Origin of the sequence: Buttiauxella sp. JUb87 (assembly GCF_004361975.1) — a bacterium.
Taxonomy (GTDB): domain Bacteria; phylum Pseudomonadota; class Gammaproteobacteria; order Enterobacterales; family Enterobacteriaceae; genus Buttiauxella; species Buttiauxella ferragutiae.
Genome location: NZ_SNVY01000002.1, coordinates 788,298 through 837,895 on the forward strand (window position 1 = coordinate 788,298; position 49,598 = coordinate 837,895).

The 49,598-nt window shown below is 49.2% G+C and carries 49 protein-coding genes and 1 rRNA gene (1 of these 50 only partly in view); 24 read left to right on the forward strand and 26 right to left on the reverse strand.

The genetic code is table 11. The features are described 5' to 3' along the window. The 10 genes from EC843_RS11835 to zapE all read right to left on the reverse strand — a co-directional run. Window positions 1-212 carry the 5' end (the start) of an N-acetylmannosamine kinase gene (locus tag EC843_RS11835; RefSeq protein ID WP_133522282.1) on the reverse strand. It extends 664 nt beyond the left edge of the window, so the window shows 212 of its 876 coding nt (coding positions 1-212); it begins with the start codon at window positions 210-212; its stop codon lies beyond the left edge, outside the window. Then, window positions 209-898 carry an N-acetylmannosamine-6-phosphate 2-epimerase gene (locus EC843_RS11840; RefSeq protein WP_121814808.1) on the reverse strand — a complete coding sequence of 230 codons (690 nt, stop codon included), beginning with the start codon at window positions 896-898 and terminating at the stop codon, window positions 209-211. Before EC843_RS11840 ends, EC843_RS11835 begins: the two co-directional genes overlap by 4 nt. 1 nt (window position 899) lies before the next feature. Then, a complete protein-coding gene (locus EC843_RS11845; RefSeq protein ID WP_064543082.1) occupies window positions 900-2,384 on the reverse strand; it encodes an MFS transporter in 1,485 nt (494 codons plus the stop codon). A gap of 86 nt (window positions 2,385-2,470) precedes the next feature. Next, window positions 2,471-3,370, reverse strand: a complete 900-nt coding sequence (gene nanA, locus EC843_RS11850) for an N-acetylneuraminate lyase (protein WP_133522283.1) — start codon at window positions 3,368-3,370, stop codon at window positions 2,471-2,473. 181 nt (window positions 3,371-3,551) lie between these two features. Continuing rightward, complete coding sequence (locus EC843_RS11855) at window positions 3,552-4,334, reverse strand: transcriptional regulator NanR (RefSeq protein WP_064543077.1); 783 nt, start codon at window positions 4,332-4,334, stop codon at window positions 3,552-3,554. A 164-nt stretch (window positions 4,335-4,498) separates the two neighbouring features. Then, complete coding sequence (gene sspB / locus EC843_RS11860) at window positions 4,499-4,996, reverse strand: ClpXP protease specificity-enhancing factor (protein WP_064543074.1); 498 nt, start codon at window positions 4,994-4,996, stop codon at window positions 4,499-4,501. A 3-nt stretch (window positions 4,997-4,999) separates the two neighbouring features. Next, a complete protein-coding gene (sspA, locus tag EC843_RS11865; protein WP_034498882.1) occupies window positions 5,000-5,641 on the reverse strand; it encodes a stringent starvation protein SspA in 642 nt (213 codons plus the stop codon). A 321-nt stretch (window positions 5,642-5,962) separates the two neighbouring features. Then, window positions 5,963-6,355: a 30S ribosomal protein S9 gene (gene rpsI / locus EC843_RS11870; protein WP_064543072.1), complete on the reverse strand. Its 393-nt coding sequence runs from the start codon at window positions 6,353-6,355 to the stop codon at window positions 5,963-5,965. A 14-nt stretch (window positions 6,356-6,369) separates the two neighbouring features. Beyond that, entirely contained in the window at window positions 6,370-6,798 is a 429-nt protein-coding gene (rplM, locus tag EC843_RS11875) for a 50S ribosomal protein L13 (protein ID WP_034459800.1), read from the reverse strand. Window positions 6,799-7,046: 248 nt separating this feature from the next. Further along, window positions 7,047-8,165: a cell division protein ZapE gene (gene zapE, locus EC843_RS11880; RefSeq protein ID WP_121814806.1), complete on the reverse strand. Its 1,119-nt coding sequence runs from the start codon at window positions 8,163-8,165 to the stop codon at window positions 7,047-7,049. 180 nt (window positions 8,166-8,345) lie between these two features. On the opposite strand from zapE, the gene zapG reads away from it, so the two are divergent. The 3 genes from zapG to degS all read left to right on the forward strand — a co-directional run bounded on the left by zapG (window position 8,346) and on the right by degS (window position 11,455). Beyond that, the gene (gene zapG, locus EC843_RS11885; protein WP_064543068.1) at window positions 8,346-8,747 is read left to right on the forward strand and encodes a Z-ring associated protein ZapG; all 402 of its coding nucleotides are present in this window, start codon (window positions 8,346-8,348) and stop codon (window positions 8,745-8,747) included. 183 nt (window positions 8,748-8,930) lie between these two features. Next, on the forward strand, window positions 8,931-10,301 hold the full coding sequence (gene degQ, locus EC843_RS11890; protein ID WP_133522284.1) for a serine endoprotease DegQ: 1,371 nt from the start codon (window positions 8,931-8,933) through the stop codon (window positions 10,299-10,301). Between the two features lie 86 nt (window positions 10,302-10,387). Further along, entirely contained in the window at window positions 10,388-11,455 is a 1,068-nt protein-coding gene (gene degS / locus EC843_RS11895) for an outer membrane-stress sensor serine endopeptidase DegS (RefSeq protein ID WP_064543064.1), read from the forward strand. Between the two features lie 64 nt (window positions 11,456-11,519). On the opposite strand, the gene mdh is transcribed toward degS, so the two are convergent. Next, entirely contained in the window at window positions 11,520-12,458 is a 939-nt protein-coding gene (gene mdh / locus EC843_RS11900) for a malate dehydrogenase (protein WP_133522285.1), read from the reverse strand. A gap of 433 nt (window positions 12,459-12,891) precedes the next feature. Between mdh and argR the strand changes: the two genes are divergently transcribed. From argR to yhcN (EC843_RS11915), 3 genes are all read left to right on the forward strand, one after another. After that, window positions 12,892-13,362: a transcriptional regulator ArgR gene (gene argR, locus EC843_RS11905; protein WP_064543060.1), complete on the forward strand. Its 471-nt coding sequence runs from the start codon at window positions 12,892-12,894 to the stop codon at window positions 13,360-13,362. A gap of 383 nt (window positions 13,363-13,745) precedes the next feature. Then, a complete protein-coding gene (gene yhcN, locus EC843_RS11910) occupies window positions 13,746-14,009 on the forward strand; it encodes a peroxide/acid stress response protein YhcN (RefSeq protein WP_064543059.1) in 264 nt (87 codons plus the stop codon). 115 nt (window positions 14,010-14,124) lie between these two features. Beyond that, window positions 14,125-14,391 (forward strand): peroxide/acid stress response protein YhcN, encoded by a 267-nt coding sequence (gene yhcN / locus EC843_RS11915; protein ID WP_064543057.1) that lies wholly within the window; start codon window positions 14,125-14,127, stop codon window positions 14,389-14,391. Between the two features lie 68 nt (window positions 14,392-14,459). Here yhcN (EC843_RS11915) and EC843_RS11920 read toward each other — a convergent pair whose 3' ends face one another. The 5 genes from EC843_RS11920 to aaeX form a co-directional block, all read right to left on the reverse strand. After that, window positions 14,460-14,732, reverse strand: coding sequence for a hypothetical protein (locus tag EC843_RS11920; RefSeq protein ID WP_064543055.1), 273 nt, complete (start codon window positions 14,730-14,732; stop codon window positions 14,460-14,462). Window positions 14,733-14,773: 41 nt separating this feature from the next. Beyond that, entirely contained in the window at window positions 14,774-16,228 is a 1,455-nt protein-coding gene (locus tag EC843_RS11925; RefSeq protein ID WP_064543053.1) for an NAD-dependent succinate-semialdehyde dehydrogenase, read from the reverse strand. Window positions 16,229-16,301: 73 nt separating this feature from the next. After that, window positions 16,302-18,263, reverse strand: coding sequence for a p-hydroxybenzoic acid efflux pump subunit AaeB (aaeB, locus tag EC843_RS11930; RefSeq protein ID WP_121814805.1), 1,962 nt, complete (start codon window positions 18,261-18,263; stop codon window positions 16,302-16,304). A 12-nt stretch (window positions 18,264-18,275) separates the two neighbouring features. Next, on the reverse strand, window positions 18,276-19,208 hold the full coding sequence (aaeA, locus tag EC843_RS11935; protein WP_064543049.1) for a p-hydroxybenzoic acid efflux pump subunit AaeA: 933 nt from the start codon (window positions 19,206-19,208) through the stop codon (window positions 18,276-18,278). Between the two features lie 7 nt (window positions 19,209-19,215). Continuing rightward, window positions 19,216-19,419, reverse strand: a complete 204-nt coding sequence (gene aaeX / locus EC843_RS11940) for a p-hydroxybenzoic acid efflux pump operon protein AaeX (protein ID WP_034498893.1) — start codon at window positions 19,417-19,419, stop codon at window positions 19,216-19,218. Window positions 19,420-19,578: 159 nt separating this feature from the next. On the opposite strand from aaeX, the gene aaeR reads away from it, so the two are divergent. Beyond that, window positions 19,579-20,526, forward strand: a complete 948-nt coding sequence (gene aaeR, locus EC843_RS11945; RefSeq protein WP_064543048.1) for an HTH-type transcriptional activator AaeR — start codon at window positions 19,579-19,581, stop codon at window positions 20,524-20,526. A gap of 17 nt (window positions 20,527-20,543) precedes the next feature. Here the strand turns inward: aaeR and tldD are convergent, their stop codons facing one another. From tldD to csrD, 8 genes are all read right to left on the reverse strand, one after another. Then, window positions 20,544-21,989 carry a metalloprotease TldD gene (gene tldD / locus EC843_RS11950; protein ID WP_064543046.1) on the reverse strand — a complete coding sequence of 482 codons (1,446 nt, stop codon included), beginning with the start codon at window positions 21,987-21,989 and terminating at the stop codon, window positions 20,544-20,546. Between the two features lie 84 nt (window positions 21,990-22,073). Continuing rightward, window positions 22,074-25,874 carry an AsmA2 domain-containing protein YhdP gene (gene yhdP, locus EC843_RS11955; protein ID WP_133522286.1) on the reverse strand — a complete coding sequence of 1,267 codons (3,801 nt, stop codon included), beginning with the start codon at window positions 25,872-25,874 and terminating at the stop codon, window positions 22,074-22,076. A gap of 59 nt (window positions 25,875-25,933) precedes the next feature. Next, entirely contained in the window at window positions 25,934-27,403 is a 1,470-nt protein-coding gene (gene rng, locus EC843_RS11960; RefSeq protein ID WP_064543042.1) for a ribonuclease G, read from the reverse strand. Beyond that, a complete protein-coding gene (locus EC843_RS11965) occupies window positions 27,393-27,986 on the reverse strand; it encodes a nucleoside triphosphate pyrophosphatase (RefSeq protein ID WP_064543040.1) in 594 nt (197 codons plus the stop codon). Before EC843_RS11965 ends, rng begins: the two co-directional genes overlap by 11 nt. 8 nt (window positions 27,987-27,994) lie before the next feature. Further along, entirely contained in the window at window positions 27,995-28,483 is a 489-nt protein-coding gene (gene mreD / locus EC843_RS11970) for a rod shape-determining protein MreD (RefSeq protein WP_034459838.1), read from the reverse strand. Then, on the reverse strand, window positions 28,483-29,487 hold the full coding sequence (gene mreC, locus EC843_RS11975) for a rod shape-determining protein MreC (protein WP_064543039.1): 1,005 nt from the start codon (window positions 29,485-29,487) through the stop codon (window positions 28,483-28,485). Before mreC ends, mreD begins: the two co-directional genes overlap by 1 nt. A gap of 67 nt (window positions 29,488-29,554) precedes the next feature. Further along, complete coding sequence (gene mreB, locus EC843_RS11980; protein WP_034498906.1) at window positions 29,555-30,598, reverse strand: rod shape-determining protein MreB; 1,044 nt, start codon at window positions 30,596-30,598, stop codon at window positions 29,555-29,557. A gap of 308 nt (window positions 30,599-30,906) precedes the next feature. Further along, window positions 30,907-32,847 (reverse strand): RNase E specificity factor CsrD, encoded by a 1,941-nt coding sequence (gene csrD / locus EC843_RS11985; protein ID WP_133522287.1) that lies wholly within the window; start codon window positions 32,845-32,847, stop codon window positions 30,907-30,909. Window positions 32,848-33,131: 284 nt separating this feature from the next. Between csrD and msrP the strand changes: the two genes are divergently transcribed. From msrP to fis, 11 genes are all read left to right on the forward strand, one after another. Then, a complete protein-coding gene (msrP, locus tag EC843_RS11990) occupies window positions 33,132-34,136 on the forward strand; it encodes a protein-methionine-sulfoxide reductase catalytic subunit MsrP (protein ID WP_064543035.1) in 1,005 nt (334 codons plus the stop codon). Window position 34,137: 1 nt separating this feature from the next. After that, window positions 34,138-34,737 (forward strand): protein-methionine-sulfoxide reductase heme-binding subunit MsrQ, encoded by a 600-nt coding sequence (msrQ, locus tag EC843_RS11995; protein WP_064543033.1) that lies wholly within the window; start codon window positions 34,138-34,140, stop codon window positions 34,735-34,737. A 232-nt stretch (window positions 34,738-34,969) separates the two neighbouring features. Beyond that, window positions 34,970-35,422 carry a type II 3-dehydroquinate dehydratase gene (gene aroQ / locus EC843_RS12000; RefSeq protein WP_034459855.1) on the forward strand — a complete coding sequence of 151 codons (453 nt, stop codon included), beginning with the start codon at window positions 34,970-34,972 and terminating at the stop codon, window positions 35,420-35,422. A gap of 21 nt (window positions 35,423-35,443) precedes the next feature. Continuing rightward, the gene (gene accB / locus EC843_RS12005) at window positions 35,444-35,917 is read left to right on the forward strand and encodes an acetyl-CoA carboxylase biotin carboxyl carrier protein (RefSeq protein ID WP_064543031.1); all 474 of its coding nucleotides are present in this window, start codon (window positions 35,444-35,446) and stop codon (window positions 35,915-35,917) included. 10 nt (window positions 35,918-35,927) lie between these two features. Beyond that, window positions 35,928-37,274, forward strand: coding sequence for an acetyl-CoA carboxylase biotin carboxylase subunit (accC, locus tag EC843_RS12010; protein WP_064543029.1), 1,347 nt, complete (start codon window positions 35,928-35,930; stop codon window positions 37,272-37,274). A gap of 116 nt (window positions 37,275-37,390) precedes the next feature. Next, window positions 37,391-37,633, forward strand: coding sequence for a YhdT family protein (locus tag EC843_RS12015; protein ID WP_064543027.1), 243 nt, complete (start codon window positions 37,391-37,393; stop codon window positions 37,631-37,633). Beyond that, window positions 37,623-39,077, forward strand: coding sequence for a sodium/pantothenate symporter (panF, locus tag EC843_RS12020; protein WP_064543024.1), 1,455 nt, complete (start codon window positions 37,623-37,625; stop codon window positions 39,075-39,077). The genes EC843_RS12015 and panF overlap by 11 nt, the downstream gene beginning before the upstream one ends. 11 nt (window positions 39,078-39,088) lie before the next feature. Next, window positions 39,089-39,970, forward strand: a complete 882-nt coding sequence (gene prmA / locus EC843_RS12025) for a 50S ribosomal protein L11 methyltransferase (protein WP_133522288.1) — start codon at window positions 39,089-39,091, stop codon at window positions 39,968-39,970. A gap of 175 nt (window positions 39,971-40,145) precedes the next feature. Then, entirely contained in the window at window positions 40,146-40,886 is a 741-nt protein-coding gene (locus tag EC843_RS12030; RefSeq protein WP_064543020.1) for a carbonic anhydrase family protein, read from the forward strand. A 375-nt stretch (window positions 40,887-41,261) separates the two neighbouring features. Further along, window positions 41,262-42,227, forward strand: coding sequence for a tRNA dihydrouridine synthase DusB (dusB, locus tag EC843_RS12035; RefSeq protein ID WP_034459869.1), 966 nt, complete (start codon window positions 41,262-41,264; stop codon window positions 42,225-42,227). A 25-nt stretch (window positions 42,228-42,252) separates the two neighbouring features. Next, window positions 42,253-42,549 (forward strand): DNA-binding transcriptional regulator Fis, encoded by a 297-nt coding sequence (fis, locus tag EC843_RS12040; RefSeq protein WP_003855228.1) that lies wholly within the window; start codon window positions 42,253-42,255, stop codon window positions 42,547-42,549. A gap of 369 nt (window positions 42,550-42,918) precedes the next feature. Here the strand turns inward: fis and EC843_RS12045 are convergent, their stop codons facing one another. Then, window positions 42,919-43,185: a hypothetical protein gene (locus tag EC843_RS12045; protein ID WP_064543018.1), complete on the reverse strand. Its 267-nt coding sequence runs from the start codon at window positions 43,183-43,185 to the stop codon at window positions 42,919-42,921. Between the two features lie 140 nt (window positions 43,186-43,325). Between EC843_RS12045 and EC843_RS12050 the strand changes: the two genes are divergently transcribed. From EC843_RS12050 to EC843_RS12075, 6 genes are all read left to right on the forward strand, one after another. Next, window positions 43,326-44,210, forward strand: coding sequence for a LysR substrate-binding domain-containing protein (locus EC843_RS12050; RefSeq protein WP_133522289.1), 885 nt, complete (start codon window positions 43,326-43,328; stop codon window positions 44,208-44,210). Window positions 44,211-44,529: 319 nt separating this feature from the next. Beyond that, window positions 44,530-44,751, forward strand: coding sequence for a hypothetical protein (locus tag EC843_RS12055; protein WP_034459881.1), 222 nt, complete (start codon window positions 44,530-44,532; stop codon window positions 44,749-44,751). A gap of 504 nt (window positions 44,752-45,255) precedes the next feature. After that, on the forward strand, window positions 45,256-46,281 hold the full coding sequence (locus EC843_RS12060) for an amino acid ABC transporter substrate-binding protein (RefSeq protein ID WP_064543014.1): 1,026 nt from the start codon (window positions 45,256-45,258) through the stop codon (window positions 46,279-46,281). Between the two features lie 70 nt (window positions 46,282-46,351). After that, a complete protein-coding gene (locus tag EC843_RS12065) occupies window positions 46,352-47,533 on the forward strand; it encodes an amino acid ABC transporter permease (RefSeq protein ID WP_133522290.1) in 1,182 nt (393 codons plus the stop codon). 9 nt (window positions 47,534-47,542) lie between these two features. Continuing rightward, window positions 47,543-48,643, forward strand: coding sequence for an amino acid ABC transporter permease (locus EC843_RS12070; RefSeq protein ID WP_064543009.1), 1,101 nt, complete (start codon window positions 47,543-47,545; stop codon window positions 48,641-48,643). A gap of 10 nt (window positions 48,644-48,653) precedes the next feature. Continuing rightward, entirely contained in the window at window positions 48,654-49,412 is a 759-nt protein-coding gene (locus tag EC843_RS12075) for an amino acid ABC transporter ATP-binding protein (protein ID WP_064514184.1), read from the forward strand. A gap of 98 nt (window positions 49,413-49,510) precedes the next feature. On the opposite strand, the gene rrf is transcribed toward EC843_RS12075, so the two are convergent. Beyond that, a 5S ribosomal RNA gene (rrf, locus tag EC843_RS12080) occupies window positions 49,511-49,598 on the reverse strand; the annotation flags it as partial.

Below are 49,598 nucleotides of genomic sequence, written 5' to 3' on the forward strand. Positions count from 1 at the left end.
ATGCCATTTTCGATAATGCCGGTGGAAGCAATAGCAACGCGCTGCGCACGTAACGTCAGCGGAGCAACGAGTTCTGTAAGACAGGCCTGTAAAGCATCGGGATTTTGGCCGGCTCGCGTCATAGCCTCCCGCCTTTCGATGATATTCAGTTCGCTATCCACCAGGGCTGCGGCCAGTTTTGTGCCGCCGAGATCTATCGCAAGCGTAGTCATTTAACCGCCTTTGTCAGCGCATCCTGATACCACTGGCAAATGTGTTCCAGACGCGTAATGGCAGAGCCAACGGTCACCGCCCATGCACCATGCTTCATAGCCTGCGCCGCCCATTCTGGCGAGTTATAACGGCCTTCTGCAATGACACGACAACCTTCATCGCTTAACGCCCGCACTAACGCAAGGTCAGGCTCATTGGGCGTGTGTGCCGTTAGATAACCAGACAGCGTGGTGCCTATCAGTTCAGCCCCCTGCTGCTGGCAATAAAAACCGTCCTGAACCGAAGAACAATCTGCCATCGCCAACAAATCGTGTTGATGAATACGTGCCAACAGTTCACTGACTGGCACCGGGCGCTCCCGATCGGTGCCATCAAAAGCGATGATATTCGCCCCGGCTTGCGCCAGGGCGTCAACATCTTCGAGAAATGGCGTAATTCGCACCGGCGAATCGGGAAGATCGCGTTTGATAATGCCGATAATCGGCAGTGAAACCAGCGCCCGCGCGGCTTTCAGATTCTCAATACCTTCGATACGCAGCGCGACAGCACCCGCTTGTTCCGCCGCAAGCGCCATAGCCGCAACGATTTCAGGCTTATCAAGTGGGCTTGCAGGAACTGGCTGGCAGGAGACAATCAGGCCGCCTGCCACTTCTATCTGCCGGGCCATTTTTTCAATCAGTGACATATCAGTTCCCTATCAATTTAGTCTTGTGGCTACCCGAAACGACCGCCCCACTAAATGGTTTTCCGTCGATGGCATCGTGAGTACGCACCGCTTCTGGATGGATCCAACGCTGGATACGTGATGGCATATCCAGGCCAATCAACAGGATGACTACAAACGTCAGGCTGAACGACAGTGATGCCAGCGCCGTCCCTAAATCAAGGCGCTGAGCGATAGTCGCGCCAATCACCGGAGCCAGTGCACCACCGAGCGCGCCGACGTTATAGGTAAAGCCAAGCCCTGCGGCACGCTGTTCGGTATCGAAATAACCGCCGATAAGCTTAGGTAATATTCCCGAAATACCCTGCCCCAACATTTGTTGTAAGAACAGCAGCAGGCCCAGCACCCAAATGTTGCCGCCACCAATTGCGAATACCGGAATAATTAACAGTTGTGATGCCAGCAGGCTGCAAACATAGGCTTTGCGCGTCCCTAGCCAGTCGCCCAGGAAGCCACCCACACAACAACCGACTGCGGCACCAAATCCACTAAAGAACAGAACATGAGCCACCGTTGCAGGGTCGTAGGCCAGTTCAGTTTTCAGATAGGTGGGCAGTAAGGCCTGAATCGGCCAGGAGTAGAGGAAGGCGAAGAACACGACGATCATCAACGTGACGCCTGTCGGCCAGCGTTTGCCACTGCTTTGCACCATAAAGCTAATGAAGATGGCCGCACAAATCAGGCCGAGAACTGCAATCAGTAGCGCATTGCCAAGGTTACCGGCAAAGCAGAAGTAAAGTGCCGTTGCGACGACAATCGTCAGGCCAATATTGATAAGCCGGTGTTCGCCGCGATACAGAATATCCACCATGGTTTTGGTTGGCTTTTTATCGGCAAACTTCTCTTTCCAGTCTTCTGCTTCGGGGATGTTTTTACGCAGCCAGAGCGCGAAAATAATGGGCAAAATGCCGATGAAGAACAGTGCACGCCAGCCCCAGACAGGCACCACTACGCTATACACCTGAGCGGCGATCACCGCCCCAACAGAAAAGCCGGAGATCAGAAAACCACTCGCTTTATTCCGCATCTGTTTCGGCCAGCTTTCGATAACATAGGTAGCGCTCGAGCCGTACTCACCCGCCATTCCCATGCCAATCAGCAGTCGGGCAAAGAACATGGTGGTAAAACCTGGGGCAAAACCACAGGCCAGCGTGCCGAAAGAAAACAGTACGATACTGGTGATCATCGCCAGTTTGCGGCCATAGCGGTCGCCCATCGCCCCTAAAACCAGGCCGCCAAACCAGCGCGAGATAAATGCAGCCGAGATTAAACTCGCGGCCTGAACGGTCGTCAGGCCAAATTCACTTTGAATTTCAGTCAGTACTAACGCTATTAAGACAAAATCAAAACCATCCAGTAAGTAGCCAATCCAGGCTGCCGAAAACGCTTTCCATTGCGGTTTGGTAAGATGGCGATACCACGGGATCTGTTGGGTAGTGTTATTCATAAAGCACTCCCGGTGCGGGTTTGCGAAAACCCGCCCTTTGGTTAGATTAGGTATTAGCGATACTGGCGTTCAGCATCATTTATTATTCAGAACGTTGGACGCTCGCTCTGCAGCTGTTTTGCCAGCGCTTTCAGCTCCGGCAGATATTGCTCATCAACCGGGGCAAACGGCTTACGGCACAGCGGTACCGCTACCACATCCATATAGTGCAGCAGGGTTTTCAGTCCACGGAAAACGCCCACTTTAATCAACAGATCAATGACTTTATTACATTCGCTTTGTAGATGGCTTGCGCGCTGCATATCCCCTTCGAGCACCGCTTGTTTGATGGCGAGGTAACGCCAGCCCATCACATTGTAAGTGCTACCAATGCCGCCATCGGCACCTGCCACCAGGCCTGATGCGAAGATCTCGTCATAACCGTTATAGAGCACCAGATCCGGATGTGCACGGCGGATCTGCTCCATCTGATAAAGATCGCCGGAGGTTTGTTTTAATGCGCCCACTCCCGGCAAGTTGATAAGAGTACCAATCTGCTCAAGCGTCAGTTTCACGCCACTCAACGCAGGGATGTTGTAAACCACCATCGGCAAACCGCCGGATGAATCAATCACGGCGCGGTAATGGTCGCAATGTTCGTTAAAGCTGAATGGGTAGTAGAAAGGTGTCACTGCGGAGACGGCATCAAACCCGTAACGGTGTGCAGCACTCGCCAGCGTCTGGCTTTCATGGGTGCTGATACTGCCGACATGGGCAATTAAGGTCACTTTACCTTTAGCCTCTTCCGCGACGATTTCCAGCACCTGTTCACGTTCCTGTGAACTTTGCAGGAAGGCTTCCCCGGTTGAGCCGCCGACGTAAAGGCCATCAACCCCCTGCTCAATATTGAAACGAACCAGGCGCCGTAAGCTTTCGGTGTCTATCTGCTGTTGCTGATTAAATGGAGTAAGCAGTGCGGGCATCACACCGCGAAGATTCTGTTTCATAAATGCCTCTGTGTTGTCTGGTTTCTGATGTTAACGACATACCTTTATACCTGTTATACCAGATCAAAAACTAAACACCACAGCGCGGAGAGCTAAGAATGCGATCCTGTTCATACGAAATTATGATGGGTATGCAGACGTTACCAGCAAAGACGTGCGCGGGATCGCAGATTAATGCAGGTTATTTTTTCGCTGTGCGTTTGCGTGGTGCGGGATAGTAAGAGGCAAATACACTTTTCAGGTGCGCTTTCAGGGCGGCGTCAGCCGCATCAGGATCGCGAGCCTGGATCGCGTTATAGATGTCGATATGCTGTTGGTAGCTAACCGTATTGTGGGCGAGAAGAACATCCTGCGAAACCGCGGGACGCGCGGCAATCAGCCAATCGAGTAAGGCGACATGCACCGCCATGAAGATCGGGTTATTGGGGATCTCGGCCAGCTCGCGGTGGAATTCAATATCGGATCGAATAAACAGATCGTTGTCATCCAGCGCCTGATTGTTCATCTCCAGCGCTTTTCCAAGACGGGCGATTTGCTCATCTGTGGCAAATTCCGCTGCGTAGCGGACCAGGCTTGATTCAAAGAACATGCGCAGTTGCTCGAAGTGCGCAATGCCGCCAGGTCGTGCGAGGAAATCTTTCGCGACGCCAGATAACTCACCAATAATGGTATCTGCGGAAGGGCGCGAAACGCGGGCGCGTTCGCCATTGCTGATTTGCACCAACCCTTTGCGTTTGAGCGCCGCCAGTGCTTCGCGCACCGAAGGGCGGCCAACATTGAAAAAAGCCATCAGTTCACGTTCAGAAGGCAACTGCTCGCCTTCGGCAAACTCACGTCGGCGAATCATCTGCTCGAGCTCTTCTTCCACCATTTCTGAGAGTTTTTTACGCGCAAGCGGGCGACGGCGCATCGTATGGCCGATGGTTTCAGTCGTCTCAGGTGGCTGCTCGTCAAATGTGCTCATCGCGTCAGAATTGGCCGTTTAATGGAAGGAAGATCGCAAATAATATTGTCGAATCATAACACAGCAATTCGTGGCTTACGTAAAGATGCCGTTCGCATGTTTATTTTAGGCAAGAAAAAGCCAGTCATCAGACTGGCTTTCGATTTCCGATTAACGCTTGCGAATTACTTCACTACGCGCAGAGCTGGACGTCCACCACGTGGAGGTGGCTCGTCATCCGGACCGTTGTCATCTTCATCATGATCGGGGCGTGAGCCGTCGATCACTTGCATGACCATTTCTGAATCAGACGGCAACTGCTCAATATCATTATGACTTTCACCATCTTCGTCATAACTGGCTTCTGGCTCGAACATAGTGCCAGCACCATTTTCCCGAGCGTAGATAGCCAGAACCGCGGCCATAGGAACAAATACCTGGCGTGGAACGCCACCGAAGCGCGCGTTAAAACGCACGTCGCTGTTGGACAACTCCAGATTACCTACGGCACGTGGTGCAATATTCAGGACAATTTGCCCGTCACGTGCATATTCCATCGGGACATGTACGCCAGGCAATGTCACATCCACCACCAGATGCGGAGTGAGCTGGTTATCCAATAGCCACTCGTAAAAAGCACGAAGTAGATACGGACGACGTGGTGACAATTGTGACATATCCATCAATTAGCCCCGGGTCTGCAGACGCATTTCACGCTCAGGTTCGGTCAGAGAAGCGAGGAATGAATCACGTTCAAATACGCGAGTCATGTAGCCTTTCATCTCTTTAGAACCAGCGCCTGTCAGCTCGATACCCATCTGCGGCAAACGCCACAGCAGTGGTGCCAGGTAGCAATCTACCAGACTGAACTCATCACTCAGGAAGAAAGGTTTCTGAGTAAATACAGGTGCGATAGCCAGCAATTCTTCACGTAATTGCTTGCGAGCAGCATCAGCTTCTTGAGCCGAACCGTTCATCACGATATGCATCAGCGAATACCAGTCTTTCTGGATACGATGCATGTACAGGCGACTTTCACCACGTGCAACCGGGTAAACCGGCATTAATGGTGGATGCGGGAAACGCTCATCAAGATATTCCATGATGATACGGGATTCCCACAGAGTAAGTTCGCGGTCAACCAGGGTCGGTACGCTGTGATTTGGGTTGAGGTCAATCAGATCCTGAGGCAGGTTATCCGTTTCCACATGCTCAATTTCAACGCTAACACCTTTTTCCGCCAGTACGATACGTACCTGATGGCTATAGATGTCAGTAGGACCGGAAAACAGCGTCATCACCGAACGTTTGTTGGCAGCGACAGCCATGAAAACCTCCAAGTTTATTCAGAAAATTACTGCTAATAGCCGCAAGCGGCAACTAACCTGACCGTTTGATACCCATTACGCTGGAAGACCACCAGTTGCCTGAAAACGAGGCGAAAATAATCTGATGCCGACCACAGGGCAGAAAATTGGTTGATAGTTTACCAGATTTTACGGGTTTTGTGGGGAGCGGATCTGGAATTTGCCTAAAAAGTGTTTTATATCATAATGTTAGATACACTAAATATAATTTTCAGGCATAAAAAAACCCGGTACAAGACCGGGCTTTTTCGCAAATTGTACTCTGCAAAAAGCAGACGACAATTAACGCTTGGAGAACTGAGGACGACGACGTGCTTTACGCAGACCGACTTTCTTACGTTCAACTTCACGAGCATCACGAGTAACGAAGCCAGCTTTACGCAGTTCGCCACGCAGGGACTCGTCGTACTCCATCAGAGCGCGGGTGATACCGTGACGGATCGCACCAGCCTGACCAGAAGTACCACCACCTTTAACAGTGATGTACAGATCGAATTTCTCAACCATATCAACCAGTTCCAGCGGCTGACGAACTACCATGCGGGCAGTTTCACGACCGAAGTACTGTTCCAGAGAACGTTGGTTGATAACGATTTTGCCACTGCCCGGTTTGATAAAAACGCGAGCTGCGGAACTTTTGCGGCGACCAGTGCCGTAGTATTGATTTTCAGCCATTGCCATAATCCCGATTAAATGTCCAGAACTTGCGGTTGCTGTGCCGCGTGGTTGTGCTCGGTGCCCGCGTAAACTTTCAGTTTACGGAACATAGCACGGCCCAGCGGGCCCTTTGGCAGCATGCCTTTAACCGCGATTTCAATCACACGCTCAGGACGGCGGGCAATCATCTCTTCAAAGGTCGCTTGTTTGATACCACCGATGTGACCGGTGTGATGGTAATACACTTTGTCAGTACGCTTGTTGCCGGTTACAGCAACTTTTTCTGCGTTCAGAACGATGATGTAATCACCAGTATCAACGTGCGGAGTGTATTCCGCTTTGTGCTTACCGCGCAGGCGGCGAGCCAATTCAGTAGCCAGGCGACCTAAGGTCTTACCGTCAGCATCAACAACGAACCAGTCGCGCTGTACGGTTTCTGGTTTAGCTGTAAAAGTTTTCATTAAAAGCTTACCCAATAAATAGTTACACGTAGGTGTTCACCCAAACGTTTAAAATCAGTTCAAGGTTCACACGACAAAGTCCGGCAAACCTACCCCTTCGAATAGCCAATGCCAGCACGACCAAGTTTTGGGAAAAAAACTTTGGTTGTAACGTGGGGTCGCAAGATTATAGGGAAGTCGCCCCCAAAGGTCGAACCTTTTTGTAGTTTTTGTCGCAGTTTGTGGTCAGCTTGCATGCGAATTGTGGTTCACGGCATATGCGGCAATCGCAAATACTCTTCACTTTGCATTTCCTGCAGGCGAGACAGGCAGCGCTGAAACTCAAAGCGTAATCTTTCACCCTGATAAATCTCAAACAGCGGGACGTGCGCTGAAACCACCAGCTTGACGTGGCGCTCGTAAAATTCATCAACCAGCGCAATGAATCGCCGCGCTTCGTTTTCGTTTCGAATCCCCATCACCGGCACGTTAAATAGCATCACGGTATGAAAAAGACGCGACAGCGCAATGTAATCGAGTTGGCTGCGGGCATCGACGCACAAGGTATTAAAATCTACCGCCAGTGTTTGATTGGCGATTCCGAGGGTCGCTAAAGGACGATGGTTTATTTCCAGCACCGGTTCCCCTTCGCGTATCGCGCCAGCCAGTGCAGTGTAGAGTTTATCCATCTGCTGCGCGGTTTGGTCATTCAGCGGAGAAAGCCACAGGTGAGCCTGGGTCAGCGTTCTCAGGCGGTAATCAATGCCAGCATCCACGTTCATCACTTCGCAATGGCGTTTTATTGCCTCAATCGCAGGCAGAAAACGCGCACGCTGCAAGCCATTACGATACAGATCATCAGGGGGAATATTTGAAGTCGCCACAAGGGTAATCCCCCTGGCAAACAATGCCTGCATCAGTGAACCAAGCAACATTGCATCGGTGATATCTGAAACAAAAAACTCATCAAAACAGAGAATATCTGTCTCAGACTTAAACTTATCGGCTATCAATTCCAGAGGATCGGTTTGCCCTTGAAGCTCACCCAACTCTTCGTGAACCCGCAACATGAAGCGATGGAAGTGCAGCCGAAGCTTACGCTCGCCAGGTAGACTCTGAAAAAACATGTCCATTAGCCATGTTTTCCCGCGCCCTACGCCGCCCCACATATACAGCCCGCGAACCGGCTCCTGAGCCACTGAAGCACTACGTTTACCAAACAGTTTGCCAAGGAAGCTACTGCTTGCAGGGAGCGTCGGTGTTTGGCTGCTTAACGCCTGCCAGATTGCATCCAGCCGGGTTACGGCTTCATGCTGAACATCATCGGGTTGATAGCTGCCCTCAGTCAGAGCTTGTTGGTAGCGCGATGCGGGAGAGAGATTTTGCATGGTATTATGGTATTTCCTTAAAAATCGGATTGCCGTTTACTTAGTACTCAAAAAAGGACGGTTGTCGAAAAAAAGGCCGTTCTACCCTAAGCGATGCTGCGTCAGGATTCCACTTCTCTTAGGTTAACGGTTATAGTGGCTACATTACCCTACGGAAACACAAGACAACGGGAGAAGTTCATGACCTGGGAATATGCGCTAATTGGGTTAGTTGTTGGCATCATCGTTGGTGCAGTTGCTATGCGTTTTGGCAACCGCAAGCTGCGTCAGCAGCAGGCCATGCAGTACGAAATCGAGAAAAACAAAGCAGAACTTGAAGAGTATCGTGAAGAGTTAGTCAGTCATTTTGCCCGTAGCGCAGAGTTGCTGGATAACATGGCTCATGATTATCGCCAGCTTTATCAACATATGGCGAAAAGCTCCAGCAGCCTGTTGCCTGAAATGTCAGCCGAAGCGAACCCGTTCCGTAACCGCCTCGCTGAGTCAGAAGCCAGTAATGATCAAGCTCCGGTGCAGATGCCGCGTGACTATTCTGAAGGTGCGTCCGGTTTGCTGCGTACCGAGCGCGCAAAACGCGATTAATCACAAATGTAAAATTTATCCTTGGGGTGCAGCTTTCGCACCCCAATCTCTCCTCAGCGCAGCTATCATTTACTAGTATCTATTCACTCTATAACAACATTGTTACCCGGCTGATATTTCAATAATATCGGCGTGTTATCGGGTTATCCTTTTCCAGGTTCAGGTCACGAGAGCAAGCCATCAATGAAGAAACAAACACTGTTGTTGAGTGCCTTAGCGTTAAGTGTCGGACTGACGTTCGGTGTTGCATCGCAAGTGAATGCGTCGTTGCCTGCGCAGATTCCGGGTCAGCCAGCGTTGCCGAGTCTTGCGCCGATGCTGGAAAAAGTATTACCCGCAGTGGTTAGTGTTCAGGTTGAAGGAACGGCCGCTGCCCCGACTCAGAAAGTCCCTGAAGAATTTAAAAAGTTTTTTGGCGAGGATATGCCCCCTTCTGAAGCTCAACCATTTGAAGGGCTGGGTTCCGGCGTCATCATAAATGCTGAGAAAGGCTATGTGCTGACCAATAACCACGTCATTAATAACGCCGAAAAAATCAGCGTGCAGCTGAATGATGGACGTGAGTTTGATGCCAAATTGATTGGCGGCGATGATCAAAGTGATATTGCGCTGATTCAAATCCAGAAGGCGACCGGCCTGACACAAATCGCGGTAGCGGACTCAGACAAACTGCGAGTGGGTGATTTTGCAGTTGCCGTGGGTAACCCATTCGGTCTGGGGCAAACAGCAACTTCCGGGATTGTTTCAGCACTGGGGCGCAGCGGTCTAAACCTCGAAGGGCTGGAAAACTTTATCCAGACAGACGCCTCAATCAACCGTGGTAACTCCGGCGGTGCACTGCTGAATCTGAATGGCGAGCTCATTGGTATTAACACGGCAATCCTTGCGCCAAGTGGCGGTAGCGTCGGTATCGGCTTTGCTATTCCGAGTAATATGGCGCAAACCCTGGCGAAACAGTTGATGGAGTTTGGCGAAATTAAGCGCGGCATGTTGGGCATTAAAGGCACAGAAATGAGTGCTGATATTGCCAAAGCATTTAATCTGACCACCCAGCGCGGCGCGTTCGTCAGCGAAGTATTGCCTCAATCGGGTTCAGATAAAGCAGGCGTAAAAGCCGGTGATGTAATTACCAGTCTGAATGGCAAAAATATCAGTAGTTTTGCCGAGCTACGTGCCAAAATCGCCACAACGGAGCCTGGAACGGTGGTGAAACTTGGCTTGCTGCGTGACGGAAAACCACTGGAAGTGAGCGTGACACTTGATAAAAGTACTGCATCCTCTGCCAACGCGGAACTGGTCATGCCTGCGTTGCAAGGTGCAACGTTGAGCGACGGTCAGTTAAAAGATGGCACTAAAGGCATCAAACTAGATAGCGTTGAAAAAGGCACACCAGCTGCGCAAGCCGGCTTGCACAAAGATGATTTTATCATTGGCGTTAATCGCGAGAAGGTCACAAGCATTGCCGAGATGCGTAAGGTGCTGGAAAGCAAACCAGACGTTATTGCGCTGCATATCGCACGCGGTGAAGAGAGTCTCTATCTGTTAGTGCGCTAATCTGCTCAGTAATCGGACATCGCGGTACGATGTCCGATTAACTCATGCTATTCTGCTTCCGGTTTATCATTGACTAACTCAAATACATGTTTCTGAAGATATTACGCTCGGTGGTGATTGGCCTGATTGTGGCGGGATTGTTGTTGGTAACGATGCCAACGCTTCGCCAGAAAATCATTCCCTTAGCGCCCTCGAACTTTGACAGTGCCGACGAAACGCCGCTGAGCTACAACTCAGCGGTGCGTCGTGCTGCGCCTGCTGTGGTCAACGTTTACAACCGCAGTGTCGGCAGCAATGCCAGTAACCAGTTACAAATTCGCACTCTCGGCTCTGGTGTCATCATGGATGAGCGCGGCTACATCATTACCAACAAACACGTCATTAATGATGCCGAGCAAATTATCGTTGCTCTGCAAGATGGTCGCGTTTTTGAAGCGTTACTTGTGGGTTCTGATAGCCTGACCGATTTGGCCGTGCTGAAAATTAATGCCACCAGCCTCCCGGTGATTCCAATCAACAATAAGCGCGTACCGCATATTGGTGATGTCGTCATGGCGATTGGTAACCCGTATAACCTCGGGCAGACCATTACACAGGGGATCATCAGTGCTACCGGTCGTATCGGCCTTAGCCCCTCCGGCCGCCAGTCGTTCCTGCAAACTGACGCTTCAATCAACCACGGTAACTCAGGCGGCGCATTGGTTAACTCGCTGGGCGAACTGATGGGTATCAACACCCTGTCGTTTGATAAAAGTAACGATGGTGAAACCCCTGAAGGTATCGGCTTCGCCATACCAACACAGCTCTCCACCAAAATCATGGATAAGCTGATTCGCGATGGCCGCGTGATTCGTGGCTACATTGGGATTGGCGGGCGCGAGATAACGCCATTACATGGCCCCGCAACCGGCATTGATCAGATTCAGGGAATTATCGTTAACGAAGTGACACCTGACGGCCCGGCGGCTAAAGCAGGTCTGCTGGTTAACGACGTGATTATCTCTGTGAACCACAAACCCGCAATTTCAGCTTTGGGCACCATGGATCAGGTGGCGGAGATTCGTCCAGGCTCTGTCATTCCAGTTGAAGTGATGCGTGAAGATAAGAAGCTGACGCTACAAGTCACGATTCAGGAATACCCCGCGACAAACTAATAAGTCGCAGGCGAAAAAAAACCGGAATCTACATTCCGGTTTTTTTATCTCTAAAGCTCAGGGTTTATTTGTTAACAAACTCTTCGCCAAGGGTAATATCTTTCTTCAGAGTATCCAGCATCCCTTCCAACGCCTGGTGCTCGAAAGCGCTCAGTTTGCCGTAAGATTTATGCTCTGCGATACCGTTTTTACCCAGCAGCAATGGCTGAGAGAAGAAACGAGCGTGTTCGCCATTCCCTTCAACGTACGCACATTCAACCACATTGCTTTCGCCTTGCAGCGCGCGAACCATTGACAGACCAAAGCGCGCAGCTGCCTGGCCCATTGACAGGGTTGCAGATCCACCACCCGCTTTAGCTTCTACAACTTCGGTCCCAGCATTCTGGATACGCTTAGTCAGGTCAGCAACTTCTTGCTCGGTGAAGCTAACACCAGGAATCTGCGACAGCAGTGGCAGAATGGTCACACCGGAGTGGCCGCCAATGACAGGAACTTCGATATCAGTCGGCTGTTTGCCTTTCAGTTCCGCAACAAAGGTGTTGGAGCGGATGATGTCCAGCGTAGTCACGCCAAACAGTTTGTTTTTGTCGTAGACACCTGCTTTTTTCAGCACTTCCGCAGCAATCGCAACGGTGGTATTCACTGGGTTTGTGATAATACCGATACAGGCTTTCGGGCAAGTTTTAGCAATCTGTTGAACCAGATTTTTCACGATTCCCGCGTTGACGTTAAACAGGTCTGAACGATCCATACCTGGTTTACGTGCCACACCCGCAGAGATCAGCACGACATCTGCACCAACCAGTGCAGGTGTTGCGTCTTCACCGCAGAAACCTTTGATTTTCACATCAGTAGGGATATGACTCAGATCGACTGCAACACCAGGGGTTACCGGTGCAATATCATACAGGGAGAGTTCTGAACCTGAAGGCAGTTGGGTCTTGAGTAGAAGGGCAAGCGCCTGGCCAATACCGCCTGCTGCGCCGAGGACTGCAACTTTCATCCTAAACTCCTTATTATGGTTAGCAAATAGGTGCCGTAACTCCATGCGGTGGCGACCATAATCCAGGGAAGGGGTAATTACAATCTTCCCGCTTTAGGATTGCGAGGTTGAGCATTCCTGAAACGTTACTGCTGCATTTACTCGCCGGGTGGAAACGACGCCTTAGCGCCCGGTCACAACCTGATGTTGTCACATCAACGGCGGTTACATTACCCCTCCATCCGCAGCAAAACAACATCATTTTGATAACATTTAGTTTACTTGGCATCTTATTTTAGAGTCGTGACGAAGGCATGTTTCTCGATAACAAAATTTGATAATATCCGCCTCTTTCATAACATTATTTCAGGCCTTCACCCAGCCAATAATTTGCATAACAATTCATTTAAATGCATAATAATGTTATCTTCGTTGACCTGAACATGGGTGATATATGCGTATTTCCTCAAAACAAGAAGAATTAGTCAAAGCGTTCAAAGCATTATTAAAAGAAGAGAAATTCAGTTCTCAAGGTGAAATCGTTCATGCTTTGCAAAATGATGGTTTCGAAAACATCAACCAATCCAAAGTCTCTCGTATGCTGACCAAGTTTGGTGCGGTGCGTACCCGCAACGCCAAAATGGAAATGGTGTACTGCTTACCAGCCGAGCTTGGCGTGCCAACAACGTCCAGCCCGCTGAAAAACCTGGTACTGGATATTGATTACAACGATGCCGTTGTTGTTATCCACACAAGCCCAGGGGCGGCACAGTTAATTGCACGTTTGCTGGATTCGTTAGGTAAAGCTGAAGGTATTTTGGGCACGATTGCCGGTGATGACACCATCTTTACCACCCCGGCAAGGGACTTCACTGTAAAAGAATTGTATGAAGCAATTTTGGTGTTGTTCGAACAAGAGTTGTAAGCATTACTTCCGTATTCCCGCTGTCAGTACGGCGGGAATAACACCTTCATAACAATCCCCTGGCTGTCATCGTTTATACGTAAATCCCCTTATTTAGGCTTTCCCCAAATCTAAACATCTCTCTCATCAGCCGGTTATGTGATGAATCGCACAAAAAGCTAATTCATGGCATCTCATTGTTTTTACTTATACTTAACAAAAAATCAGCAATAAAAGACTCATTTTAATAACTTTACGTAATATAAAAAGCCTCTATTATTGTAAAGTTTCATAGAGAATAATTAGCGTGGTATTAATTTTGTAGGTTATTAGTGTATACTTGATTTTGTGATGAGGGTCACGAAATGAAGACCCCAATAAAAGAATACGACGAGGCGAAAATTATGAACATGAAATCAACTTTAGTTACCGCAAGCCTGCTCTCGATGCTGTCATTCGGCGCTTTTGCAGCGACATCTATTAATACCGAACAGGCACAAAACCGCCAGGCGATGGGTTCAGTGTCTGTCAGCCAGGTCGGTAGTGCTCCGATGGACATGCACCAGTTGCTGAATAAGAAAGCTGAAGAGCAAGGCGCTTCTTCTTACCGCATCATTGAAGCCCGTACTGGCGACCAATGGCATGCAACAGCAGAGCTGTACAAGTAACAGCCCGGTAGCAATAAGCAAAAGCAATACAACGATAATCCAGACAACGGCCCCAAGAACAATAAAGCAGTTTAGCCCTTCCGGTCGTTGAGAAAACCATTCAGGAGTAAAGATTATGAAAACCAAATTAACTATCGCAGCACTGAGCCTTTTCTCTGTTATCTCTTTCGGCGCTAACGCAGCCGCACATCAGGTAAACAGCGAACAAGCACAAAACATGCAATCTATGGGTAGCATTTCTGTCAGCCAGGTTGGCAGTGCACCAATGGATATGCGTCAGGAATTATCACAGAAAGCGACTAAAGAAGGTGCATCGGCATATCGTATTACCGAAGCACGTAGTGGCGATGCATGGCACGCTACCGCTGAACTGTATAAATAAACCCTCGTCGTCAAAACTGACGGCTTTGCCCCCGCTCGCGGGGGCTTTTTTATGCCCTAACATCATGGTTAACCACGTACGTTGAAACGCAATTGCCCTTCCAGTTCCTCTTCTGCTTCGTCGAAAAGCAAAATCAACGCCCCGTAGCGCCGTCTTTGCATCTCCGGCAGGTGAACAAATTCTATTTCCACCGGGAGAGGTAAGATGCCTCCAACGACGACATCCCATAAACTATCGAGATCGTGAACCTGTTTTTTCTCAAGTTGAAATACCTGGATAAAGTGACGATAGAATCCCGGCTGATCTTCTATCTGACTAAAATCAAAGGTGTATTTTTTCATTACTTGCCACCTTAACCAGAGCACTCTTATCTTTTGAGCTTCTACAGCCCGCCAATATGCAAGGTTTTGACTTCCAGAAACTCATCCAGGCCCAGTACCGAGCCTTCTCGCCCTAGTCCAGATTCTTTCACTCCGCCAAACGGCCCCAACTCAGTCGACACCGCACATTCGTTAATACCAATCATCCCACTTTCAAGTGCTTGCGAAACGCGGAATACACGCGATAGATTTTGAGTATAGAAGTATGCTGCCAAACCAAATGGCGTATTATTCGCCCGCTCAATAACTTCCCCTTCCGTTTTAAAACGGAAGCAAGCAGCGAGTGGCCCGAAGGTTTCTTCATGTGCCAGTTTCATTTCATCGCTGGCATCGACAATCACCGTGGGCTGCCAGAAGTTGCCCCCCAACGCATGGCTCTTACCTCCCACCAGCACTTTGCCACCTTGTGCGATAGCATCTTCGATATGCTCACGTACTTTATCGACTGCGGATTTTTCAATTAATGGCCCGACAACCACGCCCTCTTCCAGGCCGTTACCGACTTTCAGTGCCTTAACCGCATCGGCCAGTTTATTCACGAACTGGTCATAAACACCGTCCTGAATAAAGAAACGATTCACGCTAACGCAGACCTGGCCTGCATTACGGAATTTGTTAGCAATGGCCCCTTTCACTGCGTCGTCGATATCCGCGTCATCAAAGACGATATAAGGCGCATTACCGCCTAATTCCATCGACACTTTCTTCATGGTTTCCGCGGCGTTGCGCACTAATGTTTTGCCAACTGCCGTAGAACCGGTAAACGAAATTTTACGAACCGCGTGGCTCGCCATTATCGCGTCGCTAATTTCTTGCGTGTTCCCTGCGACGGCATTTAATACCCCATCAGGTACCCCGGCTTTTTTTGCCAGCGCCAGTAAGGCAAAGGCTGATAGTGGTGTGTTGTTAGCTGGTTTAATCACGCCAGTACAACCCGCAGCAAGCGCCGGGCCGAGTTTGCGTGTCAGCATCGCCATGGGGAAATTCCACGGAGTAATTGCCGCGACAACACCAATTGGCTCGCGGGTTGCCAGAATGCGTGATCCAGGTTTGGCTGGAGGGATAATTTCACCATTTGCCCGTTTGGCCTGTTCAGCGAACCACTGGATAAAACTTGCGGCGTACTCAACCTCACCTTCCGCCTCTTTCAGCGGCTTGCCTTGTTCGGTGGTCATTAAGCGCCCGAGCCAGGCTTTGTTCTCAATAATTAACTGGAACCAACGGTAGAGGATGGTTGAACGTTCTTTGGCGGTTTTTGCACGCCATGCAGGAAAAGCTTTAGCGGCTGCGGCAATCGCATCTTCAGCTTCCTTTTTGCCTGCTTTTGCGACTTTAGCGACAACTTCACCGGTGGCAGGATTGAGAACGTCGAAGGTTTCGTTCAGCTTGTGCCATTCACCATTGACCAGATAACCCGTGTTAAATAATTCACTATCCTGGAGTGCCTGATTTGTCATAATTTTCTCCCGTTATGAATTGCGCATCCAATAAGTATAGATACAAAAAAGCCGACGCAGGCGTCGGCTCGGGTTAGGCATTTATCAGGGCGTGCTGGTATTTATGCAACACATGCGCCAGCCGTTTCACCGGTTCGGTGACTTGTAGCGGCGCCTCCCAAACACGCAATTTCTCCTGGTAAATATCCAGCTCCTCCAATAATTGTTTGAAGTAGCGCTGTTTTTTATCATCACTTGATGCCGAAGTAAGCTTATCAGCCGTGTTTCGCAACTGGCGATGGAATGCTGAGAGATCATCATTCACCGGGATCGGTGCATCACGTAATCGCTGGTGCGCGATAATCAATGTCAGCGCCAGGCGGTAACGATCGATATCACCCGGGAACATATTGAGCAGTAAGAAAAGCTGCTGATAGAGCGCTGGCAGATGGTTTTCTTTACGGCGCGCTTTGTTGGTGGTCAGCGCAGAAACTGCCGCAGAAACAAATTGATTAAGCAGCGTGCGGCCCGTGCGCTCTTTTGAATTATCGCGGATAAGCAAGATAACCATCATCGCCAGGAAACAACCCACTATTTGCCCCAATGCGCTGTCCAAAAACGAGCTGAAATGAAACGTCATTGGGTTATCTAAAACGATAATATTGATGGTACTTGCCAATGCCCCCATCGACCCTAAGCGGCGCTTTTGTACTTCAATGCCCATAAAGAAACCCAGCAATGCAAGGCTGATGCACAGCAGCAACATACTTTGCTGAGTCGACGGAATCACCACTAAAAAATAGAACGCACCGAGCGGCAAAGCGGCAATGGTACCGTACAGAAAATCAATCGCCACCATGCGCGGATTGGGTAAACGCATCGCCAGCGACGTCACAACGGCAATCATAACCATCGCACCGCTGCCCGATGTCCAGCCCGTCCATAACCAAAATAAGCAGCCAAGAATGCAGGAAATCGTGGTACGCCAGAAGTTTATCATCGCGTGATGCCCTTCTGCAGACTGCACTTTGATGACCACTTCCTGGGTCAAAACCTCTTCTTCCACCGCGCTAATACGGGTGTTGCTGATAACGCCACGTTTTAGCAACAGATAGCGGCTGAACGCGCCTACCCAACTGCTTATTGTGGCGGGTGTATTTTTATCGCCAGTGTATGAAATGGCTCTGCGGATAACTTTCACCTGCTTATGAACATCAGCAGCGGTTTCTACAGGTAACTCAAACAACATACGGAATTCCGGAGTCATATATTCCGGACGCGTGTTTTGAATCAGAAATGTTTCGCAAGCCTGGGTGATAAGCGTTAGCGAGAGCGAGTTGATCGCTTTCAGGCGGCGATTAGCACGATTCCAGCGTGAGGATTCAATATTGAGATTCCCGCGCATCCCTTCCAGAGCGGTAGTGCGACGCACCAGGCCACTCCAGGCCTTATCAACTTCCTCTTTATCACCATGAGCAATACACAACTGCATCAGGCGATAGTGGTCCACCAGCAGGTTATCCAGCTCACGATCAATTTCTTGCTTAATGGAACGCGGGGAAAAAATTAAATCGGCAAGAATCGCGCAAACAATACCAATCACAATCTCACTACACCGCTCGACCGCAAATTGTGGGGTGACAAGCGGGTTGGCTTGAATGGTGATAACAATGATTAACGCCGTGTAGCCAGAAAGCCCCCAGGCGTAGGAATTTTCAACTTTAACCAGCGAGGAAATCCAGGTACAAAAACCAGCCCAAATACAGCATACCAACAGCATCACAACAGGTGCACGAATCATTGAAGTGATGATTAACAGCGCGGCAATACAGCCAATAAAAGTACCGATGATACGCAGCATTCCGCGATAACGAATCGCCCCTGAATAGGGTTCACCGCCAGCAGCAAACGCCGGGCCAGCCGCTACAATCGCCGCAGTTAGCACCGCCCAGCGCGGAGTTTCCAGTTGAAAATGGAAACCAACAAACACCGCCAACACGATGGCAAACGCCAACTTGAAGGCAAAGCGCAAATGTAAGTGCGAGATGAAATACATGTCAGCCTATGCTTAGCCGAACTCACGCAAACGATGCATGAATTTAATGAATACCGAATCGTGGTTGATATCTCTGTCTTTATCGCCAGTCACAACAACCGTGGCCGTGGTTCCCGCCGGGAAAAGGTTAGCTTGCTGATCATCAAGACGAATTCTCACGGGCACACGCTGTGCCAAACGCACCCATTCCAGGTTTGAATCAACCGTCGCCATCCCTTTTGCATCTTTGGTACTGCTGGCGTTAGTCACCCCGGCAGAAATGCTATCAACCGTGCCGCGTAATACGCGATTACTGCCCAGTGGCGTGATTTGTACCCGGAAACCTGGGCGAATACCGTCAAGCTTGGTCTCTTCCATGTAGGCCAGAATGTAGAAACTACCCTGTTTTACCAACGCTACCGCCGTGGAACCACGGGTAATAAACTCGCCAGAGTAGACATTCAGGTTGGTTATCCAACCATCAGCAGGCGCGCGGATAATCGTGCGTTGCAAATCCAATGCAGCCAAATCACGGGTTGCTTCGGATTTTGCTAATTGATGCAGAACGGTTTGTAGCACGTTGTTAGATTGGTCAATTTCTTCCCGTGACATCGCCTGGGTGCCCAGTGAATTACGACGCCCAGCTTCACGGCGTTTCTCCCCGGCCAAAACCTGGTAATAAGCGACATCGGCCTGGGCTTGCTCCAGGGCTTTCTGATAACGTGGCTGATCGATGGTGAAGAGAATCTGATCTTTCTTTACCAGTTGGTTGTCATGGACTTTAACGTCAGTGATTAAACCCGATACGTCCGGAGCAATCGCGACAACATCTGCGGTGAAGCGGGCATCACGCGTCCACGGGGATTCGGTATAAAACACCCAGGCACGGAAGATAGCGATGAAAGCCAGCAGCACCAAAATCAGTGTGATGGCCGTGCGGGTCATTTTTCTTGTAAGTGCTTTCACATCAACCTCAAACAAACAGGCGCGAGATTAGATAAAACAGGCAGCAATAAAGCGCTGTATTAAATAATGCCGGGTGCCAGACAAAATCATAAATTCCCGTCGGAGTCAGCAGACGGCGAACCAACCAGAACAGCGCCAGCGAAAGAATTAGCTCGAAGAATATCGGCGGAAAAGAAAGACCGAATATCACGATAACGGGAAATAGACTCATGTTAACCTTGCAGAAAATTCGGAAGACACCAACCCAGGAGCTGCCAGAAATACTGCGCTAACGACTGATACGGGTGGTGTTAGTAATAATATATTAACGTAATTGTTAGCGGGTTATCTATAATGTGTGATCTAAATCACTTTTAAGCCAGAGTGAACAATGGAAAGACTTAAACGCATGTCGGTGTTTGCCAAAGTGGTCGAGCTTGGCTCTTTTACCGCAACGGCCAGGCAGCTGGAAATGAGCGTATCGTCCATCAGCCAAACCGTTTCCAAACTTGAAGATGAGTTACAGGTAAAGCTGTTAAACCGCAGCACGCGTAGCATCGGGCTGACTGAGGCCGGTAAAATCTACTACCTCGGCTGCCGCAAGATGCTGCACGAAGCGCAAGAGGTGCATGAGCAACTCTACGCTTTTAATAACACGCCAATTGGTACGCTGCGTATCGGCAGTTCTTCAACTATGGCACAAAATGTCCTCGCGTCCATGACCGCCGAGATGCTCAAAGAGTACCCCGAGTTAACGGTTAATCTGGTGACAGGTATTCCCGCGCCCGACCTGATCGCTGATGGTCTGGACGTAGTGATTCGTGTAGGTGCTTTACAGGATTCCAGTCTGTTCTCGACGCGGCTCGGATCGATGCCTATGGTGATTTGCGCCGCCAAAAGTTATCTCCAGCAAAATGGCACGCCGGAAAAGCCGGCCGATCTTGCCAGTCACTCGTGGCTGGAATACAGCATTCGTCCGCATAATGAATTCGAGTTGATAGCACCTGAAGGGCTGACGACGCGGATGATCCCGCAAGGGCGCTTCGTGACCAATGATCCCATGACATTAAGTCGCTGGCTAAAAGTGGGGGCTGGTATCGCTTATGTCCCGTTGATGTGGGTGATCGATGAGATCAATGACGGAACGCTTGAGATCTTACTGCCGAGTTATCAATCCGACCCGCGCCCGGTATACGCGTTGTATACGGAAAAAGATAAGTTGCCGTTGAAAGTACAGGTCTGCATTAACTACCTGACTGAATATTTCGTGAAGGTTTCGCACCTCTATCAAGGGGTACGAGATAAGAAAGGACGTGCGATAGAAAACAGCCGGGAGTAAACCCGGCTGTCATTGTTTTACGCTGTGCCGCCAACCGTCAGGTTATCGACTTTGAGCGTTGGCTGGCCGACACCGACAGGCAGGCTCTGCCCCTCTTTGCCGCAGACACCGACACCGTTATCCAGCGCCAGATCGTTACCGACCATAGAAATCTGCTGCATAGTTTCAATACCGGAACCAATCAGCGTTGCGCCTTTCACTGGTTTGGTCACTTTGCCATTTTCGATGAGATACGCTTCAGAAGTTGAGAACACAAACTTGCCGGAGGTGATATCCACTTGCCCGCCGCCAAAGTTCGGAGCGTAGATCCCGTATTCAACCGATTCGATAATCTCTTGTGGAGTCGATTTTCCCGCCAGCATGTAGGTATTGGTCATGCGTGGCATCGGCAGGTGCGCGTAAGATTCACGACGGCCATTACCGGTTGGCGCAACGCCCATCAGACGAGCATTGAGTTTGTCCTGCATGTAGCCTTTCAGCACACCGTTTTCGATCAATACGTTGTATTGGCCAGGCACACCTTCATCGTCAATTGCAACAGAGCCACGGCGGTTCGCCATGGTGCCGTCATCGACAACAGTACACAATTCTGAAGCAACCAATTGGCCTATCTGGCCACTGAACACGGAAGTGCCACGACGGTTAAAATCACCTTCAAGACCGTGCCCCACCGCTTCATGCAGCAAAACACCTGGCCAGCCCGCGCCAAGCACTACCGGGAACATGCCTGCTGGTGCTGCCACCGCAGAAAGGGTCACTAAAGCCATACGCACTGCTTCTTTCGCCCAGGCATCTGCACGAACTTCACCATCAACGGTTTCGAGGAAATATTCATAACCGAAACGACCGCCGCCGCCACTTGAGCCGCGCTCGCGTTTGCCGTTATCTTCAACCTGAACGCTGACAGACAAGCGCACTAGCGGGCGAACGTCAGCCGCCAGAGTCCCGTCAGTTGCCGCGACCAGAATCAATTCATAAACGCCCGTCAGGCTGGCAGTCACTTCCTGGACGCGGGCGTCTGCCGCACGGGCAACGCTATCAACGCGTTTCAGGATGTCGAGTTTCTCTTCACGCGTCATGCTTTGCAGAGGGTCGGCACTGGTATAGAGCGCGCTATGCTGCACGGCACCTAATGTTTGAACCCGGCCATTCCCTTTTTCCTGCACGATGCTTCGTGCGGCATGAGCACTTTGTTCCAGCGCCAACAAGCTGACCTGGTCGGCATAGGCAAAACCGGTTTTCTCGCCGCTCACGGCGCGCACGCCAACACCCTGATCGATGTTGTAAGAACCATCTTTAATGATGCGATCTTCCAGCACCCAGGATTCGTGATAACTGGACTGGAAATAGAGATCTCCGTAGTCGAGTCGGCGCTCGGACAATTGTCCCAAAATGGAAAACAGATCTTGATGGGTTAAGCCATTCGCAGACAGCAACTGCTCACTTACCAGGTTCAGACTCATCGTTTCGCTACTCTTTTTACAAACAAGTTGGGTGCCCTAAAGGCATATCTATTGAGCTTGCGGCAATTAACCGCGCACGTCAAATCACTTAGCCTCTTTCAGCCTTGGCTGGCGGAGCACTTCATTGATTTGCGGTTTATCGACCGATCCTGTGATGTGGTAGCGCAGTACAGATATTTTGCTCCATAGCGGCCCTAACACTTTGCTGGCGGCGAATACCGCGGCACCGATGATTGGGTTCACCACGAATGCCGTTGCCACGCCGACGGTGGCAGAAATTTCTGGTGCAATAACAGCTTCAACATCAAGTCGACGCTGAACTAAATCGACCGAGCCTTTCATGCCAATATCGGCTTCCAGTCCGTCCACCAGCGTATCATCGCTGTTCAGAACCCCGTCTTTAATCCAGGCGGTACTACGGATGGAATCAAAGTAGAAACCTTCACCAAAGGTGTCGCTGAAGTCGAAACGCAGTTTACGCATCAACGCATCGACACTGACTAAACGCAGCAATTGTCCGGCGTGGCCTGTACCCAGATCAGCAATTTGCCCTTTGCCTAATTTGATATGAAGAATACCGTTTAATGAGGCAAGCTGCGGCTGCCACGGTTTATCACGCCAGTGTAAATCATAGTCTGCATCAAACGATGAGCCTTGAATCGGCGTTTTGACGCCAAAGAAGTTGGTCGCAGCATCAAGTTTTTTGCCGTGTAGTTTACCTTTTAAAGACGTGCGTTCTTCTGCCGGGTTATTCACCCACACACCGCTGGCGGTAAGCTTTGCAAATCCGGCATCGATTAACCCGTTTTCCAGTTGTAGCGTGTTTCCTTTGACGGCGAAATCACCGTCAATACGGCCATATTTTTGCCCCCAAAGCCAACACTCGCCACAGCGAAGTTGTAAATCAGGCCATTCACGGAAATCAATCGCTTCATTGCCTTCCAACGGTGAAGCACTGGTCGATTTGGCTTTGCTATTACCCCAGTCAGGGTTGAAATAGAGATACTTGATTGCTGCACGCCACGGTGCATTGTTTTGTATCGTCAACGAGCCATTCACTTCACGCCCCTGCGCTTCGACGCGCGTGCCATTCGTAATGGCCTGGGAAACCAGACTCAGGTTGTTCCATTGCTGGCCAGCAAACGTCAGCGAAGGCGTGCGCAGTGTGACGTTAGTTGGGAATGATGCCGAGTTCCCCACGCTTTCCACCGCTCCATGGCTAAACAACGCCAACCATTGCGCACCATCCATCGCCGGAAGATCCAGTTCTAAGCCGGAGTTATCAGGTAATGGAGGAACGGTTTGGCTATTGGTTGCCCAAATTGCCCGGTCAAGAGTGAGCTTTTTATTCAGTAGCCAACGGCTGGAGAAATGATTTTTCGCACCGGAGTTACCCGTCAGATCGAAACTATCGAGATTTCCTTTCACCGCGACATTCAACGGTAGCGCTTGCCCCGCTGATTTATCGACAGGAGCAGGTAAGTGACTGCTCACATTCTTCAAGTCTGCGGCGACGTTGATCTGGTAATTCGGTTCTCCGCGATAAGGAAGCGTAATCGCTACATCGCCTTTCCACGGGACATTGCCACTCAATTCTTTGCTGATGGGTTCAGGGATAATACCCATTTTTGTCGGCTGCCAGTCGCCCAGCAAATTGACGCCAATCTGGTAGTCTTTCACGCCCGTTTTAGTATTGAAATCAATGCCAATCGGTTGGTTAAACCAGGTGGCTTTTAACGGTTCACTTTGCAAATCACCATTCACAAAGCTGAACTTACCGCTCAGGTTACTCAACGTGCTGGAGAGCGGTTTAATCAACAAGGTATTGTTCTTGAGCTGAACATCGCCCGAAGCGGTAGTCATTTTACCGTTCAGCGGGATATCCAGATGTAAGCGAGCATTCACATCGCCGCCAATCTGGAGTTCATCCAGTGCAGCAGACAGAGAATCTTTGAGCGGAGTTTCTTTGAAATACGGCCCAACCGCACTGCCCGGGCCACTGATGTCAGAATCGACTAACAGCTTTTGCTTTTTGTAATCCGGAATATTTGCCGTCAGATTACGCCCGGTCACACCACCCAGTTTCACTTCATCCGATTTCATCCACAAACCGTTATTGATGAAATCCAGACTAATATTCAAGTTGTCTAATGCTGGCCAGTCAGGCTGGAAGGCAAATTTAGCGTTATACAGCGGGACGTAGACCTGGAACTGACCTTCGTTATGCACATAAGGGAAAAGACGCGGATTGCCGCCATACACTAGCGTCGCGTTATCGGACTCGCCACCTTGTATCGCACCGCTGAGGTAATCAACCAGCTGTTTTCCCATCAGGTTTTCAGGGAAGTAACGCCAGGCATCACCGCCATTATGCGTACTAATTCCGGCTAAAATCCCCAACCAGGGTTCATCGCCTGTCGGCTGATAGTAGCGGAAGTCACCCGCAGCCCAGACAGAACGGGCTTTCACATCCAGATTTTTGCCATCAAGCTGGAAACCCGCGGCATTCTTCTGCCATTCGAGCGTGGCAACGGCTCGTTCAACTTCCAGCGGGGCACGGAATACGCCCACGTATGGCATTTTGGCGTCAATAACCTGCGCATTAAGCTGCCCGTGCCCGACACCACCGGTGACCGACCCCGAGAAGTGTTCGACGCCGGGTAACATTTTCCATTGCTTCCAGCTAACGTCCTTCCAGCGCCCTTGCATACGAGTGTTTTCGGTCTGCTGAAGAGGAATATCCACGGCCAGCACATCAATGTGCCCGCGTGGTTGCAGCGTGTTCCAGATTTCACCGAAATCCGGTGAAATCTTCTCTGCAATCGGTAACAAACCGGTGAAGCTTTCCAGCTCCATATTAGTGGCACGTACACGTAACTCATCGCTGCGCGTACTCTCTTTTCCACCAACATTTTGCGGAGCAACCCACGCCAGTGATAAAGAACCTTTGGGCCAGGTTTTACCATCAAGGGTGATATTGGTCGATGGAATGGCAATATCCCAGCCCGCAGCAGAACGATTGACACGTGCCATCAAATTATCAACCGACATCTGATGCCCGGTGTTTTTCCCAGCCCAGCTGGCACCACCTTGCTTCAACCAGACGTTGCCACCTGAAATATCACCCGCTTTGATATCCATCCAGGCTTCGAGGGTAAACTCAGCGGTCTGCAAGTCGATATTGTCTTCCATCCAACGACCAAGCCACGGTTTCATATCAACATTTTCAGCCTGTAGCCAGACTTTACCGATGTTCAATAAGCCATTTTCGTCACGCAGATCCATGCGTACTTTCGCCACGCCGTGTTGGCCGTTAAAGCTCGATAAGCTGACCAGCCCTTCGGCGCGGTGACGGTTTTTGGAGTTAAGCCAGGTGAGTTGTGGAATGGCGAGTTCGGCGCGCTGGCCGGAAATCGTCAGGAAACTAAGGGAACTGTCGCGAAGATCAAAGTGATCGAACTGGCGTAAAAAGAGATCGCTGATTTTACCCGGCTCGAGTTTGCTATCCCCTTTGTTTCGACTTAACGGGGTATTGGTGCGCACCTGCAATTGGTAAAAAGTGAGGTCACGGAACTGCCAGCGGGCGTGCAAAATACTTTGCCAGAGATCGAGCGCCAACGTGACACGTTTCACGCTCATCTCACCACCATCTTTCAAGCCCGCTTTGATATCGCGGACATCAAGCGTTGGGCCATAGTTTTCCCAGTTGGCCTGGATCTGGCTGGCATCGACGGGGGTACCCGTCATGGCTTCAATTCTTTCGAGCAGCGCTGGACGCCAGGCATCGAGGTGCGGCAAAACCAGCCGCAAACCACTCACCAGCAGTGCGACGATAACGATCAACGTTGCGCCAGTGATCAGCAGAATGCCGGGCAGTCGCCTCACGAAAATCTCCTTGTTTGCCGCCGGAGCGGAACTCAAATCTGCACTATCCGTGCAGCGAGTTACATCATAACGACGTCGAATTGCTCTTGATTATAGAGCGGCTCGATCTGAACTTTGACTTGCTTGCCGACAAAAATTTCCACTTCTGCCAATGAATGGGACTCTTCGCTTTTCAGCGCTTCCCCCACAGCTGGTGATGCGTAAACCAGGAAACGGTCGGAATCATAAGCATGATGCACGCGCACAATTTCACGCATAATTTCATAACACACCGTTTCAACCGTTTTCACCGTACCGCGACCATGGCAAGTTGGACAATCGTTGCAAAGCACATGTTCAACACTTTCACGCGTGCGTTTGCGTGTCATCTCAACCAGCCCAAGCTGTGAGAAACCATTAATACTGGTTTTCACGCGATCTTTACTCAATGCCTGCTCGAGGGAGTGCAGCACGCGTCGGCGATGGTCTTCATTACTCATATCGATGAAATCAATAATGATTATGCCGCCGAGATTACGCAAACGTAACTGGCGAGCTATCGCCTGTGTCGCTTCAATATTGGTATTGAAAATGGTGTCATCAAGATTGCGGTGGCCAACGAAAGCCCCGGTATTGATATCCACAGTCGTCATCGCTTCAGTCTGGTCGATAACCAGGTAACCACCTGATTTCAGCTCAACTTTTCGCTCCAGCGCACGTTGGATTTCGTTCTCAACGTCGAACAAATCAAAAATAGGCTGGCGACCGCTGTAGTGTTCGATTTTGTTGTGCATTTCCGGCATGTATTCTGCGGTAAACTCCAGCAGCATGTCGTAAGTCAGACGGGAGTCGACACGAATTCGGTCAAGTGCGGCATCGGCAAAATCACGCAGTACGCGCTGCGCCAGTGCTAATTCACCGTAAAGTTGGCAGCGGGTTTTGTTACGTTTTTTGCGCTCGCTGACTTTGGTCCAGACACGCTTGAGGTAAGCCGCATCTGAAGCTAAATCGTCTTCGCATACGCCTTCAGCTGCGGTGCGAATAATAAATCCGCCTTGCTCATCGCAATACGCATTCACTACACGTTTAAGACGTTCACGCTCGGCTTCACTTTCAATGCGCTGGGATACGCCAACGTGGGAAGCTCCTGGCATAAAGACCAAATAACGAGATGGCAGCGTGATATCGGTAGTCAAACGAGCACCTTTGGTTCCCAGCGGGTCTTTCACCACTTGAACCATTAAGTCCTGGCCCTGACGCACCAACTCGGAGATATCGCGTACGGTGAAATTTTTCTGCTCTTCTCCCGCCACACATTCGGTATGCGGCATGATGTCAGAAGCGTGAAGAAACGCTGCCTTATCAAGGCCAATATCTACAAATGCCGCCTGCATCCCGGGAAGCACCCGGCTTACACGACCTTTGTAGATATTCCCTACGATCCCGCGGCGTGCTTCGCGTTCAATGTGAATCTCTTGCAGTATTCCACCATCAATGTAAGCCACCCGAGTTTCCGATGGCGTCACGTTGACTAATAATTCAGCCGTCATGTTTTCCTCGTCCATCACGCAATGCGTGAAAATTACTCAGCAATTCATAAGTTTCAACAAGCGGTAAACCGACTACTGCATGATAGCTGCCATTAATCTTCCTGACAAAACAGCCACCAAGCCCTTGAATACCGTATGCACCTGCTTTATCCATCGGTTCACCGCAGGCCACATAACCCGCGATATCCTGTTCTGATAATGCACGAAAAGTCACTTCAGTCGTTACCAGACAATCCAGCAAAGATTCACGGTCTGCCAGCGCAACAGCCGTCATTACCTGGTGCTGATTCCCGGATAACATACGCAACATCTCAGCAGCGTGTTGTTCATCTTTAGGTTTTTCCAACACCTTGCCATTGTAGATAACAATCGTATCGGCACCCAGAACAGGTAAGTCATGTTGCGCGAGCGCAACGCCCGCCCGCGCTTTATCACGCGCCAGGCGCACGACATACTGCTGTGCGCTTTCATGGCTAAGACGCTGTTCTTCTACATCAGTAATGATGCGCTCAAACGACACACCCAACTGAGTCAGTAATTCCTGACGACGCGGGGAGCCGGATGCCAGATACAAAGATGTCATGTTCAATCCTATTGCACTGCAAATTGTTGGCGAATTTTACGCATCAACAAGAATATCCATGGCCACAGTACACCATTGACCACGCTGCTCCAGAAAATTTCTGGGCGGAAAGAGACATTGATAACTAAAAATTCAGACCAGAAAACAATGACATCTGTCATCAATGACAACAGCATAACCACCAAAGCCTGTTGCCAAAGCGCGAGATTGCGGAATAGCTGGTACTTTAACGCCACCAGATAAGCAACGATGCTCAGAGATAATGCGCGCACGCCAAGGGTAGAGCCGCTGATTAAATCCAGTATGGCACCCACCACAAAACCTGTGCCTACATTTACGCGGTGTGGCAGAGCCAGAATCCAGTACAGCAGGATCAGTAATACCCAGTCAGGACGATAGATTTTTAAATCGTCAGGCCATGGCATGACTTGTAACAACAAGGCGACGAGGAAAGAAAGCCAGATGACCCAACGGCCCTGGCTACGGTAACTACCCACTACTGCCCTCCCAGGCTTGCTGGTGCAGCAGGGGCAGGAGTCGTAATACCCGTTGCCGGAGGAGGAACCGGAGCTGGTGGCCCGACAGAATCAGCCGCTGGTAAAACCTGCGGCATCATTTGCATCAAGCGCTCATTCGCCACGCGATGAACTTCATCAGGCGGCATCGGGGTTTTCCCTTCGCGATCCGCGCCCCACAACAGCAGCAAATAACGCAGACGTTGTAAGCCAGCAGTCGGACGAGCCTGAATAACCGTGTATGCGCGCTGAGTATCAAGCTTCACTGAAGAAACGACGCCCACAGGATAGCCTTCCGGGAAGCGGCCACCCAAACCAGATGTCACCAATACATCGCCTACGCGAATATCAGTATTAGCCGGTAAATGTTCCAGTTGCAGATCGTCAGTACAGCCGTTACCCGCCGCGATAATGCGGATGTCATTACGCAGTACCTGAATAGGCAGCGCATGGGTAGCATCACAAATCAGTAAAACACGGCTAGTGAGTTTCGCCACCGCGACAACCTGACCTACGACACCTTTATCACTGATGACGGGTTGACCTTCATAGACGCCGTTCACGCTGCCTTTATCAATAACCACCTGGTCACTGTAAGGATCGTTAACGGTAGAGATAACCTGAGTCACCATTTTTTGCTCGTCCTGACGCAACGGTGAGCCAAGCAGTTCGCGCAGGCGTGCGTTTTCCTGACGATATTGACCCATCATCAGTAATTCGCTGTTTTTCAGGATCAATTCCTGACGCAGTGCACGATTTTCGAGTTCTAGCTGGTCGCGTGATGCCAGTGTTTGCGAGACGCTGTCGAGCAATTCACGGGGACCATTTGAGACAAAATAGAAAGGGCTGACGGCAGTATCCATATACGTTCGAATCTGACTGAACGTACCCAGGCGACTATCGGCAATCATTACACCAATCGCCACCAGCACCGCCAAAATCAGGCGAAACTGTAACGAAGGGCCACGGCTAAAAATTGGCTTCATAGGCTATGCGTATTCCAGGGCCAGCAAGAAAGGGCAGTCTTGATGACTGCCCCTTACGTGCGGCTGATTACTCTTCGCTGAACAAGTCGCCGCCGTGCATGTCGATCATCTCCAGTGCCTTGCCACCGCCACGGGCTACGCAAGTCAATGGATCTTCTGCAACTACTACCGGAATGCCTGTTTCTTCCATCAGCAGACGGTCAAGGTTACGCAGCAATGCGCCACCACCAGTCAGAACCATACCGCGCTCAGAGATATCGGACGCCAGCTCTGGTGGGCACTGCTCCAGTGCAACCATCACCGCACTCACGATCCCCGTCAATGGCTCTTGCAGGGCTTCGAGGATTTCATTGGAATTCAGGGTAAAGCCGCGTGGAACACCCTCAGCCAGGTTACGGCCACGCACTTCGATTTCAAGCACTTCATCGCCTGGGTAAGCAGAACCGATTTCGTGTTTGATACGTTCAGCAGTGGCTTCACCAATCAGTGAACCGTAGTTACGACGCACATAATTAATGATGGCTTCGTCGAAGCGGTCACCACCGATACGTACGGAAGAGGAGTAAACCACGCCGTTCAGAGAAATAACGGCAACTTCAGTTGTACCACCACCGATATCCACAACCATTGAACCGGTTGCTTCAGAAACTGGCAGGCCAGCACCGATAGCCGCAGCCATTGGTTCTTCAATTAAGAAGACTTCACGAGCACCTGCACCTTGCGCAGATTCACGAATCGCGCGACGTTCAACTTGAGTTGCGCCAACTGGCACACAAACCAGTACGCGTGGGCTTGGGCGCATAAAGCTGTTGCTATGCACTTGTTTGATGAAGTGTTGCAGCATTTTTTCGGTCACGAAGAAATCGGCAATAACGCCATCTTTCATCGGACGGATAGCTGCGATGTTGCCGGGGGTACGACCCAGCATCTGTTTAGCATCATGGCCGACAGCCGCAACACTTTTAGGTGAACCGGCACGATCCTGGCGAATAGCCACGACAGATGGCTCATTCAGTACGATGCCTTGTCCTTTCACATAAATCAGGGTATTCGCGGTACCCAGGTCAATGGACAGGTCATTGGAAAACATGCCACGAAATTTTTTCAACATACTAAGGGATAATCCTGAAAGCTGGGGCGGAAACAAAATCCGCTTACTTTACCAACCACTCATTGCAGCGACAAGGCGCAAAAATGTTCTGCAATGGTGAAAAATTGTGCAGTTTACTACGACTAATACACTTTCGACACGTTTATCCTCGAACTGCCGAGGAAACAAACAAACGCTGTAGGTTAAACGAACAGTGCAAGGAAGCAAACCGGGTTCATTTCATGCTTCAACAATCTGGTCAGCAGGCGTATTAGCCCCCTTGAGATGCAGCGCGCGTTATTCTACGTGAAATATTCATAAACGGCAGGTTAAACCGAGTATCTTTGCGAATATTTTTTCACGTTGCTGTCTAGTGGTTGAGATGCCGCAAAAAAATCACCTTGAGCACCCGCCACGCCTTTCTCCACCAGTGTCTGCCATTCACTTCGCGTTCTGACTCCGACCGCAAAAACTTGCGTCTGAGTCCCATTACAGGCCTCAACCAGGCTCTGTACAAACAACTGATTTTCAGTTCGTTTCTCAATGTTTCGCACGAGCCCCGGATGCAGCTTTATCAACTCCACATCCAACTCCTTAATATAAGAAGCGCTCACTACGGTCAAACCCGCCTGGGAGACAGCAATACGAGTACCCAAAGCTTTAATCAAGCGAATCACAGGCTGCAAACGGCTGATGTGTTGACAGACATCTGCCTCTGCAAGTTCAAAAAGAATACGTCGTCGAAGCGATTTTTCTGACTGCATCAACGCATCACGCAACCAACGCTGGAACGGAGCGCGAATCAGTGATTCTACAGACACCTGAATAGCCAGTGTTTCTTCGGGCCAGAAACCGGCTAAAGGTAACAATCGGGCGATGGTTTGCCGGTCATATTGTTCCGCTAAACCAAACTGCTTCACCATCGGCAAATATTCTGCCGCCAGCACTTCTTGTTCGCCGTCAAAAATCCGACACATGATTTCACGATGATGTACGTAGCCATTACGCATTACCGCCGGTTTTTGATAGAAGCGTGGGCCACCGCGCTGTAACACTTGCTCAATGAGCGTACGCCATTTCACATTGCCGCGCCCTTTTTCCGGCAAACTATCGTCATAGACCGACCAACTGTTCGCCCCTTGCAACGAAGCATTACGCGTCGCGACTTCCGCGTTCTCCATCACCTGCTCTTTGGTTTGCCCGCTACGCCATGCACAAATACCGATATGCATCATGTCATTGCGGTCGAGCATTCGGGTTGGCGGCAAGGTATCAACGGCTTTCAGCAACTGGCTGGCAATACTATCGGCTTCTTTTAATGTGCGATGAGGTAACAAAACGGCAAAATCGCTGCGGAAATAACGTGCCAGTAATGCGCCGGGATAACGCATCACAAATGTCGACAACAGATTGATGAGGGTAAATAAGTACTCCTCTACCGCCGCGCGCCCCCATGTTTCATGCAGGGTGTCAAAATCGGGCAGACGGATGATCATCACTACACCATGCGCGCCCACTTGCTCTTGTTCATCCAGCAACGTCGCCAGTTGATTATCAAAAAACAGACGATTATTCAGGCCTGTTTTCGCATCCTGCGCCGCAAAAGCACGAATCAAGGTGTCCATTCTGCTGCGTTGATCGTTCGCGTTTTGCAGATCGGAAAGCAACAAGTCCAAAGCGCTACTGGCTTTCGGAGGCCATTCCAGTACCGATCCGCGCACCTCAACGCCTCTTTCACCGTTCAGAATCCGTCGCGCCCGGTTCTCCAGTAACTCTTGCCCGGCGAGCTGCTTTTTCATCCAGCGGATAGCAAAAAACAGCACGATAAGCATGAAGCCAACCGTGATAGAAAGTGGAACGGTAGTGAAAAGTGAGTTGTAGTAATTCGCGACAGGATCCCGATAGGTGAGAGAGAGGAACATCCCCGGATGCTTCATTAACTCAACAGTCACGGTACGAAAACTGTAGCTATTGCCCAGTAAACGGTAGGATTGGCTCAACTGATGTTGGTAAACCGTGTTGCCGCCTATTTTGAATTTCACCTCGGTGATATCAATGGGCACCATCACTTCGTTGAGGCGATTGATCAGTTCTTCTGGAGAGCTTGAAACCAAATCGTTATCAATGATTGTGGCAACCGCCACCACACGCTGATGAACTTTAAAATGCATCGCATTAAAGAAGCTTAATGAACAACCCACGAGCGTCACAAAAATAGCGAGGCCAGTCAGCAACGTCATAAAAGCAGAAAGTTTCGTCGTTAATCGCATCCTTGAGTTAACTCCGTTTGGTGAAGATAAGACCAGCCTGACTTGATGCGGCATTACATAGTAAAAGAGCAATTCAGGCAAACACGGTGAACAGATTCTTATCCTTTGTTGCAAAGGATACGTAAATACACCGAAATTCAAGTATAGCCTTCATCGGCAGGTATCCCATTAACGCAACCGCAACGAAACCTATCCCTTCTTTAAGTTTCAATTTTTTGTGACATATTCGCAGGGTTCAGCGTTCTCCGTCATGCTTAGCCTATAAAGCCATGCCGGAGAACAAGATGAAAAAAGTAACCCGCTTTACGGAAGCAGATGTCACACCCGAATCGGTTTTTATGCTGAAACGCCGCCAGGTGCTGAAAGCGCTGGGCATCAGTGCCGCGGCTCTCTCGCTTCCTCAAACTGCCCATGCTGATATTCTCTCCTGGTTTAAAGGGAACGACAGGCCACCCGCGCCATCGGGAAAACCCCTGCAATTTAGCCAGCCTGAACAATGGCAGGCAAAACTCGCCATGACCCCAGAAGACAAAGTGACGGGTTACAACAATTTCTACGAATTTGGCCTTGATAAGGCCGACCCAGCAGCCAATGCCGGAAGCTTAAAGACCGATCCGTGGAAAATCACAATTAGCGGTGAGGTGGCAAAACCACAAACACTTGACCTTGACGATCTTTATAAGAAATTCCCACTGGAACAGCGTATTTATCGGATGCGTTGTGTCGAAGCCTGGTCGATGGTGGTGCCGTGGATAGGTTTCCCACTCAGTAAACTGCTCGCGCTAGTCGAGCCCACCAGCAAAGCAAAATATGTCGCCTTCGAAACGCTTTACGACCCGGAACAAATGCCCGGGCAGAAGGACCGTTTTATCGGTGGCGGGTTGAAATATCCCTACGTCGAAGGATTGCGTCTTGATGAAGCAATGCACCCTCTGACTCTACTTACGGTCGGCGTTTACGGGAAAGCGTTGCCACCGCAAAACGGTGCACCGATACGACTCACCGTGCCATGGAAATACGGCTTTAAAGGAATAAAGTCGATTGTCAGTATCAAACTGGTTAGCGAGTTACCGCCTACCACCTGGAATATGGCAGCACCTAATGAATACGGATTTTATGCCAACGTAAACCCAAATGTTGACCACCCACGCTGGTCGCAAGCCAGTGAGCGATTTATCGGATCAGGTGGGGTACTGGATGTAAAACGCCAGCCGACGCTGCTGTTTAATGGTTATGCCGACCAGGTCGGATCGCTATACCGCGGCTTGAATCTGAAGGAGAATTTCTAAAGTGCGATTAACCGCAAAACAGATAACCTGTCTTAAAGTCGTACTGCATCTCGCGGCCTTCTTACCTTTTGTCTGGTTGTTTTATGCTGCAAACCAGGGGCTTTTAAGTGCCGACCCGGCAAAGGATATCCAGCATTTTACCGGCAGAATGGCGCTTAAACTGTTGCTGGCAACGCTGCTAGTCACACCGTTGGCGCGATACGGGAAGCAGCCGCTGCTGATTCGAACCCGTCGGTTGTTAGGATTATGGTGTTTTGCGTGGGCCACACTTCATTTAGTCAGCTACGCCATGTTGGAATTGGGCATCAACAATCTGGCGCTACTTGGCCGGGAACTGGTCACGCGCCCGTATTTAACTTTAGGAATAATCAGCTGGTTGGTACTGCTATCATTGGCAGCAACATCTACGCAGTCGTTACAACGAAAATTGGGGCCACGCTGGCAAAAGCTGCATAACTTCGTCTATCTGGTCGCTATCCTTGCCCCGATTCATTATCTGTGGTCAGTAAAGGTTATCTCACCGCAACCATTGCTGTATGCTCTGGGCGCAATCATCCTTCTGGCCTTACGCTACAAGAAATTCCGTCAGTGGCGGCGTTAACGAAAGATATGTGTTGTTCCCCGCAGAAAAGTGATCAACCCGGCCCCGTTTAGGGATATGAGTTGATCATCTTCCCTGATAAGACCAGTATTTAGCTGCCAATTGCTACGAAATCGTTATAATGTGCGACTTTGGTTTTTCTGACAGGCCATTTTCTGGCTCTGAAGGTGACAACCGAGCAACTTAGGTATATTTTGTAAAATACCTACAAATTGCAGGAGATGGCAGCACGATGTCGGCTAATTTTCACATTTTGCTTTTGAACGGCCCGAATCTTAACATGCTGGGAACACGTGAGCCTGAGAAGTACGGCACGCTGACTTTAGCCCAAATTGTTAACTCGCTCGAAGAAGAAGCAAAAACGCTAAATGTCTCGTTCAGCCACCTGCAATCCAACGCGGAATATGAATTGATCGACCGAATTCATCAGGCTAAAGACACTGTCGATTTTATTCTGATTAATCCGGCCGCGTTTACTCATACGAGCGTTGCACTGCGTGATGCCTTATTAGCGGTAGATATTCCGTTTATTGAGATCCATCTGAGCAATGTGCATGCGCGCGAACCGTTCCGCCATCATTCATATCTTTCTGATAAAGCGGTTGGTGTCATCTGCGGATTAGGCGCTGACGGCTATTCATATGCACTACAGACGGCGGTAAAACGCTTGTCAAAATCCATCTAAACAAGAGTACGGAACCCACTCATGGATATTCGTAAGATTAAAAAACTGATCGAGCTGGTTGAAGAATCAGGCATTTCTGAACTGGAAATTTCTGAGGGCGAAGAATCTGTACGCATCAGTCGTGCACCGGCAAACACCGGTTACCCAATGATGCAACAGGCTTATGCTGCTCCAATGTACCAGCCACAGCCGCAACCTGGCCTGTCTAACGTTGTTGCACCTGCCGCTCCGGCAGAAGCACCAGCGGCTGCTGAAATCAGTGGTCACATCGTGCGTTCCCCAATGGTCGGTACTTTCTACCGCACCCCAAGCCCGGATGCTAAGTCATTTGTTGAAGTTGGCCAGAAGGTTAACGTTGGCGACACTCTGTGTATCGTTGAAGCAATGAAAATGATGAACCAGATCGAAGCTGACAAAGCCGGTGTGGTGAAAGCCATCCTGGTTGAGAATGGCCAACCGGTTGAATTTGACGAGCCGCTGGTCGTCATCGAGTAACGAGGCGATTATGCTGGATAAAATTGTCATCGCTAACCGTGGCGAGATTGCTCTGCGTATTCTTCGTGCCTGTAAAGAACTGGGTATCAAGACTGTCGCTGTGCACTCCACTGCGGATCGCGATTTAAAACACGTATTACTGGCGGATGAAACTGTTTGTATCGGTCCCGCTCCGTCGGTAAAAAGCTATCTGAATATCCCGGCAATCATCTCTGCAGCAGAAATTACTGGTGCAGTTGCGATTCACCCGGGTTATGGCTTCTTGTCTGAAAACGCCAACTTTGCCGAGCAAGTTGAACGTTCAGGCTTCATCTTCATTGGCCCGCGTGCTGAAACTATTCGTCTGATGGGCGATAAAGTGTCTGCAATCAACGCAATGAAGAAAGCTGGCGTACCTTGCGTACCAGGCTCTGACGGCCCTCTTGACGGCGATATGGATAAAAACCGTGCTCATGCTAAACGCATTGGCTACCCGGTTATTATCAAAGCGTCTGGCGGTGGCGGCGGTCGTGGTATGCGTGTCGTACGTAGCGATGCCGATCTGGAACAATCCATTAATATGACCCGTGCGGAAGCGAAAGCTGCTTTCAACAACGACATGGTCTATATGGAAAAATACCTGGAAAACCCACGCCATATCGAGATTCAGGTATTGGCTGACGGCCAGGGCAAAGCGGTTTACCTGGCAGAACGCGACTGCTCTATGCAGCGTCGTCACCAGAAAGTGGTTGAAGAAGCGCCAGCACCGGGCATCACGCCGGAACTGCGTAAATTCATCGGCGAACGCTGCGCTAAAGCCTGTGTTGATATCAACTATCGCGGTGCAGGTACTTTCGAGTTCCTGTTCGAAAACGGTGAGTTCTACTTCATTGAAATGAACACCCGTATTCAGGTTGAGCACCCGGTAACAGAAATGATCACCGGCGTTGACCTGATTAAAGAACAGCTGCGCATTGCTGCAGGCCAGCCACTGTCTATCAAGCAAGAAGACGTTCATGTTAAAGGCCATGCGGTAGAATGCCGTATCAACGCCGAAGACCCGAATACCTTCCTGCCAAGCCCAGGCAAAATCACTCGCTTCCATGCGCCAGGTGGTTTTGGTGTGCGTTGGGAATCACACATTTACGCCGGTTACACCGTACCGCCGTATTATGATTCCATGATTGGCAAACTGATCTGCTTCGGTGAAACGCGTGAAGTCGCGATTTCTCGCATGAAAAATGCTTTGGCTGAACTGATCATCGATGGCATCAAAACCAACGTTGATTTGCAGACTCGCATCATGAACGATGAAAACTTCCAGCACGGTGGAACTAACATCCACTATCTGGAGAAAAAACTGGGTCTTCAGGACTAAGTTTTCTCAAGAAGTAACATCGTGATAAGGCCGGTTCTCCGGCCTTTTTCTTTTTTGATCCCCATCTTCTCGCTATGCGTTACAATCGCCGCTTTCCGCCAACTCAAGGGACAATAATGGACGCGCGTTTTGTTCAGGCCCATAAAGAAGCCCGCTGGGCGCTTTGGCTAACCCTTCTCTATCTTGCCGCATGGTTAGTGGCTGCTTACTTACCTGGTAATGAAATCGGCCCAACTGGCCTACCGCACTGGTTTGAAATGGCGTGCCTGCTGGTACCTTTGCTGTTCATTTTACTGTGCTGGGCAATGGTGAAGTTTATCTTCCGTGATATTCCTCTGGAGGATGATCATGCAGCTTGAAGTCGTATTACCGCTGGTAGCCTATCTATTAGTGGTTTTTGGCATTTCCATGTACGCCATGAAACGCCGCACCACAGGTAATTTCCTCAACGAATATTTCCTGGGTAGCCGCTCGATGGGCGGGTTTGTATTAGCGATGACGCTAACCGCCACTTATATCAGTGCCAGTTCATTTATTGGCGGGCCTGGAGCTGCTTATAAATATGGGCTGGGCTGGGTTTTGCTGGCAATGATTCAATTACCGGCGGTATGGTTATCTCTGGGTATTCTGGGTAAAAAGTTTGCCATTCTGGCACGTCGCTATAACGCCGTTACCCTGAATGACATGTTGTTCGCCCGTTATCAAAGCCGTCTGCTGGTTTGGCTGGCGAGTCTTAGCCTGTTAGTGGCTTTTGTTGGCGCGATGACCGTGCAGTTCATCGGTGGTGCACGCTTACTGGAGACGGCAGCCGGTATTCCTTACGAAACGGGATTGCTGATTTTTGGTATCAGCATTGCGCTGTATACCGCGTTTGGTGGCTTCCGTGCCAGCGTTCTCAACGACGCAATGCAAGGCATGGTGATGCTGGTTGGCACGATTTTGCTGTTGGTGGGCATCGTTCACGCAGCCGGTGGTTTGCACAACGCAGTAGATACGCTGCAGCATATCGACCCTAAACTCGTTTCACCGCAGGGTGCCGATGACATCCTTTCCCCGACGTTCATGACCTCATTCTGGGTGCTGGTCTGCTTCGGCGTGATTGGTTTGCCGCACACGGCGGTACGCTGCATCTCTTATAAAGACAGCAAAGCCGTGCACCGTGGCATTATCCTCGGCACAATTGTGGTCGCGATTTTGATGTTTGGTATGCATCTGGCGGGCGCGTTAGGCCGTGCAGTGATACCGGATTTGAAAGTCCCTGATTTGGTTATCCCAACGTTGATGGTCACGGTGTTGCCACCAATAGCGGCGGGAATATTTCTTGCGGCACCCATGGCGGCAATTATGTCGACAATTAACGCCCAATTGCTGCAATCATCCGCTACGATCGTCAAAGATCTTTATCTGAATATGCGACCGGATCAGATCACTAACGAAAGGCGTCTGAAAAGAATGTCATCGGTGATCACGTTGATTCTGGGTGCGTTGCTGCTACTCGCGGCATGGCGCCCACCAGAAATGATCATCTGGCTGAATTTGCTGGCGTTTGGTGGGCTTGAAGCGGTATTCCTGTGGCCTTTAGTGCTCGGCCTTTATTGGGAGCGAGCCAATGCTGCGGGCGCGCTAAGTGCAATGATTGTCGGTGGCGGGTTGTATGCGGTGCTGGCGAGTTTCAAAATCCAGTTATTTGGCTTCCACCCCATTGTGCCATCCTTATTACTAAGTTTGCTGGCGTTCCTGGTAGGCAACCGTTTCGGTCAGCCGCTGCCTGCACCAGCACTCGTTCCAACTACTGATAAATAAAGAGTTTCGCTATGCCATGGATTCAACTGAAAATTAATACTACCGGCGCAACCGCTGAAGAACTCGGCGATGCACTGATCGAAAGCGGTGCTGTATCCGTGACCTTTCAGGATACCCATGACACACCGGTATTCGAGCCATTACCTGGCGAAACCCGTTTATGGGGCGATACCGATGTAATCGGTTTGTACGACGCTGAAACGGACATGGAAGAAGTCGTCGCGATTCTCGAAAACTGCCCACTGCTGAGCGTGGGTTTCCGTCACAAAATCGAGCAACTCGAAGATAAAGACTGGGAACGTGAATGGATGGATAACTTCCACCCGATGCGTTTTGGCCAGCGCCTGTGGATTTGCCCGAGCTGGCGTGATGTGCCAGACGTGAATGCGGTAAACGTGATGCTCGACCCAGGTCTTGCGTTCGGAACTGGCACTCACCCAACTACGTCTTTGTGCCTTGAGTGGCTTGATGGACTGGATCTGGCAGGCAAAACCGTTATCGATTTCGGCTGTGGTTCCGGCATTCTTGCGATTGCGGCGCTGAAACTGGGTGCTGCTAAAGCGATTGGTATTGATATCGACCCACAAGCCATTCAGGCCAGCCGTGATAACGCAGAACGCAACGGTGTTTCTGAACGCCTGGAGCTGTATCTGCCACAAGACCAGCCAGAAGCCATGAGCGCCGATGTCGTGGTCGCAAACATCCTTGCAGGGCCTTTACGTGAGTTAGCTCCTTTAATCAGCGTGCTGCCTGTTCAGGGCGGTTTCCTTGGGCTTTCTGGCGTGCTGGCAAGCCAGGCCGAAAGTGTTTGCGAAGCGTATCAGGACAAATTCACCCTTGATCCTGTCGCCGAAAAAGAAGAATGGTGCCGCATTACTGGTATCAAACGCTAAGTCCCCTTTCCCCCTTAAAGTGGCCAACTGGCCACTTTAAGTAAAAGTTAATACCTGATTTTATTGCCCCGCCATTTTTGCCCACTCTTTCCTGAAAACCGAGTTTTACAATGCGCCGCTTCAAACATGTCAGTTAAACGACGCTATTTAATAAAATTTATCAGGGAATGAATCAATGAAAACCACTTTACGCACGCTGGCAATTCTCACTATGGGAATGCTGCCCGCTTTAGCAATGGCCTCTCACTGGAGTTACGAAGGTGAAGGCTCGCCAGAACATTGGGCCGAAGTCAGCCCAGAAAACCAAACTTGTAAAGTGGGGATGAATCAGTCGCCAATTGACATAAAAAACACGCTAAAAGCGCATATCAACCCGCTAAAATCTAGTTATGTAGACTCCCCTATCAACATCATAAATAACGGCCATACTATCCAGGCGGGTTTCGCAGCCAGTGTGAAAGATGTGGTGACAATTGATGGCGTTCCTTTCCAGCTTCAGCAACTCCATTTCCATGCGCCAAGCGAAAACACTCTCAATGGCAAACATTTCGCCATGGAAATGCACCTGGTGCATAAAAATGCTGAGGGAGAGATTGCCGTCGTCGCAGTGATGTTTGAAACCGGGACTGCCAACAGTGAACTCGCTAAACTCTGGCAGACGATGCCAGCCAAAGCCGATGAAAAAGCAGAATTAAAACAAAAAATCGATGTGAACAAATTACTACCAGAGGATCTGTCCCATTATCGTTTCAGCGGTTCGCTAACCACTCCACCCTGCTCTGAAGGTGTACGCTGGTTAGTGATGAAGCATCCTGTGACACTCTCGGTGCAGCAATTGAAACAATTCACCACAGCAATGCATCATGGAAATAACCGCCCAACACAACCCTTGCATGGCCGTGAAATTGTTGAGTAAACCACTTATTGCGGGGGAGTAAACTCCCGCTTTCTCGTTTATTGCCCCAAGGTCTGAATAGACGAATCCCGGCACCAAAATGAGACATTCCTCGCAGAAAAATGCCAAAACTGCTGAACAAAGCAGCAGTTTATCTGGCGCTTTGCGCCTAAAATAATGTTAATTGCTTTCCAATTTCACTAAAAATGAAAAGAGCACAAAACAACCACCCCAAGCTAACACAATGAAATTAATCATTAATTTATTTATGCTATCGCACAGGATGCGGATTCATTGATCTACGACAGCTGATTGTTCAAAGTTTGGCCTTTCATCTCAGGTCAAAAATGCGTAATATACGCCGCCTTGCAGGCAAGTATGGTCATTTCTTAACTCATGCGCATTGGACAACACCAGCTCAGAAATCGACTGATTGCAGCACCTATGGCTGGCATCACTGACAGACCATTCAGGACGCTGTGTTACGAGATGGGGGCCGGACTGACTGTTTCCGAGATGATGTCCTCTAACCCTGAAGTTTGGGCGAGTGATAAATCACGTTTACGGATGGTGCACGTGAATGAACCAGGTATTCGCACCGTGCAAATTGCCGGTAGTGACCCTGATGAGATGGCAGAGGCCGCACGTATTAACGTGGCTAATGGCGCCCAGATTATTGATATCAATATGGGATGCCCGGCAAAGAAAGTGAATCGTAAGCTCGCGGGTTCAGCACTTCTGCAATACCCAAGTCTGGTGAAATCTATCCTGACAACGGTAATTAACGCAGTGGACGTGCCTGTAACGTTGAAGATTCGCACTGGCTGGGATACGGCGCACCGTAACTGTGAAGAGATTGCCCAACTGGCTGAAGACTGTGGCATTCAAGCTTTGACGATTCATGGACGCACACGCGCCTGTTTATTTCAGGGCGACGCTGAATACGACAGCATTCGGGCAGTTAAGCAGAAAGTTTCCATTCCGGTAATCGCGAATGGTGACATTACTGACCCGCTTAAAGCCAGAGCTGTGCTCGACTACACAGGGGCTGATGCTCTTATGATAGGACGCGCGGCTCAGGGAAGACCCTGGATCTTTCGGGAAATCCAGTATTATCTGGACACTGGAGAGCTGCTTCCTCCCCTGCCTCTGGCAGAGGTGAAGCGCTTACTTTGTGGGCATATTGGGGAACTACATGACTTTTATGGTCATGCTAAGGGATACCGAATTGCTCGCAAACACGTTTCCTGGTACCTACAGGAACACGCTCCAAATGACCAGTTTCGGCGCACATTCAACGCCATTGAAGATGCAAGCGAACAGCTTGAGGCGTTGGAGGCATACTTCGAAAATCTTGCGTAATTAGAAATAAAGAGCTGACAGAACTATGTTCGAACAACGCGTAAATTCTGACGTACTAACCGTTTCCACCGTTAACTCACAGGATCAGGTTACCCAAAAACCTCTTCGTGACTCCGTGAAACAAGCACTGAAGAACTATTTTGCTCAACTGAATGGTCAAGATGTTAGTGATCTGTATGAGCTGGTATTGGCTGAAGTAGAGCAGCCATTGTTGGACATGGTGATGCAATACACCCGTGGCAACCAAACCCGCGCTGCCCTGATGATGGGCATCAACCGTGGCACGCTGCGTAAAAAATTGAAAAAATACGGCATGAACTGATATTAATCAGTTAAGTTGTTGTTTAAAAAGGCGCTACTCGGCATGGGGAAGCGCCTTTTTTAATCTCTGAGAGTATCAAAATAAGCCTGGTTCTTCCGGGAAGTGGAGTAGATAAAGGAACTATGGGTTGCTGGTGGTCATGGAAGAAAGTTATTTATCAGGGAAATAGCGTTCCATGCTAAGAAATCCGGGGAATTATGACATCAATTACATTTATATGCTTAAATCTTAATTATGAAAAATGGTATTCAACAATCCTTTAGACGAAATGACATTATTGTTGATTTAAAACTCACAAAACAAATGAATACAAAACATAATATTCACCACGTGAATCAAGTTATTAATTGAAACAACTTACTTCATTTTTCAATGAGTAAATTCATTTCCTTCCAGTAACTTTTGCATTAGCCTTAACTCCTTCTTATATACATATCTTAATTGTTCTCCGAAAGGACGGGCATCATGCGAATCGAAAAAAACCAGACAAGGAAATGATTCTGGTAACGATTCTTGCAGGATAGACTCCAGTTCTTCGTCAGTGAATATTGAGGGGTTCAGAGGGCAGCTGTTAATACGCAGATAATCTTGTATAAACCATTTTTCAAACTTGGACTTATCGGTCAGGAGTTTCATTAAACCTTCTTTTAATTTGCGCGTTGAAGGCCATTATTAGGCCGTCTTCTGGACCCATACACAATAGAAGTTTTTAGAAGTCGCGCTTTAAAAAACTTTATAACACATAGTAAATATATGATTTTATAGGAAGTTAAATTGTGAGCAATAAATTCGACTACAACCTAATCAAAACGCTGGTGATGATTTTTGAAACAAAAAGTATGACTAAATCAGCTCAGGCCCTTGGGATATCGTCGCCGACACTAACATACTCATTAAATAAACTACGTGATTATTATCATGACATCCTTTTTATCAAATCAGCCAAAGGGCTAAAAGCAACTCCAATTGCTAGCCAGCTCTATCCATCCTTTAAGAAAATTGACGAAGAAATATCACATTCAATTATGATTAGTGGTAGTAAACAAACAGAAGTATCTAACATATTCATTCGAACCAATACTATGATTGAATATTATTTAATGAATAAATTGCTAAAAAACAATAAAATATCCGATCAGGTATCATTCACATTTAATAACCGTATCATGCTCGAAGATCAGCGGATTACCGCTTTGGTTTTAAGAGAAGTGGATATTGATATTGGTTCTGCAATTAAATATAACCACTCTTTCATTTCTACAAGGATTGCCCAATCTAAAATTATTGGTTTGTGTCGTATGGGGCATCCGAGAATTAAAGATAACTTAAGCCTTGAACAATGGATGAGCGAAGAACATGCCGTCCTAAGTTCAGCTGAAACCAATGCGTACCTACCCGAAAAACTGTATGCAAACTCTCACCAGAGGATTATCCGTTATCGATCAAACTCCCTACTCAACATGCTGCATTGTATTGAAAAGAGTGACTTTGTCATGTTCTTCCCTGAATTTTTACTAAAACACATTCCTGAGTACTTTAATCTTCATTGTGTCACTATCCCATGGATGGAGAAAGACACACTGGATATCTACGCCTACATTCACAGTAAGGCTAAAAATGATGAACGACTTAATCGAATCATAGAATTGTTGAAGAACTGATAAATAATCATAACATATTGATCAGTTAATATTTTTTCCAAAACATGATAGTTCCTTACCCGACATAACTGATTGTCGCGACATAAGATTTTTATTGTCTGAAAATTATCATCCTTCATTTTCTCTCCATATTTACCTGCCTGAGTTCGTTTTTCTCCACTTTGTTTACACTGCACATGAATTGCAATTATTCCCCGCTCTTCACCAGACTTAGCGTAGTGATAAAGTTGCCTCATTCACCCCAACAGGTTTTTAGATAACTCTGTAGCCCTGGTGCACAAGTCGTCCCTGGACGGGGTTTGGGTTAACGAGGTTCCATATGAAAAAGCTCATTGCCGCTGCGTTGCTTTCTACACTTCTGGCGGGTTGTGCGACTAACTCGCCTTGCGTACCGGTCTATGACGACCAGGGGCGTTTAGTGCATACCAATACCTGTATGAAAGGTACGACTCAGGATAACTGGGAAACCGCAGGCGCAATCGCCGGTGGTGCCGCTGCGATTGCAGGTTTAACGCTGGGTATCGTTGCGTTAACTAAATAAGTATTCCGTTCGAATCAGCAACAGCGCGCCTGACCAGGGCGCACTTTTTTATTGGGAAAATCCGTCTGCATCGTTTAAGTGCAAGCAAAAATAGGCCCTTCCTTTTTTAGTCATCAGCTCTGCTTTTTTAGCGTGAAACAAATCACTCAGTTTCGTACTTTTTTGTTTTGTTGCATCAACAGCCGTGATGCCTCTCACACCCCTGCATTAATAGCACCCCAGCTAATATTAACGTCAGAAACTACTTCTTTTCATATGATCAAAAACTGAAACTTTTTGTGCTGAAATGTGGCGTAGGTTTCATTTTTGCACCGTTTCAGGGCGCTGTGTGCGATTTTTCCTGTCTACACTCAGCTAACTGCGACGCGTGGTACACGCATACCGCGACTCGCAATCTTGGCACTCCCTTTGCTTTAACCAGACTGGCAGATGCCACAGACAGGAAAAACGACGCCACGCTAGCGTCAATACTTATAACGATAATTTCGCCACACAGGATGCATTATGAAAAAGACAATACTCTCCACTCTGGTCGCAGCCGGTGCATTATTCGCAATCGTCGGCCAGGCTCACGCTGGGACCACGTTTGAAGCGGTAAAAAAGAAAGGTTTTGTGCAATGTGGGATTAGCGATGGTCTGCCAGGTTTTTCCTATGCTGATGCCAATGGTAAGTTTACCGGCATTGATGTAGACGTTTGTCGCGGCGTTGCGGCTGCGGTATTTGGTGATGCATCGAAAGTGAAATACACCCCACTGACGGCGAAAGAGCGTTTTACCGCGCTGCAATCTGGTGAAGTGGACATTCTGTCACGTAATACCACCTGGACTTCCTCACGCGATGCCGGGATGGGCATGATGTTTACTGGCGTGACTTATTACGATGGCATCGGCTTCCTGACGCACAACAAAGCAGATCTGAAGAGCGCTAAAGAGCTGGATGGTGCGACTGTATGTATTCAGGCTGGTACTGATACTGAATTGAACGTGGCCGATTACTTCAAAGCAAACAATATGAAGTACACCCCAGTGACGTTCGACCGCTCCGATGAATCAGCGAAGGCGCTGGAATCAGGCCGCTGCGATACTCTGGCTTCCGACCAGTCACAACTCTATGCGCTTCGTATCAAACTCAGCACTCCAGGCGAATGGGTAGTTCTTCCTGAAGTGATTTCAAAAGAACCTTTAGGCCCAGTAGTCCGCCGTGGTGATGAAGACTGGTTCTCCATTGTACGCTGGACTTTGTTCGCCATGCTGAACGCCGAAGAAATGGGTATTGATTCTAAAAACGTTGACCAGATGGCCGCTAATCCAACAACACCAGATATGGCACACCTGTTAGGTAAAGAAGGTGACTTTGGTAAAGACCTGAAACTCGACAATAAATGGGCGTACAACATCGTCAAACAAGTGGGTAACTACGCTGAAATTTTCGAGCATAACGTAGGCTCTGAAAGCCCCCTGAAGATCAAACGTGGACAGAACAACCTGTGGAACAAAGGCGGTATTCAGTACGCACCACCGGTTCGCTAAGCGAGACGTCAGAAATGGGCACTACTGTTGTAGTGCCCAAAGTTTGAGTTTATGTAACTGAGGTTCGCTTATGCCCCATCGCCGCCCACTCGTAAAAGGGGATATCTCCTTTTCAAATCCTGCGGTTCGTGCGTGGCTGTATCAGATTATTGCGGTCGTCATCGTCGCTGGCATCGCCATTTACCTGATACACAACACCGTCACCAACCTTAGCAATCGTGGCATTACCTCCGGTTTTGCATTTTTGGATCGCAGCGCAGGCTTCGGTATCGTTCAGCATCTCATTGATTATGAACAGGGTGATACTTATGGCCGGGTATTTGTGGTCGGCCTGCTAAATACCCTGTTGGTTTCTGCGTTATGCATCGTATTCGCTTCTTTTATCGGCTTCTTTCTCGGTTTAGCCCGGCTTTCCGATAACTGGCTTCTACGCAAACTTTCTACTTTTTATATCGAGACATTCCGCAATATCCCTCCTTTATTGCAGATTTTCTTTTGGTATTTTGCGGTACTGCGCAACTTACCTGGCCCCCGTCAGGCGGTTAATGCCTTTGATCTTCTCTTTCTGAGCAACCGTGGGCTTTATATTCCTTCTCCGCAAATTGGTGAAGGAGCACTGGCCTTTATTGCTGCTATTGCGGCTGCATTGGTCCTTTCTGCAGGACTGTATCGATATAACAAAATGCACCAGATAAAAACTGGGCAATTGCGCCGTACATGGCCTTTCGCTTTGGGTTTATTGATATTGCTGCCGATTGTTGCTCAATGGATTTTCGGCGCAGCACTGCACTGGGATGTCCCAGCTTTGCGCGGTTTTAACTTCCGTGGCGGCATGGTACTTATTCCTGAGCTTGCGGCATTAACTCTCGCTTTGTCGGTTTATACCTCCGCTTTTATTGCCGAAATTATTCGTGCCGGAATCCAGTCTGTCCCTTATGGTCAGCACGAAGCGGCGCGCTCATTAGGGATACCCAACCCGGTCACATTGCGCCAGGTCATCATTCCTCAAGCCATGCGCGTGATCATTCCACCGCTCACCAGTCAGTACCTCAATATCGTGAAAAACTCCTCTCTGGCGGCCGCTATTGGCTATCCGGATATGGTTTCGTTGTTCGCAGGAACAGTACTCAACCAGACCGGTCAAGCCATTGAAACCATTGCCATAACGATGTCGGTTTACCTAATTATTAGCCTGACTATTTCGTTACTAATGAATATCTATAACCGGCGAATTGCCCTGGTTGAGCGCTAAGGAATTACGATGACAAAAGCATTAGTGTCACATCACGCGCGCCCAAAGGCTGTTCGCTCAGGTGCCGTACAGTGGGCTCGTAAGAATCTTTTTTCCAGCTGGTCTAATAGCTTACTGACTATTTTCTGCTTGTGGATGATGTGGGAACTGATTCCGCCATTGTTGAATTGGACGATTTTCCAGGCTAATTGGATTGGTGATAGCCGTGCTGACTGCACAAAAGAGGGGGCTTGCTGGGTGTTTATCCACGCACGTTTCGGGCAGTTTATGTATGGGCTCTACCCGCATGATCAACGCTGGCGAATTAACCTTGCTCTGCTCATTGGCCTGGCTTCTATCATCCCAATGTTCTGGAATGCGATGCCTCGCCGTGGCCGTTACATCGCCGCATGGGCAGTCATCTATCCTCTGGTTGTTTGGGGTTTGCTATACGGCGGCTTTTTAGGTCTGGATCGTGTCGAAACTCGCCAGTGGGGAGGGTTAACTTTAACGCTTATCATCGCGTCAGTGGGGATTGCCGGTGCGTTACCGTTGGGGATCTTACTGGCCTTAGGCCGCCGTTCGACAATGCCCGTGGTTAGAATTTTGTCGGTGGTCTTTATCGAGTTCTGGCGTGGCGTACCGTTAATCACCGTCTTGTTTATGTCATCCGTCATGCTGCCACTGTTTCTTTCTGAAGGGACAAGCATCGACAAACTTATCCGTGCATTGGTTGGCGTGATCCTTTTCCAGTCCGCTTATGTCGCAGAAGTTGTACGTGGCGGTTTGCAGGCGCTACCAAAAGGGCAGTACGAAGCCGCAGAGTCTCTGGCACTGGGATACTGGAAAACCCAGGGATTAGTGATCCTGCCGCAGGCATTAAAGATGGTCATTCCAGGCCTGGTTAACACCATCATTGCACTATTTAAAGACACCAGTCTGGTGATCATTATTGGTTTGTTTGATCTGTTTAGCAGCGTACAGCAAGCCACTGTTGATCCTGCATGGCTGGGGATGTCGACCGAAGGCTACGTCTTCGCAGCCCTCATCTACTGGATTTTCTGTTTCAGCATGTCGCGTTACAGCCAGCATCTTGAAAAACGTTTTAACACCGGACGAACACCGCACTGAGGATGAATAAATGAGTCAAATTACTATGCAACCCGCTGATGCGATGATCATGCTGGAGAATGTGAATAAATGGTACGGACAGTTTCACGTACTGAAAGATATCAATTTGAAGGTACAACAAGGCGAGCGCATCGTACTGTGCGGGCCTTCAGGTTCAGGTAAATCCACAACGATACGCTGCATTAACCATCTGGAAGAGCATCAACAAGGACGTATTGTCGTTGATGGCACCGAGCTCAACGATGATTTGCGTAATATTGAGAAAGTCAGGACTGAAGTCGGGATGGTTTTCCAACACTTTAACCTTTTCCCACACCTTACAGTGTTGCAAAACTGCACACTTGCGCCGATTTGGGTGCGTAAAATGCCCAAGAAAGAAGCTGAAGCACTCGGCATGCATTATCTGGAAAAGGTACGAATTGCTGAACATGCGCATAAATTCCCGGGGCAAATCTCCGGTGGGCAACAGCAACGCGTAGCGATTGCTCGATCACTCTGTATGAAACCGAAAATTATGCTATTTGATGAGCCTACTTCTGCACTGGACCCAGAGATGGTTAAAGAGGTGTTGGATACCATGATTGGCCTGGCAGAATCAGGCATGACAATGTTGTGTGTAACGCATGAAATGGGTTTTGCACGGACGGTTGCTGATAGAGTGATCTTCATGGACCGGGGGGAAATTGTTGAACAGGCTCCTCCAAATGAGTTCTTTGCCCATCCAAAATCAGAACGCACGCGAGCATTTTTGTCTCAGGTCATTCATTGATATTTATAGATAAAGGTCACTTTCGTGGCTTTTATCTTTTTTACAACGATCCAAAACAAAAAGGCCATCCTTGCGGATGGCCTTTTTGTTTATTTGGAGCCTGGCAGTTCCCTACTCTCGCATGGGGAGACCCCACACTACCATCGGCGCTACGGCGTTTCACTTCTGAGTTCGGCATGGGGTCAG

Bases quoted from the DNA above. Each gene is read 5' to 3' on its own strand.
- EC843_RS12015 (WP_064543027.1), top strand. From the start codon at position 37,391: ATGGACGCGCGTTTTGTTCAGGCCCATAAAGAAGCCCGCTGGGCGCTT.
- aroQ (WP_034459855.1), top strand. From the start codon at position 34,970: ATGTCGGCTAATTTTCACATTTTGCTTTTGAACGGCCCGAATCTTAAC.
- EC843_RS12070 (WP_064543009.1), top strand. From the start codon at position 47,543: ATGACAAAAGCATTAGTGTCACATCACGCGCGCCCAAAGGCTGTTCGC.
- prmA (WP_133522288.1), top strand. From the start codon at position 39,089: ATGCCATGGATTCAACTGAAAATTAATACTACCGGCGCAACCGCTGAA.
- aaeX (WP_034498893.1), bottom strand. From the start codon at position 19,419: ATGAGTCTATTTCCCGTTATCGTGATATTCGGTCTTTCTTTTCCGCCG.
- EC843_RS12075 (WP_064514184.1), top strand. From the start codon at position 48,654: ATGAGTCAAATTACTATGCAACCCGCTGATGCGATGATCATGCTGGAG.
- nanA (WP_133522283.1), bottom strand. From the start codon at position 3,370: ATGAAACAGAATCTTCGCGGTGTGATGCCCGCACTGCTTACTCCATTT.
- rplM (WP_034459800.1), bottom strand. From the start codon at position 6,798: ATGAAAACTTTTACAGCTAAACCAGAAACCGTACAGCGCGACTGGTTC.
- sspB (WP_064543074.1), bottom strand. From the start codon at position 4,996: ATGGATATGTCACAATTGTCACCACGTCGTCCGTATCTACTTCGTGCT.
- tldD (WP_064543046.1), bottom strand. From the start codon at position 21,989: ATGAGTCTGAACCTGGTAAGTGAGCAGTTGCTGTCTGCGAATGGCTTA.
- EC843_RS11965 (WP_064543040.1), bottom strand. From the start codon at position 27,986: ATGACATCTTTGTATCTGGCATCCGGCTCCCCGCGTCGTCAGGAATTA.
- yhcN (WP_064543057.1), top strand. From the start codon at position 14,125: ATGAAAACCAAATTAACTATCGCAGCACTGAGCCTTTTCTCTGTTATC.
- argR (WP_064543060.1), top strand. From the start codon at position 12,892: ATGCGTATTTCCTCAAAACAAGAAGAATTAGTCAAAGCGTTCAAAGCA.
- degQ (WP_133522284.1), top strand. From the start codon at position 8,931: ATGAAGAAACAAACACTGTTGTTGAGTGCCTTAGCGTTAAGTGTCGGA.
- rng (WP_064543042.1), bottom strand. From the start codon at position 27,403: ATGACGGCTGAATTATTAGTCAACGTGACGCCATCGGAAACTCGGGTG.
- mreC (WP_064543039.1), bottom strand. From the start codon at position 29,487: ATGAAGCCAATTTTTAGCCGTGGCCCTTCGTTACAGTTTCGCCTGATT.
- aaeR (WP_064543048.1), top strand. From the start codon at position 19,579: ATGGAAAGACTTAAACGCATGTCGGTGTTTGCCAAAGTGGTCGAGCTT.
- aaeB (WP_121814805.1), bottom strand. From the start codon at position 18,263: ATGTATTTCATCTCGCACTTACATTTGCGCTTTGCCTTCAAGTTGGCG.
- EC843_RS11925 (WP_064543053.1), bottom strand. From the start codon at position 16,228: ATGACAAATCAGGCACTCCAGGATAGTGAATTATTTAACACGGGTTAT.
- EC843_RS12030 (WP_064543020.1), top strand. From the start codon at position 40,146: ATGAAAACCACTTTACGCACGCTGGCAATTCTCACTATGGGAATGCTG.
- EC843_RS12065 (WP_133522290.1), top strand. From the start codon at position 46,352: ATGCCCCATCGCCGCCCACTCGTAAAAGGGGATATCTCCTTTTCAAAT.
- EC843_RS11855 (WP_064543077.1), bottom strand. From the start codon at position 4,334: ATGAGCACATTTGACGAGCAGCCACCTGAGACGACTGAAACCATCGGC.
- csrD (WP_133522287.1), bottom strand. From the start codon at position 32,847: ATGCGATTAACGACGAAACTTTCTGCTTTTATGACGTTGCTGACTGGC.
- EC843_RS12045 (WP_064543018.1), bottom strand. From the start codon at position 43,185: ATGAAACTCCTGACCGATAAGTCCAAGTTTGAAAAATGGTTTATACAA.
- EC843_RS11920 (WP_064543055.1), bottom strand. From the start codon at position 14,732: ATGAAAAAATACACCTTTGATTTTAGTCAGATAGAAGATCAGCCGGGA.
- EC843_RS11840 (WP_121814808.1), bottom strand. From the start codon at position 898: ATGTCACTGATTGAAAAAATGGCCCGGCAGATAGAAGTGGCAGGCGGC.
- EC843_RS11845 (WP_064543082.1), bottom strand. From the start codon at position 2,384: ATGAATAACACTACCCAACAGATCCCGTGGTATCGCCATCTTACCAAA.
- EC843_RS12060 (WP_064543014.1), top strand. From the start codon at position 45,256: ATGAAAAAGACAATACTCTCCACTCTGGTCGCAGCCGGTGCATTATTC.
- zapG (WP_064543068.1), top strand. From the start codon at position 8,346: ATGACCTGGGAATATGCGCTAATTGGGTTAGTTGTTGGCATCATCGTT.
- yhcN (WP_064543059.1), top strand. From the start codon at position 13,746: ATGAACATGAAATCAACTTTAGTTACCGCAAGCCTGCTCTCGATGCTG.
- accC (WP_064543029.1), top strand. From the start codon at position 35,928: ATGCTGGATAAAATTGTCATCGCTAACCGTGGCGAGATTGCTCTGCGT.
- degS (WP_064543064.1), top strand. From the start codon at position 10,388: ATGTTTCTGAAGATATTACGCTCGGTGGTGATTGGCCTGATTGTGGCG.
- fis (WP_003855228.1), top strand. From the start codon at position 42,253: ATGTTCGAACAACGCGTAAATTCTGACGTACTAACCGTTTCCACCGTT.
- zapE (WP_121814806.1), bottom strand. From the start codon at position 8,165: ATGCAAAATCTCTCTCCCGCATCGCGCTACCAACAAGCTCTGACTGAG.
- dusB (WP_034459869.1), top strand. From the start codon at position 41,262: ATGCGCATTGGACAACACCAGCTCAGAAATCGACTGATTGCAGCACCT.
- rpsI (WP_064543072.1), bottom strand. From the start codon at position 6,355: ATGGCTGAAAATCAATACTACGGCACTGGTCGCCGCAAAAGTTCCGCA.
- msrP (WP_064543035.1), top strand. From the start codon at position 33,132: ATGAAAAAAGTAACCCGCTTTACGGAAGCAGATGTCACACCCGAATCG.
- panF (WP_064543024.1), top strand. From the start codon at position 37,623: ATGCAGCTTGAAGTCGTATTACCGCTGGTAGCCTATCTATTAGTGGTT.
- sspA (WP_034498882.1), bottom strand. From the start codon at position 5,641: ATGGCTGTCGCTGCCAACAAACGTTCGGTGATGACGCTGTTTTCCGGT.
- mreB (WP_034498906.1), bottom strand. From the start codon at position 30,598: ATGTTGAAAAAATTTCGTGGCATGTTTTCCAATGACCTGTCCATTGAC.
- accB (WP_064543031.1), top strand. From the start codon at position 35,444: ATGGATATTCGTAAGATTAAAAAACTGATCGAGCTGGTTGAAGAATCA.
- EC843_RS12055 (WP_034459881.1), top strand. From the start codon at position 44,530: ATGAAAAAGCTCATTGCCGCTGCGTTGCTTTCTACACTTCTGGCGGGT.
- mdh (WP_133522285.1), bottom strand. From the start codon at position 12,458: ATGAAAGTTGCAGTCCTCGGCGCAGCAGGCGGTATTGGCCAGGCGCTT.